Origin of the sequence: Nocardia sp. NPDC051911 (assembly GCF_040681035.1) — a bacterium.
Taxonomy (GTDB): domain Bacteria; phylum Actinomycetota; class Actinomycetes; order Mycobacteriales; family Mycobacteriaceae; genus Nocardia; species Nocardia sichangensis.
In genome coordinates this window covers 57672-99676 of sequence record NZ_JBFAXY010000016.1, presented here as the reverse complement: position 1 = coordinate 99676, position 42005 = coordinate 57672, and the positions used below count along the sequence as shown (strand labels likewise).

Genomic DNA, 42005 nt, shown 5'->3' with positions numbered 1-42005 from the left:
CAGACGCCACAGCCCACGCCGACACCCGAGCCGACACAGCAAGCGCCGTCCACGCAGACGCCACAGCCCACGCCGACACCCGAGCCGACACAGCAAGCGCCGTCCACGCAGACGCCACAGCCCACGCCGACACCCGAGCCGACACAGCAGGCGCCGTCCACGACCGCGCCGCCGAGTCCCGCTCCGTCGCCACAGACCCCGGCGCCAACGCAACCGCCGAGTTCGTCGGCCCCTCCCCCGGCGACTACCGAACCGACGCAACCGCCGAGTTCATCCGCGCCACCTCCGCCGCCGAGCCCACCACCCCCACCTCCGACCCCGGAACCGACGCAGCCGCCGAGTTCGTCCGCGCCGCCACCCGCAACCCCGGCCCCAGCCCCTGCGCTGCCGCCGAGCCCGCCGCAGGCACCGGCACCGGCTCCCGTTCCAGCCGTACCGATGCCCGACCCGAACGGCCAGCCGGGCGTCACCGGGCCGGTGGACGGCAGCCAGCAGCAGATTCCGACGACCAACCAACCTGGCGTCGTCCCGTCCTGACGGCCCGTCACCGGAGTCTCCGCAACACGAGCCACACCCCGGTACCTCGGAAACCGTCGGCAGCGCTCCTTGTGGCGGTCGGGCACCTCGACGAGGCTGCTCGCCGCACCGGCGGCACCGTGATCGAGTTCCGTCTGGCAGGGAATGCGACCCCGAACTTCCACCAAGGAGTCATCGCCTACCACGACCATCTCGTCGCGGTGGTCGCGCTGCGCGATTCCGCGGTGCTGGCGGTCGCCGACCCCCGGGTGATCGATTTCGATGACGCGGCGATCGAGTCCGGGCCCCTCACATTCATCGAGGCTCCTGACCTGGTCGCTGCTCTGGCCGAACAATCAGGGTTCGAACTACTCACAACGGCCGAACTCGCCCAGCCGTTCGATGCGGCAGCCTGGCCCGAACTGGACCGAGACGATGTCCGGTATTGGAGACCACAGACCGTCCGCGACGCGCTCTTCAACTATTGGGACTGAAGCGACCCGCCGTCCCGGCTCCCGGGTCAGTCGCTCGGTCGTACCGGTGACCTGTCGAACGGTGCCTGATCAGACCTTCACTAGGTCGTCGGCGTGGATGACGGGACGCTGCATCGTGTCGGGGAGTTCGGCGGTGGAGCGGCCGAGCATGCCCGCCAGTTCGGTGCTGTCGTATTCGACGACGCCCCGCGCGACAACGCGATTGTCCGGAGCCACCAGATCGACCACGTCGCCGCCGTAGAAGCGGCCACGGACGCCCACGATCCCGGCCGCGAGCAGCGACCTGCGGCGGTGCGCCACCGCTTGGACCGCGCCGTCATCGATGAGCAGCGTGCCGCGGCTGTCCGCGGCGTGCCGGACCCAGAACTTGCGGGCGGACAACCGCACCGGCCGCGCGGCGAACGCGGTGCCGACGGTGCCGGTGGACAACGCGGTAGCCGCCGACGAAGCGGCGGCGAGCAGAACCGGCACGCCCGCGTCCGCGGCCAGGCGCGCCGCCGACAACTTGGACGCCATGCCGCCGGTGCCGAGCGCGCCGCCGCTGCCCGCGATGACGCCGTCCAGGTCGGCACTGCTGCGCACCTCGGGAATCAGCGTGGCCGCACCCTTGCGCGGGTCACCGTCGTAGAGGCCCGCCACGTCCGACAGCAGCACAAGTGCGTCGGCGCCGACGAGGTGGGCGACGAGCGCGGCGAGCCGGTCGTTGTCGCCGAAGCGGATCTCCTCCGTCGCGACCGTGTCGTTCTCGTTCACCACCGCCACCGCGCCCAGCGAGCGCAGGCGATCGAGGGTGCGCTGCGCGTTGCGGTGGTGCTCACGCCGGGAAAAGTCGTCGGCGCTCAGGAGCACCTGCCCGACCGTGCGGTCGTAGCGGGCGAACGACGTGCCCCAGGCATGCGCCAGGGCCAGCTGCCCGACGCTCGCCGCGGCCTGCTTGGTCGCCAGGTCACGCGGACGGCTGGTCAAGCCCAGCGGCGCGATGCCGGCGCCGATGGCGCCCGAGGATACGACCACCACATCGGATCCGGCGCGCATCCGAGCCTCCACCGCGTCGGCCAGCCGATCCAGCCGCGCGGTATCCAGGCCGCCTTTCAAGCTGGTCAGCGCGGACGAACCGATCTTCACCACGACGCGGCGCGCCGCCGCGATCGCCAACCGCGCCTCGCTCAGGCCCGAGGAATCCGCCTCGGCGCTGATAGACCTCACCCGCATCCCCACCGAACTCCCTGCACCACAATCGAATCCACGGTAGTCGGGACCCAGCCGCGAACGATCGAGTCCGCCGGACACGGCGCCCACCGAGGGCGCACGGCGACTCGACCGTGGTCCACGTCTACTCCTCGTCTTCCTGTACCAGACCGCGTCGCACCCGGGACGCGTGCTTGCGCTCGGCCGCGCTGACCCGGTCGGTCTGTTCCAGCCGGATGTCGGTGCCGCGCCCGGTGGGCACCATGTCGATGCCAGCCGAGATCTGCGGCTCCCAGTCGAACGTCACGTCGCCGATGGTCACCGGCGCTCCCGGCTCCGCGCCCAGCCGCACCAGTTCGTCTTCCACGCCCAGGCGCGCCAGACGGTCGGCCAGGTAGCCGACGGCCTCGTCGTTGTCGAATTGGGTCTGCCGCACCCAGCGCTCCGGCCGGGTACCGCGCACGATGAAGCCGCCCGGCTCCTCCGGGTCGGCGAGCACGCCGAATCCGGTCTCGTCGACCGCGATCGGGCGGATGACCGGGCGCTTCGGCGCTGCCCGCGGATGCTCCTCGCGGTACCGGCGCACCAGATCCGCGAGGGCGAAGGTCAACGGACGCAGGCCCACGTGGCTCACGGCGGAGATCTCGAACACCGGCCAGCCGCGTTCGGTGAACTCCGCGGTCACCATCTCGGCCAGTTCGGCCGCATCGGGTACATCGATCTTGTTCAAGATCACCACGCGTGGGCGGTCGGCCAGATCACCGAGCCCGGCGTCCGCGCTCAGCGCCGGCTGGTAGGCGGCGAGTTCGGCTTCGAGCGCGTCGACATCGGACACGGGGTCGCGGCCCGGCTCCAGCGTGGCGCAGTCCACCACATGGGCGAGCACCGCGCAGCGCTCCAGGTGCCGCAGGAAGTCCAGCCCGAGTCCGCGGCCCTCGCTCGCGCCCGGGATCAGTCCGGGCACATCGGCGATCGTGAAGGTGGTCTCACCGCTGGCGACGACGCCGAGATTGGGTACCAGCGTGGTGAACGGATAGTCGGCGATCTTCGGCTTGGCCGCCGAGAGCACCGAGACCAGCGAGGACTTGCCCGCCGAAGGGAAGCCGACGAGCCCGACGTCGGCGACCGACTTCAGTTCGAGCACCAAGTCGAGTTCTTCGCCGTCCTCGCCGAGCAGCGCGAAACCCGGCGCTTTGCGGGCCTTCGACGCCAGCGAGGCGTTGCCGAGTCCGCCGCGGCCGCCGCGGGCGACGATGAAGCGGTTGCCGGTACCGACCAGGTCGACGAGCACTTTGCCGTCGTCGTCGAGCACCACGGTGCCGTCGGGCACCTTCAGCACCAGGTCGACGCCCTGCTTGCCGTCGCGGTTGCCGCCTTCGCCCGGCTTGCCGTTGCCCGCCTTCGCGTGCGGGTGAAAGTGGAAGTCCAGCAGGGTGTGCACGTTGGAGTCGACCTCGAGGATGACGTCTCCGCCGTTGCCGCCGTTACCGCCGTCCGGCCCGCCGAGCGGCTTGAACTTCTCGCGGTGCACCGAGGCACATCCGTGGCCGCCTTTACCCGCACGCACATGCAGTACGACACGGTCGATGAACTTGGACATACGCCGAATCATCCTCCTTCGGGACTGGTCGTACTGAGGGCTGCTCGTTCGCGAACACGAAAAACGGGCCAGGGTTCCGAGACCCTGACCCGCTCGCTGTTATCCGGAAGTGGTTCGGCGGTCAGGCCTGAACCGGCTCCGGGGTCACGATGTTGACGGTCTTGCGTCCACGCTTGGTGCCGAACTCCACCGCGCCCGCCGCCAGGGCGAACAGGGTGTCGTCACCGCCACGGCCGACGTTCACGCCGGGGTGGAAGTGGGTGCCGCGCTGACGCACCAGGATCTCGCCCGCCTTGACCGACTGGCCGCCGAAGCGCTTGACGCCGAGTCGCTGGGCGTTGGAATCGCGTCCGTTCCGGGAGCTGGACGCACCCTTCTTGTGTGCCATAGCTGGTTCTCCTCGGGATGTCTTACTTGATGCCGGTGACCTTCAGGACCGTCAGCGGCTGACGGTGTCCCTGGCGCTTGTGGTAGCCGGTCTTGTTCTTGAACTTGTGGATGCGGATCTTCGGGCCCTTGGTCTGCTCGACCACCTCGGCGGCCACGGAAACCTTGGCCAGCTTGTCGGCGTCGGTGGTCAGCTCGGCGCCATCGACGACGAGAACCGGATCCAGCGCCACGGCGGTACCCGGCGCACCCTCGATCTTCTCGACCTTCACCAGGTCACCGACCGCGACCTTGTACTGCTTTCCGCCGGTCTTGACGATCGCGTACGTTGCCATCGGTCGGCTGCCCTTCTTCCTATAGTGCTCGGCACTCGTTCACGCGGCGACACCTCCGGTCTGAATCCACCGGAAACCGCCACACGACTGGTCTGGTAATCGCCACCGCCTCGGCACCTGGTGGCTCTCGGTATCGAACTGGCGAGAACCGGGCCACGAAGACAAAACATGTTGTCACCGGGCAGCGACTGTCCAAGATTACAGGACGGCTACCGCGACGACCAAACCGGCGTTCACCCGCGCACCGCGGCCCTGCCACGCGTTCGCTACGGGAACGCCTGTGGCCCCCGACCGGAAGGACCGGCGGGGGCCACAGTGGTGTCGGCGAGAACTCAGTTCGCGGCGTCCGGCGCGCCTGCCGGGCGGCCGACCGACCGCCTGCGCGGCCGGTTGCGCTGCGGCACCTCGACCGGCTCGGGCTGGGAGTAGTCGACCGCGGGCGCGGGCGCCTGGTCTCCGGTGGGCAGCACGAACACCGCTCCGGAGCTGTCCGCGGCGGGCGCGGCGGCCGAACGGGCAACCCGCCGGCGACGAGCCGGACGGCTCGGGCCCGGCTCGGCGACCCCGTTGGCGGCGGCACCGTTCTCGGTCGTCGCGACGGGATCGGCAGCCGCGACGGTGTCGGCGACCGGCTGCGGCGCGGCATCCGAGACGGACGCACCGACGGGCTCGGAGACGGGCTCTTCCGCCGGTGCCGACTCGACCTTTTCGACTTGCTCGACGACCTCGACCACTTCGGCGGGCTCGGTCTCCGGCTCCTCGGCGGGCACCGCGACCGCGGCCTCGACGGTCTCCGTGACGACGTGCTCTTCGGCGGCCTCGTCCGCGACGGCGGCCTCGGCCGTGTCCGCGACCCGCGGCTCGGCGAACGTGTCCGCGGTCGCTTCCGGCGCCTCCTCGGACTGGTGCGCGGCCATCGCCAGCGCCACCGGATGCGCCCGTTTGACGGCCGCGTCGTCCTCGGTGGGTTCGGCCGCGGGACCGGACCCGTTGGCAGGCTGGGGAGCCGCCGCGGCAGCCTTGTCCCGGCCTCGACGCCTGCGCGAACCGCTCTCGCGGGTGCGCGCGGCCGGCTCTTCACCGGAGCCGGGCTCCACCGGGTAGCTGTGCACGAGGATGCCGCGTCCGTGGCAGTGCTCGCAGGTGGTGGAGAACGCCTCGACCAGGCCGGTGCCCAGCTTCTTGCGGGTCATCTGGACCAGGCCCAGCGAGGTGACCTCGGAGACCTGGTGGCGGGTGCGGTCCCGGCCCAGCGCCTCGGTCAGGCGGCGCAGCACCAGATCGCGGTTGGACTCCAGCACCATGTCGATGAAGTCGACGACGATCATGCCGCCGATGTCGCGCAGCCGCATCTGGCGCACGATCTCCTCGGCCGCCTCCAGGTTGTTCCTGGTGACCGTCTCCTCCAGGTTGCTGCCGCCCGCGCCGGTGAACTTGCCGGTGTTCACGTCGATCACCGTCATGGCCTCGGTGCGGTCGATCACCAGGGTGCCGCCCGACGGCAGCCACACCTTGCGATCGAGCGCCTTGGACAGCTGTTCGTCGATCCGGTAGGTCTCGAACACGTCGACGCCGTTGTTCTCGTGCCGGGAGACCCTGGCGAGCAGGTCCGGCGCGACGGTGCCGATGTACTTCTCCACTGTGCTCCAGGCCCGGTCACCCTCGATGACCAGCTTGGAGAAGTCCTCGTTGAACAGGTCGCGGATGACCTTGACCAACAGGTCGGGCTCTTCGTAGAGCGTCTTGGGCGCGTTGCCGTCCTTGCCGGTCTGCTCCTGGATGGTGCGCCAGGTCGCCTGCAGCCGCTCCACGTCGCGGGCCAGTTCGGTCTCGCTGACGCCTTCGGAGGCGGTGCGGATGATGACACCGGCGTCGGCGGGCACGATGTCGCGCAGGATCTCCTTGAGGCGCTTGCGCTCGGTGTCCGGCAGCTTGCGGCTGATCCCGGTGGAGGTGCCGCCGGGCACGTACACCAGGAAGCGCCCGGCCAGGCTGATCTGTGTGGTCAGCCGGGCGCCCTTGTGGCCGACCGGGTCCTTGCTCACTTGGACCAGCACCTGGTCGCCCGGCTTGAGCGCCTGCTCGATCTTGCGCTCCTTGCCGCCGAGCCCGGCGGCCTCCCAGTTGACCTCACCGGCGTACAGCACGCCGTTGCGGCCGCGGCCGATGTCGACGAAAGCGGCCTCCATGCTGGGCAGCACGTTCTGCACCTTGCCCAGGTAGACGTTGCCCACCATGGACGCGGAACCTGTGCTCGTCACGAAGTGCTCGACCAGGACGTTGTCCTCGAGCACGGCCACCTGCGTCGCGGTGGGGTGATCCGGGAAGGACTTCTCGCGCACGACCATCACGCGGTCCACCGCTTCGCGCCGGGCCAGGAACTCCGACTCGGTCAGGATCGGCGGGCGGCGACGGCCCGCCTCGCGCCCGTCGCGACGGCGCTGCCGCTTGGCTTCCAGCCGGGTGGAGCCGGTGATGCCCTGGACCTCGTCGACCGCGACGCGGCCGCGGCTCTTGTTGCGCGGCTCGCGCTCGTGCACGACCGTGTTCGGCGGATCGTCGTCGGCGGGCTCGTTCTCGCCCGAGTCACCGGCCACCTTGCGCCGACGGCGGCGACGGCGACGGCGGCTCGAGCCTTCCGGCACGCCGTCCTCGTCCTCACCTTCGCCCTCGGCGGTCTCGGCGGATTCCGCCGCATCGGTGGCTTCGGCGGACTCGGCGGCTGCGGGAGCCGACTCGTCGTCGGTCTCGGTGTCCTCGCCCTCGCCGTCGCCATCGGACTGCTGCTCGCCCCGGCCGCGACCGCGCCCCCGGCGGCCACGGCGACGGCGCCGCGGCTGGTCGGCGTCGCCGTGCTGATCGGACGACTCGCGCTCGTCCTCGGTGACCTCGGTCTCGTCCTCGACGGGCTCGGGTGCCTGCTCGTCGGCGCGGCGGCCCGCACGCTCGGCGCGGCGCTGTTTGCGCGCCTCCTCGGCGGCCGCGGCGTCCGGCGACAGGAACAGCGGCGCCTGCACGACGGCGGCGGCCTCGAACACCGCGGGAGTCACCGGCTCCGGTTCCGGCCGCACCGAGTGCGTGAACAGGTGCGTGTGGTTGGCCGGCGCGCTGAGCGGCGGCTGCGCGGTGGACACCGTGTCCGGCGCGGAGAAGATGACGCCCGCACCGGAGAACGGAACGTCACCGGCGGGTGCCGGTGGTTCCGTGGCAGGCGCGGGTCGTTCGGCCGCGGGCGTCGGCTGTTCCGGCGCCGGTTGCTCGGCCACGGGCGCCCGAGTGGGCGCGCCTTCCTCCGGCTGCGCCGGTACGGAGGCGTCTCCCGGCCCGGCGGCGGGCTGCTCGGCTGCGGCGTCCGCCTCGACCGTCACCAAGGCGTCGCGCACGGACTCCGCGACGGCTCGGTCGACGTTCGACTGGGCGCTGCGCGCGTCCGCCCCCATCTCGGTGAGCTTGGCCAGGATGCGCTTGCTCGTCACCCCCAGCAGCTTGGCGAGTGCGTGAACTCGGATTCGCTCCGGCAATTGTTCGGCATCCTGTGATGTTGTTTCCAGCGGCTCTTGATCGGCCACGAAGTCTCCTCGGGCCCCCGGGCGCGTCCCTCCCGGCGGGAGTGACGCGGCCGACGCGGGGGCGCTGTCCGTTCGACTCGCACCCGGTGGGCGCGAGATCAAGTGGTCTCGCCCCGCGTGCCCGGTTATCTCCTCGGTTGTGCGTCGGTCGGGCTAACTGGTCACGCGGCGCCTGGCTGTATGGCTGAACTCCGCGGCGCGAGCGCTCATCCAGCGTGCCTACACGAACAGCGGACCCGGTGACCAGGCCGTTTGTCCATGGCAGCGATGATCGGCATCGAACCGTGGTGTCATCCGGCTGCCCTCGTCACGTTTCGTTCGCGCACCTGCACGAACAGTCGGCGTCGAAAGCAGCCGATGCCAGTATCCCATACCGCGCGCCGGGCGTTCGCCATCGGCGCTCGACTCGGTCCCGCCCGCGGCGCGAACGCGGGTCTCGCGGCGGCGCGGGCACGACGATCGAGACTCGGTCAGGCGGGCAGTTCGGGGAACCAGAGGGCGATCTCCCGCTTGGCCGATTCGGGTGAATCGGAGCCGTGGACCAGGTTCTCCTGGGTCTCCAGAGCGAAGTCTCCGCGAATGCTGCCGGGCACGGCCTTTTCGACCGGGTCGGTGCCGCCGGCGATCTGGCGGAACGCGGCGATGGCGCGCGGGCCCTCCAAGATGGCCGCGACGACCGGGCCCGAGGTGATGAACTCGATCAGGGACCCGAAGAACGGCTTCTCGGCGTGCTCGGCGTAGTGGCCCTTGGCCAGTTCCTCCGACACGTGCTTCAGCTCCAGGGCGACGATCTTCAGGCCCTTGCGCTCGATCCGTGCCAGCACCTCGCCGACAAGGCCACGGGCCACACCGTCCGGCTTGATGAGTACCAACGTCTGCTCAGTCACGGCGCACAGCCTATCCGGCATACTTCCGGGCACCGCACCAGCGGTCGGGCTGATCGGCTTCCCGGGCGCTCGGCAGGGAGACCTCCGCCGGAAAAAGTGCGACCGGCAGCGTCCTTGGCGGCCCTGCGGCTACGACCGCTGGATGCGCTGGCTCGGCAGCAGCCCTTTCTCCATCCGGCCGCGCACGTCGGCGCGCAGCACCAGGATGAAGCCCCAGACCACGGCGAACACCACACCGATGACGCCGATGGACACATGGATGAACGCGCCGAGCAGCACCAGGACCTGCAACCCGAGGTTGAACGGCAGCGCCCAGGACCGCCGCTGCAACCCGGCCCCGAGGAACATCACCACCGCGAGCACCACGAGATAGGTGCCGGACAACCAGGTCACGCCGCCGCCGACGTCGGCAACCACCGGCAACGCGAGCAACACCACGATCGCCTCGAGCACCAGCGTGCCCGCCATCACCCCGCGGAAGCCCTTCCACGGGTCGGTCGCGGGCGCGGGCACCGACTGCTCGTCTCGTTCGGCCGGTTCGCTCATGCTGTGCCCTCCTCGGCATCCGCCGGGCTCGTGCGGTGACCGGCGCTCATGCGGTGGTTCCCGGTCCCACGATGGTCCAGTGGGCCGCGGTGCACGCACCTGCCGCTCACGCCGGGTCCTTTCCGAACAGCGCGCGAGCCGCGCCCGCTGTGACGACCGATCCCGTGATGATCACTCCCGCGCCGGACACCATCTCGCCCGCGTCGCCCACTTCCTCGGCGATCGCGATCGCGGTCTCCAGCGCGTCGGGCAGGGTGGCGGCGGATACCACGCGCTCGTCGCCGAACCGCTGGACCGCGAGGTCGGCGAGGGTCTCCACGTCCAGCGCGCGGGGCGACCCGTTGCTGGTGACGACGATCTCGTCGAACACCGGCTCCAGCGCGGTGAGGATGCCGTCGGCGTCCTTGTCACCGAGCACCGCGACCACGCCGACCAACTTGCGGAAGTCGAATTCGTCGGTCAGCGCCGCGGCCAGCGCCCGCGCGCCCGCCGGATTGTGCGCGGCGTCGATGAAGATGGTGGGCGCGCTGCGCATCCGCTCCATCCGCCCGGGACTGATGACGCTCGCGAAGCCCGCGCGCACGGCGTCGATGTCGAGCCTGCGCTGCGCGCCCGCACCGAAGAAAGCCTCCACCGCCGCGAGCGCGAGCACCGCGTTGCGCGCTTGATGCTCGCCGTGCAACGGCAGGAAGATCTCGTCGTACACCCCGCCCAGGCCCTGCAACTCGAGTTGCTGCCCGCCCACCGCGATCTGCCGGGCGAGCACGCGGAACTCCGAGCCCTCGCGCGCGACCGCGGCGTCCACCTCGACGGCACGGCGCAGCAGCACCTCCATCGCCTCGGGTTCCTGCTGCGCGATCACCGCGACGTTGTCGCGCGGCACCAGGCTCTCCGGGGCGCGCTTGATGATCCCGGCCTTCTCCCCCGCGATCGAGGCCAGGTCCGGACCCAGGTAATCGGTATGGTCCAGGCCGATCGGCGTGATCACCGCCACCTGCCCGTCGATGACGTTGGTGGCGTCCCAGGTGCCGCCCATTCCCGTCTCGACGACCGCGACATCGACCGGCGCCTCGGCGAAGGCGGTGTAGGCCATGCCGGTGAGCACCTCGAACTTGCTCATCGCGGGCCCGCCCGCGGCCGCCGACTGCTTGTCGATCATCTCGACGAACGGCAGCAGTTCGCGATAGATCTCCACATACCTCGCCGGGGTGATCGGCGCGTTGTCGATGCTGATCCGCTCGGTGGCCAGCTGCAGATGCGGACTGGTGATCCGGCCGGTGCGCCGATGCAGTGCGGTGAGCAGCGCGTCGATCATCCTGGTCACCGAGGTCTTGCCGTTGGTGCCCGCGATGTGGATCGCCGGATAGTTCTGCTGCGGCGAGCCGAGCAGATCCATCAGCGTGGCGATCCTGGTGAGCGACGGTTCGATCTTGGTCTCCGGCCAGCGCTGGTCGAGTTCCGCCTCGACCAGCGCCATCTCGGCCAGTTCCACCGGCGACGGACCGGAGCCGAGCCGCGCTCCGCCGCCACGGCCCTCGTCGTCGCCGTATTGCGGTTCCGGCTCGTGGTTCACTTGCCGCTCAACTCCGCCAGTCGGGCCCCGATGCGCGCCACCTCGTCCGCGGCGACCTGCTGCCTGCCGCGGATCTTCTCGACCACGTGGTCGGGCGCCTTGGCCAAGAACGCCTCGTTGCCGAGCTTGGCGGCGGTGCCATGGAGTTCCTTCTGCGCGGCGGCCAGATCCTTCTCCAGCCTGCGGCGCTCGGCGTCCAGGTCGACCGCGCCCGAGGTGTCCAGCTCCACGGTGACCGTCCCGGCGCTCAGGCGGACCTCCACCGACGCGGTCGCGGCGAAGCCCGCGTCCGGCTCGGTGAGCCGCGCCAGGTTGGCGACCGACGCCGCCTGCTCGCCGAGCCCCGCCTCGCCGACCCCGATCAGCTTGGCCGCGACCTTCTGCTTGTCCGCCAAGCCCTGGTCGCTGCGGAACCGCCGGATCTCCGTGATCAACCGCTGAGTGTCGGAGATACGTTGCGCCGCCTCCTGGTCAACGGGCACCCCGGAGGCCTGCGGCCACGGCGCGATCACGATCGACTCGCCGCCGGTCAGCGCCTGCCACAACGCCTCGGTGACGAACGGCACGACGGGGTGCAGCAGGCGCAGCACCGCGTCGAGCACGGTACCGAGCACCAACCGGGTCGCTTCCGCCCGCGCGCCGTCGGCGGCGAACTGCACCTTGGCCAGCTCGAGGTACCAGTCGCACAGCTCGTCCCAGGCGAAGTGGTAGAGCGCCTCGCACGCCTTGCCGAACTCGTAGGCGTCGAACGCGGCGTCCGCTTCGGCGCGCACCGCGTCCAGCCGGTCCAGGATCCAGCGATCGGCGTCGGTGAGCTGTGGGCGATCGGGCAGGTCGCCTACCCGCGCGCCGTTCATCAGCGCGAACTTCGTCGCATTGAACACCTTGGTCACGAAACTGCGCGAGGCGAGCACATGCGGCTCGCCGACCGAGAGGTCGCCGCCGGGCTGCGCGCCGCGTGCGAGGGTGAAGCGCGTGGCGTCGGCGCCGAAGGCGTTGATCCAGTCCAGCGGGTCGATGCCGTTGCCGCGCGACTTGGACATCTTCTTGCCGAACTGGTCGCGGATCAGGCCGTGCAGGAACACGTCCTTGAACGGCACCTGCCGCGCGCCGCCCTTGCCCGTGGTCAGCACGGCGTCCTCGGCGACGTAGGTGCCGAACATCATCATCCGCGCCACCCAGAAGAACAGGATGTCGTAGCCGGTGACGAGCACGCTTGTGGGATAGAACTTCTCGAGTTCGGCGGTGGCGTGCGGCCAGCCCATCGTGGAGAACGGCCACAGGCCGGAGGAGAACCAGGTGTCGAGGACGTCCGGGTCCTGCACCCAGCCCTCGGGCGCCTGCTCGTCGGGCCCGACGCACACCACTTCGCCCTCGGGGCCGTACCAGATCGGGATGCGGTGGCCCCACCACAGCTGACGCGAGATGCACCAGTCGTGCATGTCGTCGACCCAGCCGAACCAGCGCGGCTCCTGGCTCTTGGGGTGGATCACGGTGTCGCCGCTGCGCACGGCGTCGCCTGCGGCCTTGGCCAGCGACTCGACCTTCACCCACCACTGCATGGACAGGCGCGGCTCGATCGGCTCGCCGGTGCGCTCGGAGTGCCCCACGGAGTGCAGGTACGGCCGCTTCTCGGCGACCACGCGGCCTTCTCGCGTGAGCCGCTCGCGCACCTTGACGCGGGCCTCGAAGCGGTCCATGCCGTCGAATTCGGTTCCGGTGCCGGTGATCCGGCCGCGCTCGTCCATGATCGTCGGCATCGGCAGCGCGTGCCGCAGACCCATCTCGAAGTCGTTGGGGTCGTGCGCCGGTGTGATCTTCACCGCGCCGGAGCCGAATTCGGGATCGACGTAGTCGTCGGCGATGATCGGGATCTGCCGTCCGGTGATCGGATGCTCCAGGGTCGTGCCGATCAGCGCCCGGTAGCGCGGGTCCTCCGGATGCACGGCCACCGCCGTGTCGCCGAGCATGGTCTCCACCCGGGTGGTGGCGACGACGACGTGCGGTTCGTCGTCGCGGAGCGAGCCGTAGCGCAGCGAGACCAGCTCGCCTTCCACGTCCTCGTACTTGACCTCGATGTCGGAGATCGCGGTGCGCAATTCGGGCGACCAGTTCACCAGCCGCTCGGCGCGGTAGATCAGGCCCGCGTCGTAGAGCCGCTTGAACATCGTCTGCACGGCGCGCGACAGGCCTTCGTCCATCGTGAAGCGGTCCCGGCTCCAGTCGACGCCGTCACCGAGCGCGCGCATCTGCCACTGGATGGCGCCGCCGGATTCCCGCTTCCAATCCCAGACCTTCTGCACGAACAGTTCGCGGCCGAAGTCTTCCTTCGTCTTGCCGTCCACCGCGAGCTGCTTCTCCACCACGGTCTGGGTGGCGATGCCCGCGTGGTCCATGCCGGGCAGCCAGAGCACCTCGTACCCCTGCATCCGCTTGCGGCGCGACAGCGTGTCCATCAAGGTGTGGTCGAGCGCGTGGCCCATGTGCAGCGTGCCGGTGACGTTCGGCGGCGGCAGCACGATCGAGTAGGGCGGCTTGCCGCTGCCGGTGTCGGCGGTGAAATAGCCAGCGGCTACCCAGCGCTCGTACATCTCGGCCTCCACCTCGCTGGGAGTCCAGCTCTTGGGGAGGGCATCGGCACGATTACGCGTGTTGTCAGGGGCTGCGCTGGTCACCCCGCGATTCTAGAGCGCGTCGCCGCGCCGACTTCGGGTCGGTCGACCCGGCTCGCCGCTACCCGCGGATCCGCCGGGCGGCAGCGCTGTGGAAATCGGGCGGGATATCGGCCCGCGGGCGCTCCGGACGAATCGCGCGGAGCGGTATTTCGCGACGGAGACAAAGAAAGGCGGAGTCTTCGGTGGATGAGGGACACCGAACACTCCGCCTATGCCAGTAGCTTACCGGCGATCCGAGGCCGGACTCGGAATCCATAAGCAATTCTCAGCTTCCGGCATTTTCTACCCCGGATATTCCCCTTATCGGGCCGGCACGGTGACGTCGGCCGACACCAAGTCGCCGTTGATCGCGATCGCGGCGGTCGAGCCCGCGCCCGCCGCGGAGATCACCTGCGCAGCCGGATCGCTCACATTACCGGCGGCCCATACGCCCGCCACGCTGGTGCGCCCGGTGGCGTCCGTCACCACCCAGCCGCTGTCGTCGAACGCACACCCGAGCGCCACCAGCACGTCGTCGTTGGCGCGGAAGGTCGGCGCGACGAACATCGCCGTCCTCGGCACCGCTCGCCCGTCGGCCAGCTCCACACCGCGCAGCCGGTCCTGCACCACGAACCGGGCGACCTCGCCGTCGAGCACCCGCACGCCGCGCGCGTCCAAGCGAGCGCGGTCGTCGTCTGACAGTGGCATCGTGTTCGGGAAGAAAATGACGTCGTCCGACCACTGCGGCAGCAGCAGGGCCAAGTGCACCGCCCGCGCCGATGCGCCGGGTTCCCGCCCGCCGAGCACGCCGAGCGGCTGGTCACGCACCTCGTAGCCGTGGCAATAAGGGCAGTGCAGCACGTCGCGCCCCCATCGTTCGCGCACTCCGGGCAGCCGCGGCAGTTCGTCGCGCAGCCCGGTCGCGACCAGCAGGCGGCGCGCCCGCAGCGTCGCACCGCCCCGCGGCCGCAGCACGAACTCCGACTCACCCACCCGTTCCGCGCCGACGACGACATCGGAGATCACCTTTGCGCCGTAGCCCGCCGCCTCCTCGGCTCCGGCCGCCAGCAACTGCGCGGGTGGCATCCCGTCCCGGGACAGGAACCCGTGCATGTGCTCGGCGGGCGCGTTGCGCGGCGCGCCGCCTCCGACCACCGCGACCCGCCGCCGCGCCCGGGCCAGGACCAACGCCGCGGACAACCCCGCCGCACCGCCACCCACGATCACCACGTCATATGTCTCGCTCATCCGCGATCACCTCCACCGACACAGTGCCGTGGCTCGGCGCATATCAGCAACTATTGTTGCCAAATCCGGGACGACGCGGTGCACTGGTGACATGTCCACACCACCAGGCGTCGCCCAAGCCCTCGCCGACATCGGTCCGCGACTCAAAGCGCTGCGGACTCGACGCAACGTCACGCTCACCGCGCTGGCGGAAAGCACCGGGATCTCCAAGAGCACGCTGTCGCGGCTCGAGTCCGGCCAGCGAAAAGCCAGCCTGGAACTGCTGCTGCCGATCGCGATGGCCCACCAGGTGCCGTTGGACGAACTGGTGGCCGCACCGCGGATCGCCGACCCTCGGGTCCACACGACGGCACGGAAGATGAACGGGCTCAGCATTCTTCCGCTGACCCGGCAGCCGGGGCCGTTGCAAGCGTTCAAGATCATCATCCCGCCCGAGCGTGGCGAGCCCGACCCGAAGGTGCACGAGGGTTTCGAGTGGCTCTACGTCCTGTCCGGACGACTCCGGCTGGTGCTGGGCGAACACGATCTGGTGCTCGGCCCCGGCGAGGCCGCGGAATTCGACACCCGCCAACCGCATTGGTTCGGTAGCGCGGGCCGGGGACCGGTGGAAATTCTCAGCCTTTTCGGGTCCCAGGGTGAACGAATGCATCTTCGCGCGCGGTCGGCGGGCCGGAAACCCACATGAACCGATAGTGTCCGAAATGTCCAGTATTGCCGAAAGGGCGAAACCTCGGGACTCTGGGAAGGGTGAACACCCCACGCGCATCTCACTCGGCGAATCACCAAGAAAAACGGGGGTTTTCCCGGATGCCGAACCCGTCTCGGCTGCGGACGCTGGGAGAGGTGAACCCCCCGCTGGAAGCCGTGCCCGGGCACGCCCCCGAACCGCGACCGCCGATCCTGGTCCCGGATGCGCTGCACGATCTACGCGGTCGCGCGGTCGCGGAGATTCGATACCCCGCCGCGGCGGCGCTGATCGTCGCGGGCGTCCCCGGCGCGGGTAAGAGCACCGCCTTGCGCAAATTCTTCGGCGCCGACGCGGCGGCCACCGCACCGTCGCACAGTCCCGCCGGGGTGCTGGTGCTCGACTCGATGCAGGCGCGCAATCGCTGGCGGCCCAGACTCTGGTGGCTGCCCTACCTGCTGTGGCGTCCGGTGGTGCACGTGGCGCACTTCGTCGCTGTTCGCGCCGCGCTGCGTGAGGTCGACGGCCCGGTCGTCATCCACGACTGCGCCACCTTCCGGTGGGCGCGCGTTCTGATCGCGCGCTGGGCGGCGGGACGTGAATTGCACCTGCTCCTGCTCGATGTGCCCGCGCCGGTGGCCAGGGCGGGCCAGCACAGCCGCGGACGACGGATCAATCACGTGGCCTTCCGGCTGCACGTGCGCGGCTGGCGGCGATTGATGAGCGTGGTGGCGACGGAACCCGCGGCCCGCGGTTCCCGGTCGGTCGTCATCGTCGACCGCGCGGCCGTCGACCGCCTTGGGTGCGTGACCTTCGCCTGACCGGCGAAACCGCCGCCTCGGTGCGCCTCAGGGCACCAGGACGGTCAGTGCCGCCGGGACGGCCCTGATGGTGAGCGGCAGGGTGCCCGCCGGTTCGCCGTCGGCCGTGGCGGGCGCGCCCGCGGCGGTCAACGTGACGGCCGCGGCGCGGAACTGCTTGACCTCCGGGTGATTCTGGCGTTTCCCCGCCGACAGCGCGGGCAGCAAGCGCAGCATCTCCCGCCGCGACAGCGCGCCGACCACCGTCAAGTCGAGCAGTCCGTCGTCCATGATCGCGTCCGGGCAGATCAACATGCCGCCGCCGTAGGTGCGGGTGTTGCCGACCGCGACCATGACCGCCTCGGTCTCCAGCAGCGAGCCCATGCCGGGGTTGGTGAGCCCGTCGGTCACCGCGTCCACCAACTCGACGCGGTAGGGAACGGTGAAGCGCCCGGAGATCTCGGCCAGCGCGGCGACGGTATAGCGCAGCCTGCCTTTCGGCCAGCGCATCTCATTGGCGCGCAGCGTGACTCGCGCGTCGAATCCGGTGCCGGTCACCGTGGCGAACCACATCGGCGCGCCGGGCGACTCGATCCGGCCGAGATCGATCGTCCTGGTCCGCCCGCGCAGCACGAGCGCGGCGGCGGCGAGCGGGTCGTCGGTCGGCACACCGAGTTCCCTGGCCAGGTCGTTGCCGGTGCCCGCAGGAACCATGCCGAGCGGGACGCCGGTCTCCGCGACGGCCTGAAGGGTCAGGTTGATCAAGCCGTCGCCGCCGACGCAGACCACGGCATCGGGCGGCGCGTCGCCCGCGATGACATCTCGCACCTGCCGAACCGTTTCGGCGGCCGAGGGCGCGCACACCTCGGCGACCTCGGCGCCGCCCGCGCGGAGACGGGCGATCGCGGCGCTCGCCGCCGCGCCGCTCTTACCGTGCCCGGACCGCGGGTTGGTCACCACGGTGACCTTGCGTACCGGCGAATATTCGGTCACGGCACCAGCTTTCCCGGATTGAGGATGCCGGCCGGATCGAGTTCGGCCTTCACCGCGCGCAGGACGCGCACGCCGAGGTCACCCACTTCGTCCGGCAACCAGGGGCGGTGGTCGGTGCCCACCGCGTGGTGGTGGGTGATGGTGCCGCCCGCCGCGACGATGGCGTCGCCCGCGGCGCGTTTGGCGGCCTGCCACTGCGCCAGCGGGTCGTCCAACTGCTTGGCGACGACGGTGAAGTACAGCGACGCACCGGTCGGGTAGGTGTGCGAGATGTGGCACATGACCAGCGGGGGCGTCCCCTGCGCACTGAGCGAATCGGTCAGCGCCCCGGTCACCTTCTCCTTCAGCGCGCTCAGATTCGACCAAGTGGTGGCGGTTTCCAGCGTTTCACAGAGCACCCCGACATCCAGGAGCGCGTCGCGCAGGTACGGCGCGGCGAAACGACCGTGCTCCCATTCCCTGGCCGCTGCCTCGCCCAGGGCCGAGCCGCCCGCCGCGGCCAGCAGTGCACCCGCCTCGGCGCTGCGCGCGGCGACGTGCGCGGCACTGCCCTCGTAGGTGGTGACGGCCAGACATCCGGCCACCGGGTTGCCGCCGATATCGCCGGAGCGGGCGAGGTTGATCCCGGTCTCCGCCTCGTCGGACAGCCGGAGCACGGTCGGCGCCGCACCCTCCTGCACCACCGCGCGCAACGCTGCGGCGCCGGTCGCGAAATCGGGAAACGACCACGCCTGATAGGCGACGGTTTCCGGGACCGGGTGCACGCGCAAGGTGACCGCGGTGATCACGCCGAGCGTGCCCTCCGATCCGACGAACAGCTCACGCAGATCCGGGCCCGCCGCCGAGGCGGGGGCGCGCCCGAGGACGAGCGTGCCACTGGGCGTGGCGATCTCGAGCCGCTGCACCATGTCGTCGAAACGGCCGTAGCCCGCCGAAGCCTGGCCAGAGGATCGCGTCGCCGCGAAGCCGCCGATGGTGGCGAACTCGAAGCTCTGCGGGAAGTGGCCGAGGGAGAAGCCGTGCCCGCCGAGCAGTTCCTCCGCGCGCGGGCCGGTGAGTCCCGCGCCCAGTGTGGCGGTGCCGCTGATCGGATCGATCGCGGTGATCGTGTCCAGCCTGCGCAGATCCAGGGCGATGACGGCGTCGAAGCGACCGCGCACGGGTTCGACGCCGCCGACCACGCTGGTGCCGCCGCCGAACGGCACCACCGCGACGGCGTTCGCCGCGCAGTAGGCGAGCACGGCGAGCACCTCGTCGTGGTCGGCGGGGAAGACGACGGCGTCCGGCGCGTCCTGCGGGCCCTCGGCCCGGCGGCGCAGTAGATCGGGTGTGCTCTTCCCCCCTGCGTGCCGCAACCGATCGCGGTGGTCGGCCGACACGTTCCCGGAACCGACCACCTCGACCAACCCGGCCCGCCGCGCGGGCGTCAACGCCGATTCGCGCAGTGGCACGTCGCCCTCATCGCGGCGCGCCACCGGATCGCCGGACACCCCGAACACCTGCGTCAGCAGACCACGGATCCGCTCCGAAAGTGGCTGGTGCCCAGCCGGGATTCCCCAGGCATCCCAGACCATACTCGCCGCCGACCCGCTCACGCCGGTCTTTGCCGCGGAAGCCGAATCGCCCGCGGAGTGCTGCCGTGTCTCCACCATGCGTTACAGTTTGACATAGACTGTCAAGCAGTAACGAAGGTTCGGACCATTCCCCTGGTCGACGCCAGCCGTCGGCCGATCAACCCCCGGTGGTGACACCTTGACCGCTCCTGACGACTCCGCCGAGCGCCTCTCGGCGACCGACCTGGCGATCCTCGACGCCGCTCGCGCGTGCGTGGAGGAATTCGGCGTGCGCCGCACCACCCTCACCGAAGTGGCGCGGCGAGCGGGCGTCAGCAGGCCGACCGTCTACCGCCGCTGGCCGGACACCGGCGCGCTGGTGGCCGAGCTGCTGGTCCGCGAGCTGCGCGGGATCGTGGCGGCGACCATGCCGTCGGCGGGCAGCGCGCGCGTCAGGCTGGTCGAGGGCGTGGTCGCGGGAGCGGCGACGGTCCGGTCGAATCCCTTGTTCGGCAAGATCTTCCGTACCGACACCGATCTGATGCTCACCTACGTCTTCGGCAGGCTGGGGCGCAACCAGCGCGCTCTGATCGAGCTGTTCGCCGCGGGTATCCGCGACGGCCAGCGGGACGGCTCCATCCGCGGGGGCGACCCGGAAGGGATGGCCACGATGCTGCTGCTGATCGCCCAATCCGCGGTGCAATCGGCGGGCACCGTCGCGCCGCTGCTGGCGGGCGAGCATCTCGACGCCGAACTCCGTCGCGCGATCGACGGGTACCTGGACGACCACGCCCGGGAGACGACCGAGGACACCGACCGGAGACAAGCGCGATGAGCCGTCTTCGCACCCTTCTCGCCGTAACCGAAAGGCATTGTGATGAGCACTGATCCGGGGCACACCGGGGACTCCGCGTTGAACGCCGCCCGCCGTGCGGCGGATCTGTCGCGGCTCGGCGACGGCGCCGAGGTCGACGTGCTGGTGATCGGCGGTGGCGTCACCGGCGCGGGCGCGGCGCTGGACGCCGCGGCCCGCGGGCTGAGCACCGTGCTGGTGGAACGCCACGACCTGGCCTTCGGCACCAGCCGCTGGAGTTCCAAGCTGGTGCACGGCGGCCTGCGCTATCTCGCGAGCGGCCGCGTCGGCATCGCCCACGAAAGCGCCTCGGAGCGCGGCATTCTCATGCGCACCACGGCGCCACATCTGGTGCGCCCGCTGCCCCAACTGGTCCCGCTGCTGCCGAATATCGGCACGACGCAAGCCGCACTGGTGCGCGCCGGTTTCCTGGCGGGTGATCTGTTGCGGCGTGGTGCGGGCACCCCCGCGGCGCTGCTGCCCCGGTCCCGGCACGTCGCCGCCGCGGAGGCGGTACGGCTCGCACCGACCGTGCGCCGCGCGGACCTGCGCGGCGGGCTGCAGGCATGGGACGGACAGCTGGTCGACGACGCGCGCTTGGTCGTCGCACTGGCGCGCACCGCGGCGGCCAACGGCGCGCGCATTCTGACCCGCGTCGAAGCGATCGACGTGACCGGGAATTCGGCGACCCTGCGTGACACACGCACCGGCGAGACCCTGGCGGTGCGGCCGCGCGCCGTGGTGAACGCCACCGGAGTCTGGGCCGATCAGGTGGATCCGAGCATCCGGCTGCGCCCGAGCCGCGGCACCCACCTGGTGTTCTCCGCCGCGTCCTTCGGCGGCCTGTCCGCGGCGCTCACCGTACCGGTGCCCGGCAGCATCGGCCGCTTCGTCTTCGCCTTCCCCGCCGCGCACGGCCGGGTGTACCTGGGGTTGACCGACGAGGACGCGCCGGGCCCGGTTCCCGACGAGCCGAAGGCCACCGACGGCGAGATCGATTTCCTGCTCGAGACCATCAATCCCGCCCTGCGCGAGCCGCTGACCCGCGCCGATATTCGCGGCTCCTACGCCGGGTTGCGCCCACTGCTGGAGACCGCCGACGACAGCACCGCCGACATCTCGCGCAAACACGCGGTGCTGCGTTCCCCGAGCGGGATCGTCACCATCGTGGGAGGCAAACTCACCACCTACCGCAAGATGGCCGAGGACGTGATCGACGCCGCCGTCACGCACAACGGTCTCGCCGCGGCACCGTGCCGCACCCGGCGGCTACCACTGGTAGGCGCGGTCTCCGGAGCGGCGCGCGACCGCATCGACGCGCCGCCGGTGCTGATCGAACGCTACGGCGGTGAGGCGGACGCCGTGCTGGCCGCCGCGCGCCGTGATCCTGCCCTCGCCGAGCCGGTCGCGCCCGGAATCGACGTACTCGGAGCCGAATTCGCGTTCGCGGTGTCCCACGAGGGCGCGCTGGAGGCCGACGACCTGCTGGATCGGCGCACGCGCATCGGCCTGATCGCCGAAGATCGGGCCGCCGCGGCGCCCGCGGCCGTACGCGCCCTCGCCTGACGGCACGACGCGTCCGGGCGGCTCAGTCCATCGACCATGCGGACAGTTCCGCGCGCATGCACGCGCGCGGCCAGCGGTCGAGGCCGTGGGCCTGCTCGGCGGCGCGCAGCGCGACCAGCCCCGGCGTCTCCTCCCCCGCCGACAGGTACCGGAAGCCGAGCCGCTCGTAATACGGCCCGTTCCACGGCACCTCGGTGAACGTCGTCAGCGTCATCGCGGGTAGGCCCGCGACGGCGGCCCATCGGGCGGCCTGGTCGAGCAAGCGCTTGCCGATCCGGCGCCGGGCGTGATCCGGGCGCACCGAGACCTGCTCGATGTGGGCGTTCCCGTCGACCACTGCCGCGACGAGGTAGCCGATCGGCAGGTCGTCGTCGGTCCACACCCAGGCCCGCCCGGCCTGCTGGAACTGTCGCAGAGTCGCCAGCGAGGGCGGTTCGTCGTCGGCCACGGTCGTCATCCCGATTCGCGCGAACGGCTCACCCGTCGCGCGCTCGATGTCCTGGAGCACGGGGAGGTCTCGGAATGTCGCGGGTCGGATCACCGGCCCATTGTCGGTCCGCCCCCACGACATGAGCCAGCGAATTTCACTGCGCCCGCGTGGCGAGGATGCCGTTGAGCAGCACTTGCACGGCCCAGGCCGCGCGCGCCGCACCGCCGCCCGCCAGCAGAGCCTCCCGCATGGCCACGACGGTCGGATAGCGGTCGGCGGGCAGTTCGGCGAAGCGCCGCTCGATCGCGGCGAGGTACTCCTGCTCGCTGCCGCCCCCGATGCGGTGCGCACTCTGTTCGGACGCCGACGCGGTGATGTGCAGGAACAGCAGGTCCACCGCCCACGACGCGGTCAGCTCGTCCAGTCCCGCCTCGGTGAGCGCACCGAGCATCAGCTCCACCAGCCGCAGGGCGTTCGGACTGCTCGGAATCACACCGAGCGCGACGAGCGCCAGCCCTTCGTGCCTGCTCATCGCCGCCACCGTGGCATCGACCAGCTCGGTGAGCCGCTCGCGCCAGCTCGCCCCGGCGGGCTCGGGGACGGAACCGAGGACATGGTCGAGCATGGCGGCCATCAGATCGTCGCGATTGGCGACGTATACGTACAGCGAGGCGGCGCCGGTGTCCAAGTCCTGTGCGACCCGGCGCATGGTCAGCGCCGCCGCTCCATCCCGGTCCAGGATGCGCAGGCCGGTCTCGACGATCACCTCGCGGCTCAGCGGAGCTTTGGCCGGGCGGGCCCTGCGGCTGACGGCTGCTGCGCTCATGAGCCGAGCATAACGAGGGACGAACGCCGTTCGGGTGAGCGGCGCAAGTCCATGCGCGTCCGGAGCTGCCGCGAAGAGGCCGATCCGGCGGGACGGAGCAGGCCGCCGAACGCCGCTTGCTGCGGAAAACACCACAACACGCAGCTCACAGCCTTGCGAAGCTTGACGGCGACCGCTCGCGAGAACCCGCCCGACAGAGCGTGATTCGAGAATCCGATGACACGGCGAGACGTTCGCACTGTTCGCTTCGCGATGCGCGCAGACCCCGGTTCGGTTGTCGCCGACGCTCTATGCTGGCTTCGGTATGCCGGTAGTGCGCCGGGAAGGAGGGCGCGGGTGCGCAGAAAACCGTCCACCGTGGGTGTCGCACCGGGCGACGGACTCGTCGCCCGTTTCGGTGCGGTCGTCGCCTACCTCGGGGCCGAAACGACCTCCACGGACCGAATACTCGGCACCATCGAAGCCGTGGCCGAAGGCGAGCATCCCGGCGCCGCGCTGGCGCAACGCTTGGCCGCGGTGATCTTCGGCAGCACCGTCCAACCGCCGCCGTTCGGTGTGGTCGCCCCCACCGCGGACGGCGTGCTGATCCTGTTGCGCGGACCGGTCACCGCGGAGATCCAAGGCGCCGAGGGCACCCGCCGCCTCGACGGCGGGCGTGCGTTCACTTGGGTGGACGAGATCGTGCGCGAACCGGTGCGCCGCATCACGATCGGCGCGGACACCGGCGAGCCGCCGACCGCCTTGCCCCGCACCGACCTGCGCGCCGGCGTGGTCCCCGGCGACGGCTTCGTGCTGCACGCCGCGGTACGACGCACCGGAAAAGCCGCCGAACCACGCACGTCCGAGCCTTCCGCGCAGGCCGAGCCCGAGGCGACGGCGGCGGCCGGTTTCGCGGCGATGCCGGAACCGACCGGCGCGTCCGACGCCGTCGCGCAAGCATCGCCCGCTCCGCGACCGACCGGCGCGTCCGACGCCGCCGCACAGGCAACGCCGATCCCTCGGCAGACCAGCGCCGCCGACGCCCTCGCACCAGCGACACCCAGGCCGAACGAGTCGGTCCGCCCCTTCGCCAAACCGCGTCCGCCCCGGCCGGTCCCGGACCGACCGCCGGCGTGGTCCCAGGTGCAGCCCGCGCGCGAACCGGTCGCCCTGCGCAAAGCGCCCGAGAACGGCGGAACGCGAGCCATGAGCCCGGCGGCGCTGTCCGGAGACGCCGTCGGTGCGCTGGTCACCGAAGAGGGGGCGGCCTACCCGTTGGACCGCGCCTACGTCATCGGGCGCGGACCGCAGGTGGACGAGGCGGTCCGCACCGCCGCCGCCACTCCGATCGTCATCCAGCGCGATCGCCATGTCTCGCGGGTCCACGCCTATGTGTCGGTGGACGGCGGCAAGGTGTACATCCGGGACGCCGCCGCTACCTCCGGCACCTTCATCGCCGGTCCCGGCACCGACCAGTGGACCAGGATCAGCACGTCCCCGACCGAGCTCCCGCCCGGCTGGCGGGTCCGCATCAGCGAGCGGGTCCTCACCTACCGAGGCGACGAGCAGCGCACGGGCACGGCGGATATCGCGGGAGCGCGCCGCCGTTCGTAGCCGCCGAGGGCGCCTGGCAAAGTGGCCGCGGTGACGAGTTCGCCTGCCAGCACCGGCGCCTGGGTACTCGAACAGCGTCGCCGCGCCCGCACACGCACGGCATCGGGTACCCGGACCGGCGCCGACCACCGAGCCGCAGTGCGGTGGACTGCGTTCGAGCATGTCATGACCCCGGCGCTCGCGGCTGCCTCGCACCAGGGCGCCGCACAGCGTGAACGGCTCGCCGAGCCGCCGCGCTCGCGGAACCGGGCTCCGGGTCGGCCCCTCGCACGGCCGAGGCCAGGCCGCACCATGGCCGTGTACCGGACGGCTTCGCGCCCGGCTCACCGGCCTCGCGCCGGGGACGGCCGATCAACCGGTCGAGTCGAGCCCGGATCGCGCGGGGAGCACAATGGCGACATGCACCGAAACGGACCGAGCCGCGACATCGACGAGTCCGAGCTGACGGTGACCCCGCCCGAAGAGCAGGCCGCGGGCGTCACCGCCGTGGCGGTGGCGTTGAAACGCTCGATCGAGGAGATGGGCGTCATCCGCACGGCGCGCACCCTGGCCCGGGTCAATCAGGTGCACGGCTTCGACTGCCCGGGCTGCGCCTGGCCGGAGCCGAGCGGCCATCGCAGGCCCGCCGAGTTCTGCGAGAACGGCGCGAAGGCCGTCGCCGAGGAAGCCACGCTGCGCACGGTGACTCCCGAGTTCTTCGCCACCCACTCGGTGGCGGACCTGAGCGACAAATCCGGCTATTGGCTCGGGCAGCAGGGCAGGCTGACCCACCCGATGGTGCTGCGTCCCGGAGACACCCACTACCGGCCGATCGCCTGGGACGACGCCTACCGTTTGATCGCCGACACGCTACGCGGGCTGGACTCCCCGGACGAGGCGGTGTTCTACACCTCCGGCCGCACCAGCAACGAGACCGCGTTCTTGTATCAGCTGCTGGTGCGCAGCTACGGCACCAACAATCTGCCGGACTGCTCCAACATGTGCCACGAGTCCTCCGGCGCGGCGCTGTCGAGCTCGATCGGGATCGGCAAGGGCTCGGTCTCCATCGACGACTTCGCCAAGGCCGACCTGATCGTCGTCGCGGGACAGAATCCGGGCACCAACCACCCCCGGATGCTCAGCGCGCTGGCCGCGGCCAAGGCGAACGGGACCCGGATCGTCGCGGTGAACCCCCTGCCCGAGACCGGGCTGCTCGGCTTCCGCGACCCGCAGACGATCAAGGGCGTCACCACCGGCGTGCCGATCGCCGACGACTTCCTGCAGATCCGCCTCGGCGGTGACCTGGCCCTGTTCCAGGCGCTCGGCCGCCTGCTGCTGGAAGCGGAGGACCGCGCACCGGGCACGGTGGTCGACCGGGCGTTCGTCGACGCCCACTGCGCGGGCTACGCCGAATACGAAAAGCACGCGCGCACGGTCGATCTCGACACCGTACTGGAAGCGACGGGTCTCACCGCGGCCGAACTCGAGCACACCGCCGAGCTGTTCGCCCGCTCGCGCAACATCATCCTGTGCTGGGCCATGGGCCTGACCCAGCAGGCCCATGCGGTGGCCACCATCGAGGAGGCCACCAATCTGCTGCTGTTGCGCGGCATGATCGGCAAACCGGGCGCGGGTGTGTGCCCCGTGCGCGGTCACTCGAATGTGCAGGGCGACCGCACCATGGGCATCTGGGAGAAGATGCCCGACACCTTCCTCGACGCCCTCGACCGCGAATTCGGCATCAGCAGCCCGCGCGAGCACGGCCTCGACACCGTCGCCGCCATCCGCGCCATGCGCGACGGACAGGCGAAAGTCTTCATCGGCATGGGCGGCAACTTCGTCTCCGCCACCCCCGACACCGCCGTGACCGAAGCCGCGCTGCGCGACTGCGCGCTCACCGTGCAGGTCTCCACCAAACTCAACCGCAGCCACGTCGTGCACGGCCGTACCGCGCTCATCCTGCCGACGCTCGGGCGCACCGACCTCGACCTGGCCCCGGACGGCGCCAAGAATCAAGTCTCGGTGGAGGACTCGATGTCGATGGTGCACCTGTCCACCGGACGGTTGCGGCCGGTCAGCGACCAGCTGCGCAGTGAAGTCGCCATCGTCTGCGAACTCGCCCGGGCAGTCCTTGGCCCCGACCACCCGGTGCCGTGGGCCCGCTTCGCCCGTGACTACGACAGCATCCGCGACGCCATCGCCCGCGTCGTGCCCGGCTGCGCCGACTACAACGCGAAAGTTCGCGGCCGGGGCGGCTTCCAGCTACCGCATCCGCCGCGCGACGCCCGCGAATTCCGCACCGCTACCGGCAAGGCCAACTTCGCGGTCAACGAGCTGACCTGGCTGCCGGTCCCCGCGGGCAGACTGATCCTGCAAACCCTGCGCAGTCACGACCAGTACAACACCACCATCTACGGCCTGGACGACCGCTACCGCGGCATCCACAACGGCCGCAAAGTGGTGCTGGTCCACCCCGAGGACATCACCGCGTTCGGTTTCCGCGACGGCGATCTGGTCGACATCGTCTCCGAGTGGACCGACGGCACCGAACGCCGCGTCGAAGGCTTCCGCCTGGTCTCCTACCCCACACCGCGCGGCAACGCCGCCGCCTACTACCCCGAGACCAATCCCCTGGTGCCACTGGACCACGTCGCGAAACGATCGAACACGCCAGTCTCCAAAGCGGTCACCATTCGGTTCGAGGCGAGCAAGGCATGACCAGCCGGGTCCGGCCGCAGGACAGTGCTCGCGCCGAAGGGAACACGGCATGAGCCGCGTCACCGCTCGCCGCCGGATGCGCCGGATCTCGCCCAGCGGGCAGATCCAGCGCCCGGACACCTTGGCCGTCGAAGAACCGCTCGAGATCCGCATCGACGGGCAGTCGCTGACGGTCACCATGCGCACCCCCGGCAACGACATCGACCTGGTGCACGGATTCCTGCTGAGCGAAGACGTCATCGGTTCCGCCGAGGACATCGTGGCGGCCCGCTACTGCGCGGGCACCGACGACCAGGGCCGCAACACGTATAACGTCCTCGACGTCACCCTGCGCACCCCCGTGCCGGTGTCGACCCGCTCGTTCCTCACCACCGGAGCCTGCGGACTGTGCGGAAAGACCGCCCTGGACGAGGTCCGCAAGCGCACCCGATTCCCCCTGCCCGCCGCAGGCCCGGTGGTGGACACCCGGGTACTGGCCGCGATGCCCGGCATGCTGCGTGACCGCCAATCGGTGTTCGAAGCCACCGGCGGCTTGCATGCGGCGGGCCTGTTCACCACCGACGGGCAAGCGCTGGCGGTGCGCGAGGACATCGGCAGGCACAACGCGGTGGACAAGGTGATCGGCTGGGCACTGCGCGAATCCAGGGTGCCCGCCCATGATCTGGTGCTGATCGTGAGCGGGCGCGCGTCGTTCGAACTGGTGCAGAAAGCCGTCATGGGCGGAATCCCGATGCTCGGCGCGGTCTCGGCGCCGAGTTCGCTGGCCGTCGATCTCGCCGCCGACGCCGGACTGAGTCTGATCGGCTTCCTCCGCGGCGACACGATGAACGTCTACACCGTCCCCGAGCGGCTGCGCACCGATCCGGGCGCCGACTCGTTGTTGGCCTGACTCACTATTGCCCGCGCCGGACGCCCGTTCTACCGTGACTGCACGGAGCCGGAACGGATTCGGCGAGAACGGAGCGGCCGATGCGGATATCGGTGGAGGGGAACTCCGAGGGCCTGCGGGTGCGGATGCGGTTCGAGCAGTACCGCCGCCTGCTGCTGACGCGGATCGTGCTGGCCGTCTTGGCGGTACAAGGAGCGATCGTCGGCCTTTGGGCCACGTTCGCGCCGCATTCCTGGTACACCAGTTTTCCGGGGTTCGGCGCCACGTGGGTGGCGGCGGACGGCCCTTACAACCACCATCTGGCGGCCGACGTGGGTGCCTTCTTCCTGGCGCTGACAGCGGTGACGATCGCGGCGCTCGTGGTCAACCGAACCACGGCGGCCCGGATCGCGGGCGTCGGCTGGCTCACCTTCGGTGTCCCCCATTCCCTTTACCACCTCTTCCACAAGCCCGCGGACATGGGCGCGGCGAGCTTCACGGCCAGCCTGATCGCGGCGTTGCTGCTCGTGATCGGCGGAGCGGCCTGCCTCTTCCTGCCGCCGCGAGGCGAGTTGCCCCTCTCGGACCCGCAACCGGTGACGCTGCGTTTCCCGCGCCGCCGTCCGCTGATCGGCGAACCCGGCAGCAGAGTCCGGGACGCCCGTGGGAGATCACCACGGGCGTGATCCGGTGGATCCGCGGATGACGCCGCGACTTGGCGAATTCCCCGACCGTCAGTCCTTCAGCGCTTCGAGCAGTGCCGCGCGCTGACGCGCACCGAGCCCGCCGATCCGGCGATCCTCCGGGATCTCCGCCTGGTCCATCAACTTCGCGGCCTTCACCGGCCCGACACCGGGCAGGGCCTTGATCACCGCGGCCACCTTGGTCTTCTTCACCAGCTCGTCGGAGTCTGCCTTCTTCAGCAGATCCGCGACCGAAACCTTGCCCGCCTTCACCTTGCCGATCAGTTCGGAGCGTGCCTTGCGGACCGCAGCCGCCTTGGCCAAGGCCTCGGTGCGCTGCTCTGCGGTCATGGTAGGCAGTGCCATGTCTCCTCCGCTTCCACTCGTCACTCGAACATCTGGTTGACCGGACCGAGTAAACAGCACGGCACCGGGAGCGCAAGCTCGACACACCGGGCACGAACTGCGGAAATGACGATGAATTTCCCCGGTTCGCGCCGTCGGAATCAGTGGACGGCCGACGGGCTACAGACGAATAGGACGAAAGGAACACCACGTCACGGAGCTGTCCCTCGCACGGATCGTCGCGTCGGACGACACGTACCGAGAACCCCGAGCAGAAGCGGTGCGCCGGGACGGCGACTACTCCGAAGCGGCCGTCGCCGCACGGTAACGCGGGATGAGCCGTTACCGACAGAGTCAGCAAATACCGAACGCGGGTCTGGTTCAACGGCGAACCAAGGGGGATCAACGGCGATCCCCCGGGCCCGCTCGGGTCACACCGAGCGGAGCCTTCACCCCGGACAACAGAAAATATCGCGGTTCGCACGGCCCGTGACAGCATGACGGCATGGAGCCGAGCACTCCGCCGGGGACGACTGCGTCCGCGATTCTGTGGCTATGGCCTGGGCAGGCGATCTATCGCGGACCGTCCCTGCGTCCGGACGCGCATTCCACCGCCGTGAACTGTCTGGCCGTTGGGTTGGACGCGCCGTTCACACTCGCGACCGATGCCGTCACGCACACCGTGCGCAGCGCGCTGATCCCGCCGCGCCGGGTGCACCGCGTCGTCGCGGGCGGCGACCAGATGATGTTCTGTTATCTGGATCCGGGGTCGCGGGGCGCCCGAGCCTGCCGGGATCGGATGATCCGGTGGCACGCTGAATTCGGACTCGGCCATCGGGCGGAAGCCGCGCTCGCCACGGCTGCGAGCGGCACGTGCCCCGATCCGCGCTCGCTGGCCGAACTCATCGGCGCCGGGCCGGTCCCCACGCCGGACGACCGGGTAGCCGAGGCGATGGCGACCCTCCTCGCCCATCCCGCGCGGGAGTTCACCGCCGCCCGGTTCGCCGCGGCCGCGCACCTGTCGGAGTCGCGCTTCCTGCATCTGTTCGCCGCCCAGGCGGGCACCTCGTTCCGGCGGTACCGGCTGTGGGCCAGGATGCTCGGCGTCGGCCGCGCGCTCGCCGAGGGCGCGAACCTCACCGCCGCGTCGGCCGACGCGGGCTTCGCCAGCCCCTCACACTTCAGCGACGCTTTCCGCACCCTGTTCGGCTTGTCGGCCACCACACTGCTCGCCACCGGAGTACGGATCGTCGTGCTGGACGAAGCGGAAGGGATCGAATCGGGCGTCCGAACGCGCTAGGCTACAAATTAGAACACGTTTCATTTCGGAGGAGACTCGATGGCCAAACAGATTCGCGACGTGGTGGAGCAATACGTCAAGCTGGTCGGCTCGGGGCCGACCGAGGACATCGTCGCCCTGTACGCGCCCGACGCGATCGTGGAGGACCCCGTCGGCACTCCACCCAAGCGCGGCCACGAGGCCATCCGCGAGTTCTACGAGGTGATCGCCGCACTGGATCGGGAGACCGAGCTGCGGCCGGAGGACGTGAGAATCGCGGGCACTCAGGCCGCGTTCCCATTCACCATCGTCACCAAGGTCGGCGGACAGCGCTTCGTCCTGTCACCGATCGATGTGATGGAGTTCGACGAAGAAGGCCGGATCACCGGGATGCGCGCCTACTGGAGCCAGGAGGACATGCGGGTCGAGCCCGAGTAGCGCGCGCGGCGGCCGGGTGCGCCAGGTCACATCGCGGCCCCATCACATTCCGGCACGGTCTCTCGTCCGAGAAGTAGGAACCACATCCGCTGATCGAAGGAGATCGACATGAGCGCCACCCGTATCGCCGCCGTCACCCCGCAACACGCGGGACCGACGACCAAGTTGCTCTACCGGCTGGCCAAGCGCCGCTTCCGCGAAGTGCCGGAGCCCTTCGCCGTCACCGCCAACCATCCGAAATTGCTGAGGGCCAGCGCGGTCCACGAGACCATGGTCGGCAAGGCCAGCACCGCCCTGCCCGCCGTCATCCGCGAGATCGCGGTGTATCGCACGGCGTGGACGATCGGCTGTTCGTGGTGCGTCGACTTCGGAGCCATGCTCATGCGCCTGGGCGAGCTGGACGTCGCGCGGCTGGAACACATCGCCGACTACGCGACCTCGCCGCTGTACTCCGACGACGAGCGCGCCGCCATCGCCTACGCCGACGCGATGACCGCAACGCCGACCACGGTCACCGACGAACAGGTCGCCGACCTGGAGCGGCGCTTCGGCCGAGCGGGTGTGGTGGAGCTCAGCTATCAGATCGCGCTGGAAAACTCACGCGCCCGGTTCAATTCGGCGCTCGGGATCACGGCGCAGGGTTTCAGCACCGATTCGTGCCGGGTGCCCTGGTCGTGAAAAGGGCCGCGGCGCTGCGGGAATGGTGCGATCCGACCTGGTACTTCGGCGCCGCGTTCACCCGGGGCTGTCGTTACGGCCCGGAATGCACTAAGAATAAGAGGTGTTGACGTCGCCTGGCCGTGCCGCGGCCGGCGGGCTACCTTCGCGAGTTTCGGTGCGGGGTAACGGCGTCTTCGGTTTCTCGAGTTCCCCTCCGCCCGACCGTTTGGAGCCGCATGCTCGACGAACAGACCCCGGACGACGACGTCGCACGGCTGGCGAGACGAGTCGAGAAGGCCCGCGGCCGTCTCGCCTACCAGTTCGACCCGGCTCTGACCGGCGCGCTGTCGGAGGAGGAACTGCTCGCTGAACGCGAACTGGCCGAACGGATCCGGACCCAGGACCGCGAACAGCGCTGGAAGCACGCCGAGGCGGGCGCCGCGGCCTCCGACCGGGCGCGGCACACCGCGGAGGCCATCGAGAAGGCCGAGATCAGGGACCTGCTGTTGGCGCGCAAGGCGATTGCCGCGCAGCGGCGCGCGTCCAGCCCGCACGCCAGGTTGGCGTCGCTGTACCGGCACCGCTCCTGGTCGCTCGGCGCGCTGGCCGGCGTGGTCGCCGCCGGAATGCTGTGGTCGGCGGTCAACGTTCAGCACAACATCGCCCCAGGTGGCCCGGACGACCCACTGTACTGGTTCAGCTACCTGCTCGAGGCGATGATCAGCGTGTCGCTGATCATCATCATGATCGGCACGAACAAGGTCACCGAATGGGGCGTGCTGGACAACCGGAGCCAAGTGGCGGCGGCGGAAATGGCCCTGCTCGCGCTCACCGTCGGACTGAACACCTACCCATACGTGAGCGCCGGGCGATGGTTCGACGCCGCCGTGCACGGTGTCGCCCCGGTGATGATCGGCGTCGCCCTGCTCATCCACGATGCCGCGAGCGCGCGATACGGACGCGCGATCGGCTATGCCACCGAGCAGGTGCGGAGCTTGCCCGACCCGACCGGGCGCGACCCCTTGCCGGAACGCTCCGCGGCGGACAGCCTGTCCAGCGCGGACGCCGACTTCCCAGTGGATCTGCACACCCCCGTGGTGCAGGGCGCACACAGCTAGACCTATCAGCCTGCGGTGCGGGGCAAGTCGTCGAAGAATGCCCGCTCTACTTCCGCGCCGGCGCGCGAGCCGTCGGGCCCTGTGCTCGCGCCCCGGTGATCAGTACGGATACCGGCGTTCGACCGCTTCCTTGGCCTCTTTCAGGCCGCACCCGGTGAGTTCGCGATACCGCTTGATCGCGTGAATCTTCTTGCCCTGCGCCAGAAGCGCATCGATCTCGGCCATGCCGTCGCCGCGCGGGACCGCCGGCACGGCACGCGGCGGCACGGCCGCTGCCTGCGCCTCGATGCCCAGATGGGTCATGATCAGGTCGAGCTTGGCGTGCAGGGCGTCGACCTTGCGCTCCAAGCGCCGGTTGGCGAACATGCCCCGATGGTATCGACCCCGGCCGCGTCAGGCCGCGTCGAGCACGGCGTCGGCGAGACTCGACATCGTCTCGAAGCGCGCCAGATCTCCCGCCAGCTCCAGCAGCCGGTCCACACACCGGGGTCCGGTCACCAGGCGCATCCTACGGCCGGTCTGGGCCAGCATGGACCGCGCGTCGACCAGGACGTGCAACCCGGCGACGCCGAAAAACGTGATCTTCGACAGATCTACGACCACCAAAGGCGCCGCCGTGCCCAGCGAGCCGATCAGCCTGCGTCGAAACACTTCGACGGTGTAATGATCGACTTCGCCCGCGAGCGCGCACAGCGTGACCGAGTCGCTCGGCACTGTGACCGAAATCTTGAGCCGCTCGGCGGGGTGATCGGCATTGCGAGCGGCGGTGAGAACGTACGTGGGGTTGGCCAAGCCTGTCGACATGAGGACCTCGGTCCAGTCGCCCGCGAGCAATCTCGGAAACGGGCTTGCTCGCGGGTTCAATGATGCGCCCCGGAGAAAAACGCCGGAACTAGGCTGTCTGCTCAACCCTCACCGAGGAGTACCCCCTGCGACGGGTCGCCACACCCGAATTACGCCGACTTCTCCCGGCGCTCCGGCCGCTGCGCCTTGCGCGGCACGATGGTGGGCAGAACGTTGTCGTTGACCGTATCCGCGTTGACGACGACCTTGGCGACGTCGTCGCGGCTGGGGATGTCGTACATCGCGGGCTGCAGGACTTCCTCCATGATCGCCCGCAGGCCACGCGCGCCGGTGCCGCGCAGAATCGCCTGGTCGGCGACCGCCTCCAGCGCGTCGTCGGTGAACTCGAGGTCGACCCCGTCCATCTCGAACAGCCGGACGTACTGCTTGACCAGCGCGTTCTTCGGTTCGGAGAGGATCTTGACCAGCGATTCCTTGTCCAGGTTCGTCACCGACGCGACCACGGGCAGGCGGCCGATGAACTCCGGGATCAGGCCGAACTTGATCAAGTCCTCTGGCATGACCTCCGCGAAGTGATCGGTGGTGTCGATCTCGGCCTTCGACCGCACCTCGGCGCCGAAACCGATGCCGCGGTGGCCGGTGCGGTCGGAGATGATCTTCTCCAGACCGGCGAAGGCGCCCGCCACGATGAACAGCACGTTGGTGGTGTCGATCTGGATGAACTCCTGGTGCGGGTGCTTGCGCCCGCCCTGCGGCGGCACGCTCGCCTGAGTGCCCTCCAGGATCTTCAGCAGGGCCTGCTGCACGCCCTCGCCGGACACGTCACGGGTGATCGACGGGTTCTCGCTCTTGCGGGCGATCTTGTCGACCTCGTCGATGTAGATGATGCCGGTCTCGGCGCGCTTGACGTCGTAGTCGGCCGCCTGGATCAGCTTCAGCAGGATGTTCTCGACGTCCTCGCCGACGTACCCGGCCTCGGTCAGCGCGGTGGCGTCGGCAATGGCGAACGGGACGTTCAGCATCTTCGCCAGGGTCTGGGCGAGGTAGGTCTTGCCGCAACCGGTGGGACCGAGCATCAGGATGTTGGACTTGGCCAGCTCGACGGTCTCGCCGCGGCTGTCCCGCCCCTTGTCACCGGCCTGGATGCGCTTGTAGTGGTTGTAGACGGCCACCGCGAGAGTGCGCTTGGCGGTGTCCTGGCCGATCACGTAGTTTTCCAGGAAATCCCGGATCTCGGCGGGCTTGGGCAGCTCATCGAGCTTGACCTCGCTGGACTCGGCGAGTTCCTCCTCGATGATCTCGTTGCAGAGATCGATGCACTCGTCGCAGATGTACACCCCTGGTCCCGCAATGAGCTTCTTGACCTGCTTCTGGCTCTTTCCGCAGAACGAGCACTTCAGCAGATCGCCGCCATCTCCGATGCGCGCCATCTCGTGGGTCCCTACTTCCTTGTCCGCGTGCAACCGTCCGTCCAGGTTGCCAGCTGTCCACCACTTTCGCAGCCGCAAACGCATCGGCTGATTTCGTGGCCGGTGGGGCAGTGCCGTCAACCGGGAGCAAAGGTCCCTAGGTTGACCGTACCCGGTGTTCGGGATGGAGGTCGACAACTCGCGCATGTTTCTCGCGCGGGTTGTGCGAGTCGTCACGAGCCATACCTCCGCACCGCCCGCCGCGCGGCGCCGTCGGTTCGAACAAATTCTCGAACCGCGGCGGCGCGAGGGCGGCCCGGCCGGGCGGTATGCCCCATTGCGTACTTCCCGGCCGGAATTCCCTGTCACAAAGCAATTTAGAGCGAACAGCCCCGGGATCGGCAATTCGCCCCCGCCGTCCCGGCCCCGGCCGGAAACGACGATTCGCGCCTTATTTCTGCGCGCTCAGCTTCCGGTAGTCGAACACCGTGTCGATGATCCCGTACTCCTTGGCCTCCTCGGCCGTCAGGATCTTGTCGCGGTCGGTGTCCTTGCGGATGGTGTCGGCGTCCTTGCCGGTGTGCCGCGCGAGCGTGCTCTCCATCAGGCGACGCATGCGCTCGATCTCGGCGGCCTGGATCTCCAGATCCGACACCTGGCCCTGGATGCCGCCCTCCAGCGAGGGCTGGTGGATCAGCACGCGCGCGTTGGGCAAGCAGGCGCGCTTGCCCGGCGTGCCCGCGGCCAGCAGCACGGCGGCGGCCGAGGCGGCCTGGCCCAGGCAGACGGTGGCGACGTCGGCGCGCACGTACTGCATGGTGTCGTAGATGGCCATCAGCGAGGTGAACGAGCCACCCGGCGAGTTGATGTACATGGTGATGTCGCGGTCGGGGTCCAGCGACTCCAGCACCAGCAGCTGCGCCATGATGTCGTTCGCCGAGGCGTCGTCCACCTGCACGCCGAGGAAGATGATGCGCTCTTCGAACAGCTTGTTGTACGGGTTGGACTCCTTTACGCCGAAGCTCGAGTGCTCGATGAACGACGGCAGGATGTAGCGCGCCTGCGGGCTCTGCGGTGCCATGCCGGACAGGCCGGCGCGCGGGTCGATCGAATTGGCCATCTTCGTCTCCAAAGTCGGTGCGGCGGCCGGACGTTCGAGGTGTCCGGGGGCCTGTGGGTGATCCGGTGCGTTACTTCTTGGCGCCGTTGGCCTGATTCGCGTGGCTGATCACGTGGTCGATGAAGCCGTATTCCAGGGCTTCGGCCGCGGTGAACCAGCGGTCGCGGTCGGCATCGGCGGTGACCTGCTCGACCGACTTGCCGGTGTGCTGCGCCTGCAGTTCGTTCAGCTCACGCTTCGTGTGCGCGAACTGCTCGGCCATGATCGCGATGTCGGCCGCCGAGCCGCCGATCCCCGCCGAGGGCTGGTGCATCATGATCCGCGCGTGCGGCAGCGCGTAGCGCTTGCCCTTGGTGCCCGCGGTGAGCAGGAACTGCCCCATGGACGCGGCCAGGCCCATGCCGTAGGTGGCGATGTCGCACTCGGCGAACTGCATCGTGTCGTAGATGGCCATGCCCGCGGTCACCGAGCCGCCCGGCGAGTTGATGTAGAGCGAGATGTCCTTGGTGGGATCCTCCGCCGAGAGCAGCAGGATCTGCGCGCACAGCTTGTTCGCGATGTCGTCGTCGACCTGTGTGCCGAGGAAGATGATGCGCTCACGCAGCAGGCGCTCGTACACCGAATCACTGAGGTTGAGACCAGCAGTCGCGGTTGTCATGACCCCTGCCTGGTTGATTGTCACGGATACCTGCCTTCTCTCGCCGGCTCGTTGCGGATTGCCACATAGCCATCACTGGTTGGATATGCCGCACCCGGTCGGACATGGCCATCCAACTTGTCGTCACAAACATTAACGAAGCAGGGCGGCACCGAACTCCCGGTACCGCCCTTTCTTCGCTCACAGCGCAATCAGCGCACCTCGCGGGCGTCGATCACGCCGACATTCCATGGAATTATTCGGCGTCCGCCGGGGCCGTCTCGACGGCCGCGTCCTCGTCGGCGGAATCGGCGGGGGCGCCGAACATTTCGGTGGTGTCCACCGAGTTGCCCGCGGAGTCGGTGACGGTCACCTGGCCGACCACGCCCGCCAGCGCCTTGCCGCGCCGCACGTCGGCGAAGATCGCGCCCAGCTGGCCCGCCTGCTGCACCTGCTGGATGAACTGCTCCGGCGACAGGCCGTAGCGCTGCGACTGGAACAGGATCCGCTCGGTGAGCTCCTCCTGGCCGACCTGGGTGCCCTCCGCCTCGGCGATCGCGTCCAGCAGCAGCTGGGTCTTGACCGACTTCTCGGCGGCCTGCTTGGTGTCGGCGTCGAACTCCTCGCGGGTGCTGCCCTGCGCCTCGAGCGCCTCGGCGAACTTGGCCTCGTCGTGGTCGAAGCCGTGCACCGCGTCGTGGGTCACCGCGTCGATCTCGGCCTTCACCACGGCCTCGGGCAGCGGCACCTCGACCTGCTCGAGCAGGGTGTCCAGCACCTTGTCGCGGATCTCGCCCGCCTGCTGCACCTTCTTGACCCGCTCGACGCGGCCGCGCAGATCGTCCTTCAGCTCCTCCAGCGTGTCGAATTCGCTGGCCAGCTGCGCGAACTCGTCGTCGGCCTCGGGCAGCTCACGTTCCTTGACGGTCTGCACGGTCACGGTGATGACCGCGTCCTTGCCCGCGTGCACGCCCGCGACCAGCTTCGAGGTGAACTCCTTCGACTCGCCCGCCGACAATCCGACCAGCGCCTCGTCCAGGCCCTCGATGAGCTGACCGGAACCGACCTCGTGGGACAGGCCGGTCGTGGCGGCCTCGGCCACCTCCTGGCCGTCCACGGTCGCCGACAGGTCGATCGAGACGAAGTCGCCGTCCTGCACCGGACGCTCCACCCCGGTCAGGGTGCCGAAGCGCTGGCGCAGCGACTGCAACTGCTCCTCGATGTCCTCGTCGCCGACGGTGAACGCGTCGACGGTGACCGCGATGCTCGCGTAGTCCGGCAGCGTGATCGCCGGCCGCACGTCGACCTCGGCGGTGAAGGCCAGCTCCTGGCCGTCCTCGATCTTGGTGATCTCGATCTCGGGCTGACCGATGACCTTCACCTCGGAGGTGGTGACGGCCTCGCTGTAGCGACCGGGCAGCGCGTCGTTGACGACCTGCTCCAGGATCGCGCCACGGCCGAGACGGGCCTCGAGCAGCTTCGCTGGCGCCTTACCGGGACGGAAGCCGGGGATGCGGACCTGCTTGGCCAGTGCCTTGTACGCGCGGTCGAAATCCGGCTTCAGCTCCTCGAAGGGCACCTCGACGTTGATCCGGACCCGGGTCGGGCTCAGCTGCTCGACGGTGCTCTTCACGGACATGCTCCTTGTTCGTTGTTCGTACTGGTTGACGTTCGTCTTGCGGCGCCCCGCCCCCGGCATTCCGGGATCGGAACGGCGGGCGAGGCGGCCCTACGCCGGCTGCCGCATTCCCCCACCGGCGCCGATCCGAACCGGAGTCCCGGCCTCGGCCGAGACGACGAGGGGTGCGGCGTACGCCACGCATCCTGACCAGGTTAGTTGACCGGCCGAGCGGACCTGCATCCGGCGGTGCCCGGCGGGCGACGCGAGCGGCCGGGCTACTTCCCCACCGAGACCGCGTCGGTGACGAATACCAGCGTCTCGTACGGGGCGATGCCACGCCCGCCCGCGCCGTAGCCCAGCTCCGGCGGCACGATCAGCAAGCGGCGCGCGCCCTCCTTGACGCCGACGAGTCCCTGATCCCAGCCGGGGATGACCTGTCCCCCGCCGAGGGTGAGTTGGAACGGCTTGCCGCGCTGGAACGAGCTGTCCAGCGTCTTCTTGTCCGACCAGGTGACCAGCGCGTAATTCATGGTCAGCTGCTGGCCGGGCGCGGCGCCGGGCCCGCTGCCCTCCTTCAGATCCTTGACGATCAGCTGCTTGGGCGGGTCGCAGTTGTCGGGGAGGGTGATCTTCGGCGCGGCGCCGAAATCTCCGGTGACGCGGATGTCGTCGGCGGTGCACTCGCGGCCCTTGCTCTGGGTAGCCGGGCGCTGCGCGGAAGGCCCAGCCGCCGCGGTGGTCCGCGTCGTGGAGACGGCGGGAGCGGACTCGTCGTCCGAGCCGCAGGCCGCCAGCACGATGGTGGTCGCGGCGACGGCGCCGATACCGATGATCCTGCCGAGAATGTGCATGCCGCGGACCCTAGACCACGAACGGGCCCCGGGTGGGACGAGCTTCCCGCGACACGCTCGGACCGCCGCGCGGCCCGCTGCGGCTAGGCTGGCGGTGAATTCTCCATCCGGCGTTGTCGATTCCGATCGGCAACCTTCGCAGGACCGCGACGGCGGCCGGTCGTGGCGCCGCCGTCCCCGATGCCATGAGCGTGAGGAGAGTCGGCACATGACCCACATGGCGAGTGCGGGTGGCGATACTTCGGCGGACAACGTCGGCAGCACCGGCGGCCGGACCGTCGCACCGCGTCCCTACCGGCTGGCGGACGTGCCGGGGCCACTGGCACGCGACGAGCTGGCGGCGATCGACGCGTGGTGGCGCGCCGCGAACTATCTCGCGGTCGGCCAGATCTACCTGACGGCTAATCCGCTGCTGCGCGAACCGCTGCGCGCCGAGCACGTCAAACCCAGGCTGCTCGGGCACTTCGGCACGGTGCCCGGCCTGAATCTCGTGTGGGTGCATGCCAATCGCGCGATCCGGCAACGCGGCCTGAACGCCGTCTTCGTCGCGGGCCCCGGGCACGGCGGTCCGGGCCCGAACGCGTGCGGCTGGCTGGAGGGGACGTACTCCGAGGTCTACAGCCACATTCCGCAGGACGCCGCGGGGATGGGCGCGCTGTTCCGCCAGTTCTCCTTTCCCGGCGGGGTGCCGAGTCACTGCGCACCGGAGACGCCGGGCTCCTTCCACGAGGGCGGCGAACTCGGCTATTCGCTGCTGCACGCGTTCGGCGCCGCCCTGGACAACCCCGATCTCACCGTGTTCTGCGTGGTCGGCGACGGCGAGGCGGAAACGGGTCCGCTGGCCACGAGCTGGCATGCGAACAAGTTCCTCAATCCGGCGCGCGACGGCGCGGTGCTGCCGATCCTGGCGCTGAACGAGTACAAGATCGCCAATCCGACCATCCTGGCGCGCATCCCGGAGCCGGAGTTGCTGTCGCTGCTGCGTGGCTACGGTTACGAGCCGATCGTCGTCGCCGGCGACGATCCCGCGGCCGTCCACCAGGCGATGGCCACGGCGGTGGACACGAGCATGGAACGCATCGGGCGGATCCAGGGCGCCGCACGCGACGGCGCCGATGGGGCACGGCCCAGCTGGCCGATGATCGTGCTGCGCACACCGAAGGGCTGGACCTGTCCGCCGGTGGTGGACGGCGACCAGGTCGAGGGCACCTTCCGCGCGCACCAGGTGCCGTTGCCGGGCGCGCGCACCGACGCGGACCACCGCGCGGTGCTGGAACAGTGGCTGCGTTCCTACCGTCCGGAGGAACTGTTCGACGACGACGGCAAGCCGGTGCCGGAGCTGACCGCTCAGGTACCCGTCGGCGAACGGCGGATGAGCGCCAACCCGGTCGCCAACGGCGGTACGCTGCTGCGCGATCTGTACCTGCCGGACTGGCGCGACTTCGGCGTCGAGGTCACCGCGCCGGGCGCGACCCGGCACGAGGCCACCAGGGTGCTCGGTGGCTGGCTGCGTGAGGTCACCAGGCACAATCCGGACAACTTCCTCATCTTCGCGCCGGACGAGCTGGCCAGCAACCGCTTGCAGGACATCCTCGAGGTCACCGGCCGCAACTGGCAGGCGGAGATCGACCGCCGCGACCAGAAACTCGACCGCGGCGGCCGGGTGATCGAGGTGCTGTCCGAACACATGTGCCAGGGACTGCTGGAGGGCTATCTACTGACCGGCAGGCACGGCGTGTTCACCTGCTACGAGGCGTTCATCCACATCGTGGACGCCATGTTCAACCAGCACGCCAAATGGCTCGACGCCAGTTCGGCGGTGCCGTGGCGGCGTCCGATCCCCAGCCTGAACTACCTGTTGTCCTCGCACGTGTGGCGCCAGGACCACAACGGCTTCACCCACCAGGACCCCGGATTCCTGGACGTGGTGCTGAACAAGAAGGCCTCGATCGTGCGGGTGTACCTGCCGCCGGACGCGAACACGCTGCTGTCCACCTACGACCACTGCCTGCGCTCCCGCCACTACGTGAACGTGGTGGTCGCGGGCAAGCAGCCGCAGGCCGACTGGTTGTCGGTGACCGAGGCCGCCGAGCACTGCGCACGCGGGATCGGGATCTGGCCGTGGGCGGGCCACGGCGACGAGGTGGGCACCATGCCGGATGTGGTGCTCGCCTGCGCGGGAGACATACCGACGCTGGAGACCCTCGCCGCGGCCGCGATCCTGCGCGAACGTCTGCCCGACCTGCGCGTCCGGGTGGTGAACGTAGTCGACCTGATGCGGCTGCAAACGCAGGACGAGCACCCGCACGGCCTGCCGGACAGTGAGTTCGACACGCTCTTCACCCAGGACCGGCCGGTGATCTTCGCTTTCCACGGCTATCCGTGGCTGATCCACCGGCTGACCTATCGGCGCACCAACCACGACGAACTGCACGTGCGCGGCTATCGGGAGCGCGGCACCACGACCACGCCGTTCGACATGGTGATGCTGAACGATCTGGACCGCTACCACTTGGTGATGGACGTGATCGATCGGGTGCCGTCCCTGCGCGAGCGGGCCGCGGGGCTGCGGCAAGAGATGGTCGACGCGCGGTGGACGGCCCGTGCGTGGACCAGGGAACACGGCGAGGACCTCCCCGAGGTCGCCGACTGGAACTGGCCTTACCAGCGGAACTGAGCCCCACGAACCCGGCGGCAGAAAGTACGATCGACCGTATGGAAAGTGGTCAGCGAACCGCCGAGATCACCGACAAGCGCCTGTTGCGCGGTGCGAAGACGCGTGCCACGGTGCTGCGGCATGCGGTCGACATCGCCTCGCTCGACGGATTGGACGGCCTGAGTTTCGGCAGGCTGGCCGAAGACACCGGTCTGAGCAAGGCCGGAATCCAGACCCTCTTCCGCACCAAGGAAGCACTCCAGCTGGCCACCATCGATCACGCACGCGACCGCTTCGTGGAAGCGGTCGTCGAACCCGCACGGTCCGCGCCGCACGGCGTCGCCCGTCTGCGGGCCTTGGTGGAGCACTGGATGGTCTATGCCACGACGCCGCTGTTCGCGGGCGGATGCTTCCGCGTCGCGACCATGGCCGAGCACGACAGCAAGCCGGGCCCGGTGCGCGACGCCCTGCTCCGCGATCAGGGAGCGTGGGTTCGGCTGCTGGCGCGGGAGCTGCGCGCGGC

At 69.8% G+C, this 42005-nt stretch carries 37 protein-coding genes (1 of these 37 only partly in view); 15 read left to right on the top strand and 22 right to left on the bottom strand.

Annotation, left to right across the window (positions count from 1 at the left end):
- On the top strand, window positions 1–1010 hold a 1010-nt coding region (locus AB0L97_RS20965), incomplete at its 5' end, for a hypothetical protein (RefSeq protein WP_364431972.1).
- Between the two features lie 69 nt (window positions 1011–1079).
- Here AB0L97_RS20965 and proB read toward each other — a convergent pair.
- The 10 genes from proB to AB0L97_RS20915 all read right to left on the bottom strand — a co-directional run bounded on the left by proB (window position 1080) and on the right by AB0L97_RS20915 (window position 14997).
- A complete protein-coding gene (gene proB, locus AB0L97_RS20960; RefSeq protein WP_355072952.1) occupies window positions 1080–2180 on the bottom strand; it encodes a glutamate 5-kinase in 1101 nt (366 codons plus the stop codon).
- 163 nt (window positions 2181–2343) lie between these two features.
- On the bottom strand, window positions 2344–3798 hold the full coding sequence (gene obgE, locus AB0L97_RS20955) for a GTPase ObgE (protein WP_364431969.1): 1455 nt from the start codon (window positions 3796–3798) through the stop codon (window positions 2344–2346).
- Between the two features lie 121 nt (window positions 3799–3919).
- Window positions 3920–4186 carry a 50S ribosomal protein L27 gene (rpmA, locus tag AB0L97_RS20950; protein ID WP_355072289.1) on the bottom strand — a complete coding sequence of 89 codons (267 nt, stop codon included), beginning with the start codon at window positions 4184–4186 and terminating at the stop codon, window positions 3920–3922.
- A gap of 22 nt (window positions 4187–4208) precedes the next feature.
- On the bottom strand, window positions 4209–4520 hold the full coding sequence (rplU, locus tag AB0L97_RS20945; RefSeq protein ID WP_039796660.1) for a 50S ribosomal protein L21: 312 nt from the start codon (window positions 4518–4520) through the stop codon (window positions 4209–4211).
- A gap of 332 nt (window positions 4521–4852) precedes the next feature.
- Window positions 4853–8089, bottom strand: a complete 3237-nt coding sequence (locus AB0L97_RS20940; protein WP_364431964.1) for a translation initiation factor IF-2 N-terminal domain-containing protein — start codon at window positions 8087–8089, stop codon at window positions 4853–4855.
- A gap of 470 nt (window positions 8090–8559) precedes the next feature.
- Window positions 8560–8976, bottom strand: a complete 417-nt coding sequence (gene ndk, locus AB0L97_RS20935) for a nucleoside-diphosphate kinase (protein ID WP_355072286.1) — start codon at window positions 8974–8976, stop codon at window positions 8560–8562.
- Window positions 8977–9105: 129 nt separating this feature from the next.
- Window positions 9106–9522, bottom strand: a complete 417-nt coding sequence (locus AB0L97_RS20930; RefSeq protein WP_355072284.1) for a DUF4233 domain-containing protein — start codon at window positions 9520–9522, stop codon at window positions 9106–9108.
- 106 nt (window positions 9523–9628) lie between these two features.
- Complete coding sequence (locus AB0L97_RS20925) at window positions 9629–10999, bottom strand: folylpolyglutamate synthase/dihydrofolate synthase family protein (protein WP_364432102.1); 1371 nt, start codon at window positions 10997–10999, stop codon at window positions 9629–9631.
- A 92-nt stretch (window positions 11000–11091) separates the two neighbouring features.
- Entirely contained in the window at window positions 11092–13770 is a 2679-nt protein-coding gene (locus AB0L97_RS20920; RefSeq protein WP_364431959.1) for a valine--tRNA ligase, read from the bottom strand.
- A gap of 300 nt (window positions 13771–14070) precedes the next feature.
- Window positions 14071–14997, bottom strand: coding sequence for an NAD(P)/FAD-dependent oxidoreductase (locus tag AB0L97_RS20915; protein WP_364431956.1), 927 nt, complete (start codon window positions 14995–14997; stop codon window positions 14071–14073).
- A 91-nt stretch (window positions 14998–15088) separates the two neighbouring features.
- Between AB0L97_RS20915 and AB0L97_RS20910 the strand changes: the two genes are divergently transcribed.
- Window positions 15089–15682 carry an XRE family transcriptional regulator gene (locus tag AB0L97_RS20910; RefSeq protein ID WP_355072278.1) on the top strand — a complete coding sequence of 198 codons (594 nt, stop codon included), beginning with the start codon at window positions 15089–15091 and terminating at the stop codon, window positions 15680–15682.
- A 122-nt stretch (window positions 15683–15804) separates the two neighbouring features.
- A complete protein-coding gene (locus AB0L97_RS20905) occupies window positions 15805–16503 on the top strand; it encodes a hypothetical protein (protein WP_355072276.1) in 699 nt (232 codons plus the stop codon).
- 27 nt (window positions 16504–16530) lie between these two features.
- Here the strand turns inward: AB0L97_RS20905 and AB0L97_RS20900 are convergent, their stop codons facing one another.
- The gene (locus AB0L97_RS20900; RefSeq protein ID WP_364431951.1) at window positions 16531–17475 is read right to left on the bottom strand and encodes a diacylglycerol kinase; all 945 of its coding nucleotides are present in this window, start codon (window positions 17473–17475) and stop codon (window positions 16531–16533) included.
- Window positions 17472–19049, bottom strand: a complete 1578-nt coding sequence (locus AB0L97_RS20895) for an FAD-binding oxidoreductase (protein ID WP_364432099.1) — start codon at window positions 19047–19049, stop codon at window positions 17472–17474. Before AB0L97_RS20895 ends, AB0L97_RS20900 begins: the two co-directional genes overlap by 4 nt.
- A gap of 178 nt (window positions 19050–19227) precedes the next feature.
- Between AB0L97_RS20895 and AB0L97_RS20890 the strand changes: the two genes are divergently transcribed.
- Complete coding sequence (locus AB0L97_RS20890) at window positions 19228–19863, top strand: helix-turn-helix domain-containing protein (protein WP_364431948.1); 636 nt, start codon at window positions 19228–19230, stop codon at window positions 19861–19863.
- Between the two features lie 42 nt (window positions 19864–19905).
- Window positions 19906–21447 (top strand): glycerol-3-phosphate dehydrogenase/oxidase, encoded by a 1542-nt coding sequence (locus AB0L97_RS20885; protein WP_364431945.1) that lies wholly within the window; start codon window positions 19906–19908, stop codon window positions 21445–21447.
- A 22-nt stretch (window positions 21448–21469) separates the two neighbouring features.
- Here AB0L97_RS20885 and AB0L97_RS20880 read toward each other — a convergent pair whose 3' ends face one another.
- Window positions 21470–21988, bottom strand: coding sequence for a GNAT family N-acetyltransferase (locus AB0L97_RS20880; protein WP_364431942.1), 519 nt, complete (start codon window positions 21986–21988; stop codon window positions 21470–21472).
- A gap of 43 nt (window positions 21989–22031) precedes the next feature.
- The gene (locus AB0L97_RS20875; protein ID WP_364431939.1) at window positions 22032–22703 is read right to left on the bottom strand and encodes a TetR/AcrR family transcriptional regulator C-terminal domain-containing protein; all 672 of its coding nucleotides are present in this window, start codon (window positions 22701–22703) and stop codon (window positions 22032–22034) included.
- 336 nt (window positions 22704–23039) lie between these two features.
- On the opposite strand from AB0L97_RS20875, the gene AB0L97_RS20870 reads away from it, so the two are divergent.
- From AB0L97_RS20870 to AB0L97_RS20855, 4 genes are all read left to right on the top strand, one after another.
- The gene (locus AB0L97_RS20870; RefSeq protein ID WP_364431935.1) at window positions 23040–24296 is read left to right on the top strand and encodes an FHA domain-containing protein; all 1257 of its coding nucleotides are present in this window, start codon (window positions 23040–23042) and stop codon (window positions 24294–24296) included.
- A gap of 399 nt (window positions 24297–24695) precedes the next feature.
- Window positions 24696–26993 carry an FdhF/YdeP family oxidoreductase gene (locus AB0L97_RS20865; protein WP_364431932.1) on the top strand — a complete coding sequence of 766 codons (2298 nt, stop codon included), beginning with the start codon at window positions 24696–24698 and terminating at the stop codon, window positions 26991–26993.
- 49 nt (window positions 26994–27042) lie between these two features.
- Window positions 27043–27882, top strand: coding sequence for a formate dehydrogenase accessory sulfurtransferase FdhD (gene fdhD, locus AB0L97_RS20860; protein ID WP_355072260.1), 840 nt, complete (start codon window positions 27043–27045; stop codon window positions 27880–27882).
- An 80-nt stretch (window positions 27883–27962) separates the two neighbouring features.
- A complete protein-coding gene (locus AB0L97_RS20855; protein ID WP_364431928.1) occupies window positions 27963–28547 on the top strand; it encodes a hypothetical protein in 585 nt (194 codons plus the stop codon).
- A gap of 48 nt (window positions 28548–28595) precedes the next feature.
- On the opposite strand, the gene mihF is transcribed toward AB0L97_RS20855, so the two are convergent.
- Window positions 28596–28910 (bottom strand): integration host factor, actinobacterial type, encoded by a 315-nt coding sequence (gene mihF, locus AB0L97_RS20850; RefSeq protein WP_039796616.1) that lies wholly within the window; start codon window positions 28908–28910, stop codon window positions 28596–28598.
- 484 nt (window positions 28911–29394) lie between these two features.
- Between mihF and AB0L97_RS20845 the strand changes: the two genes are divergently transcribed.
- From AB0L97_RS20845 to AB0L97_RS20830, 4 genes are all read left to right on the top strand, one after another.
- Window positions 29395–30189, top strand: a complete 795-nt coding sequence (locus AB0L97_RS20845; RefSeq protein WP_355072255.1) for an AraC family transcriptional regulator — start codon at window positions 29395–29397, stop codon at window positions 30187–30189.
- A 39-nt stretch (window positions 30190–30228) separates the two neighbouring features.
- Window positions 30229–30606 carry a nuclear transport factor 2 family protein gene (locus tag AB0L97_RS20840; RefSeq protein ID WP_364431923.1) on the top strand — a complete coding sequence of 126 codons (378 nt, stop codon included), beginning with the start codon at window positions 30229–30231 and terminating at the stop codon, window positions 30604–30606.
- Between the two features lie 108 nt (window positions 30607–30714).
- On the top strand, window positions 30715–31284 hold the full coding sequence (locus AB0L97_RS20835) for a carboxymuconolactone decarboxylase family protein (protein WP_355072251.1): 570 nt from the start codon (window positions 30715–30717) through the stop codon (window positions 31282–31284).
- Between the two features lie 218 nt (window positions 31285–31502).
- Window positions 31503–32384, top strand: coding sequence for a hypothetical protein (locus AB0L97_RS20830; protein ID WP_364431919.1), 882 nt, complete (start codon window positions 31503–31505; stop codon window positions 32382–32384).
- Between the two features lie 99 nt (window positions 32385–32483).
- On the opposite strand, the gene AB0L97_RS20825 is transcribed toward AB0L97_RS20830, so the two are convergent.
- The 7 genes from AB0L97_RS20825 to AB0L97_RS20795 all read right to left on the bottom strand — a co-directional run bounded on the left by AB0L97_RS20825 (window position 32484) and on the right by AB0L97_RS20795 (window position 38826).
- Window positions 32484–32750: a ribosomal protein L7/L12 gene (locus AB0L97_RS20825; RefSeq protein WP_355072247.1), complete on the bottom strand. Its 267-nt coding sequence runs from the start codon at window positions 32748–32750 to the stop codon at window positions 32484–32486.
- 27 nt (window positions 32751–32777) lie between these two features.
- Complete coding sequence (locus AB0L97_RS20820; protein ID WP_364431915.1) at window positions 32778–33188, bottom strand: STAS domain-containing protein; 411 nt, start codon at window positions 33186–33188, stop codon at window positions 32778–32780.
- Window positions 33189–33337: 149 nt separating this feature from the next.
- A complete protein-coding gene (gene clpX / locus AB0L97_RS20815) occupies window positions 33338–34618 on the bottom strand; it encodes an ATP-dependent Clp protease ATP-binding subunit ClpX (protein WP_195131826.1) in 1281 nt (426 codons plus the stop codon).
- A 430-nt stretch (window positions 34619–35048) separates the two neighbouring features.
- Window positions 35049–35717, bottom strand: a complete 669-nt coding sequence (locus AB0L97_RS20810) for an ATP-dependent Clp protease proteolytic subunit (protein ID WP_355072243.1) — start codon at window positions 35715–35717, stop codon at window positions 35049–35051.
- Between the two features lie 70 nt (window positions 35718–35787).
- Window positions 35788–36375: an ATP-dependent Clp protease proteolytic subunit gene (locus AB0L97_RS20805; RefSeq protein WP_355072241.1), complete on the bottom strand. Its 588-nt coding sequence runs from the start codon at window positions 36373–36375 to the stop codon at window positions 35788–35790.
- A gap of 235 nt (window positions 36376–36610) precedes the next feature.
- The gene (tig, locus tag AB0L97_RS20800) at window positions 36611–37987 is read right to left on the bottom strand and encodes a trigger factor (RefSeq protein WP_364431910.1); all 1377 of its coding nucleotides are present in this window, start codon (window positions 37985–37987) and stop codon (window positions 36611–36613) included.
- Window positions 37988–38250: 263 nt separating this feature from the next.
- On the bottom strand, window positions 38251–38826 hold the full coding sequence (locus AB0L97_RS20795; protein ID WP_355072237.1) for an FKBP-type peptidyl-prolyl cis-trans isomerase: 576 nt from the start codon (window positions 38824–38826) through the stop codon (window positions 38251–38253).
- A gap of 208 nt (window positions 38827–39034) precedes the next feature.
- On the opposite strand from AB0L97_RS20795, the gene AB0L97_RS20790 reads away from it, so the two are divergent.
- The gene (locus AB0L97_RS20790) at window positions 39035–41503 is read left to right on the top strand and encodes a phosphoketolase family protein (RefSeq protein WP_364431906.1); all 2469 of its coding nucleotides are present in this window, start codon (window positions 39035–39037) and stop codon (window positions 41501–41503) included.
- 38 nt (window positions 41504–41541) lie between these two features.
- Window positions 41542–42005: the 5' portion of a TetR/AcrR family transcriptional regulator gene (locus tag AB0L97_RS20785; protein WP_364431903.1), read on the top strand. Its footprint extends 157 nt past the window's final position; only the first 464 of its 621 coding nucleotides appear in the window; the start codon lies at window positions 41542–41544; its stop codon lies off the right edge, out of view.

Excerpts from the sequence above, each read along its gene's own strand:
- obgE (WP_364431969.1), bottom strand. The coding sequence starts at position 3,798 with ATGTCCAAGTTCATCGACCGTGTCGTACTGCATGTGCGTGCGGGTAAA.
- rpmA (WP_355072289.1), bottom strand. The coding sequence starts at position 4,186 with ATGGCACACAAGAAGGGTGCGTCCAGCTCCCGGAACGGACGCGATTCC.
- rplU (WP_039796660.1), bottom strand. The coding sequence starts at position 4,520 with ATGGCAACGTACGCGATCGTCAAGACCGGCGGAAAGCAGTACAAGGTC.
- AB0L97_RS20930 (WP_355072284.1), bottom strand. The coding sequence starts at position 9,522 with ATGAGCGAACCGGCCGAACGAGACGAGCAGTCGGTGCCCGCGCCCGCG.
- AB0L97_RS20925 (WP_364432102.1), bottom strand. The coding sequence starts at position 10,999 with ATGGCGCTGGTCGAGGCGGAACTCGACCAGCGCTGGCCGGAGACCAAG.
- AB0L97_RS20915 (WP_364431956.1), bottom strand. The coding sequence starts at position 14,997 with ATGAGCGAGACATATGACGTGGTGATCGTGGGTGGCGGTGCGGCGGGG.
- AB0L97_RS20910 (WP_355072278.1), top strand. The coding sequence starts at position 15,089 with ATGTCCACACCACCAGGCGTCGCCCAAGCCCTCGCCGACATCGGTCCG.
- AB0L97_RS20905 (WP_355072276.1), top strand. The coding sequence starts at position 15,805 with ATGCCGAACCCGTCTCGGCTGCGGACGCTGGGAGAGGTGAACCCCCCG.
- AB0L97_RS20895 (WP_364432099.1), bottom strand. The coding sequence starts at position 19,049 with ATGGTCTGGGATGCCTGGGGAATCCCGGCTGGGCACCAGCCACTTTCG.
- AB0L97_RS20885 (WP_364431945.1), top strand. The coding sequence starts at position 19,906 with ATGAGCACTGATCCGGGGCACACCGGGGACTCCGCGTTGAACGCCGCC.
- AB0L97_RS20875 (WP_364431939.1), bottom strand. The coding sequence starts at position 22,703 with ATGAGCGCAGCAGCCGTCAGCCGCAGGGCCCGCCCGGCCAAAGCTCCG.
- AB0L97_RS20865 (WP_364431932.1), top strand. The coding sequence starts at position 24,696 with ATGCACCGAAACGGACCGAGCCGCGACATCGACGAGTCCGAGCTGACG.
- fdhD (WP_355072260.1), top strand. The coding sequence starts at position 27,043 with ATGAGCCGCGTCACCGCTCGCCGCCGGATGCGCCGGATCTCGCCCAGC.
- AB0L97_RS20855 (WP_364431928.1), top strand. The coding sequence starts at position 27,963 with ATGCGGATATCGGTGGAGGGGAACTCCGAGGGCCTGCGGGTGCGGATG.
- mihF (WP_039796616.1), bottom strand. The coding sequence starts at position 28,910 with ATGGCACTGCCTACCATGACCGCAGAGCAGCGCACCGAGGCCTTGGCC.
- AB0L97_RS20845 (WP_355072255.1), top strand. The coding sequence starts at position 29,395 with ATGGAGCCGAGCACTCCGCCGGGGACGACTGCGTCCGCGATTCTGTGG.
- AB0L97_RS20840 (WP_364431923.1), top strand. The coding sequence starts at position 30,229 with ATGGCCAAACAGATTCGCGACGTGGTGGAGCAATACGTCAAGCTGGTC.
- AB0L97_RS20835 (WP_355072251.1), top strand. The coding sequence starts at position 30,715 with ATGAGCGCCACCCGTATCGCCGCCGTCACCCCGCAACACGCGGGACCG.
- AB0L97_RS20830 (WP_364431919.1), top strand. The coding sequence starts at position 31,503 with ATGCTCGACGAACAGACCCCGGACGACGACGTCGCACGGCTGGCGAGA.
- AB0L97_RS20825 (WP_355072247.1), bottom strand. The coding sequence starts at position 32,750 with ATGTTCGCCAACCGGCGCTTGGAGCGCAAGGTCGACGCCCTGCACGCC.
- AB0L97_RS20820 (WP_364431915.1), bottom strand. The coding sequence starts at position 33,188 with ATGTCGACAGGCTTGGCCAACCCCACGTACGTTCTCACCGCCGCTCGC.
- clpX (WP_195131826.1), bottom strand. The coding sequence starts at position 34,618 with ATGGCGCGCATCGGAGATGGCGGCGATCTGCTGAAGTGCTCGTTCTGC.
- AB0L97_RS20810 (WP_355072243.1), bottom strand. The coding sequence starts at position 35,717 with ATGGCCAATTCGATCGACCCGCGCGCCGGCCTGTCCGGCATGGCACCG.
- AB0L97_RS20805 (WP_355072241.1), bottom strand. The coding sequence starts at position 36,375 with ATGACAACCGCGACTGCTGGTCTCAACCTCAGTGATTCGGTGTACGAG.
- AB0L97_RS20795 (WP_355072237.1), bottom strand. The coding sequence starts at position 38,826 with ATGCACATTCTCGGCAGGATCATCGGTATCGGCGCCGTCGCCGCGACC.
- AB0L97_RS20790 (WP_364431906.1), top strand. The coding sequence starts at position 39,035 with ATGACCCACATGGCGAGTGCGGGTGGCGATACTTCGGCGGACAACGTC.